A 57671-nucleotide genomic window follows, 5' to 3' on the forward strand; every position below is an offset into this window, starting at 1 on the left:
GGATGCGTGGAATGAATCGGCTGCGATTGCCTTACGTCGAAGACCTCGTCGGCATGGTCGTCCCGCTCGACCGAGCTCGAATCACGACGGTCGGGCGCGCCGGGGATCTCGCGTTTCCCGACAACCCGTATCTTCATCGCCGCGTGCTGGAGATCGGCTGGAGTGGGGGCAGATGGTGGATGAAGAACGTCGGGTCATGGACGACGGTGCGCTTCGGTTCACGAGCCGAACCGATCGGCGTCCTGCTCGGCCGGGGCCGGTCGATTGTCCTTCCGGGCGGCGACACTCACGTCGTGTTCGCGGCATCGCGGACCGAGTATGAGGTAGTCGTCCGGCTTCCCGTCGAGGACGATCATCACGTCGCACCGCCGCCGCAGGTCAGTACCGAAGTCACGATCGGGCCGCGGGCCCTCACGTTGGAACAGATTCAGATGTTGGTGGCCTTTGCCGAACCGATCCTGCGGAGCACATGTGTGAGCGTGAGCGAGATCGCGTCGATGCGAGATGTCGAGCAACGGCTCGGCTGGTCGTCGGCGAAGCTGCGGCGCAAGCTCGACTACCTGTGCTTCAAGCTCGACGACGCGGGAGTGGCTGGGCTGGTCTCGGATTCGGTGGTACCCGCGTCGCGTCGCAGACTCAGGCTCGTCGAGTGGGCGCTCGGAACGGGCGTGATCGACCGTGGCGGACTGCGGGTGCTCGACGTGCGATCGCCTCTGAGCGTCGAGACAGTATCTGAAATCGACGAATAGATGTGTCCGCAACGGTATGGGAGGTAGCACCCAGATTGTGCGCAATAGGGGACTACCGATCGTAGATTCGGCTGGACAGCGCAGATCGCGCAGTCTCCGGGGATCTCGACACGACCCCGAACGAGGAAGGACTGGCATTCGATGACGACAACTCGACGGACGCTCGCCGGGTGCGCCCTGGTCGCTGCGGCCGCATTCGCACTCGGAGCGCCCGCAATCGCACACGCGGGTGGAACGAAGGACCCGGCATACAACAATCCGCCGGCCACGATGGCGCCGAATCAGGATGGCTCCGAGCAGGATCGACCCGGCAGCACCCTCCCCGGTCTCGACGACGATGCGCCGACCGTGCCGGACGGTGCCCTCGGTGACGGCGGCCAGAACTCGGAGTCTGGCGCCGCGAGCTGCATCAAGAACATCAAACTCGACATCCCGTCGTCGCCGGGCGGACCGGCCGGGTTCCTCCCCAACGGCAACGAGGACATGGGCGTTGAGTACACGGTCCGCATCCATAACGCAGGCTCATCGACGTGCACGATCAAGACCGACAGCATCAGCCTGAAGGTGACGGGTGCGGGCTCGAAGACGTGCACACCGATCGTGCAGAACCTGACGCTGGCACCGAAGCGCGAGGAGGTCATCAGCAGCAAGAACGGATCGTGGGGACACTGCGTGACCGATGCTGTGAAGCGACCGGGAAGCTACCAGATTCAGGCATTCGTCAAGCAGGACGGCGTGGTCGTGAAGTCCAACAAGCAGGCCTTCGTCGCCGCGGTCCCGGGACGCCGCTGACCACTCTCACCTGGGAGAAGCGGCGATGCCCTTTGGGGGCATCGTCGCTTCCTGGTCTCGTCGCCCGTCAGTGGTGTCGGTCGTCTGGAACGGGTTTGCGTGCGCGGTACCGACGATGCAGCGCAAACAGCACCACGCCGAGTGCGACAGCTCCCGCGCCGAGGCCGGCGCACTGCAGGGCGAGTGTCGACGAATACGCATAGTTCTGAGCGGGAATCGAGTCCGTGCCGCGCGCCACTACATCTCCGGCCGCAGCAAAGCCGATAAGACCGGCGACCACGAGCACAGCTGACAGGACGCCGAAAAGTGCAGGCGTACGCCGCACCACACTCCACACAGGTCGCACCACGACGACGGTCAGGGCGTTCCCCAGGTGTGCCGCAGCCGCCCGACGTTCGAGCGCCGCGTCGGACAGTGGATGCTCCTCGCGCCAGCTGGCGCGCGCGGCGGCGAGCGCATGGCGTACCCGCGAAAATCGATCCGGCGTGTCGGCCGTGGTGACAGGGACGACTTGGTTGGCCGCCGGGGTCGTGGCGTCGGGCCGCCGTTGCGCAACGACGGTCGGATCGGCGGGCGGTGTCCGGGGTCTCGTCGCAGCGACGCCGGTCGCGGTCGACAGGGCGTGTGCAAACTCCCCGCAGGTGCGAAAGCGGGATCCGGGGTCTTTGCTCAGAGCACGCTGGAGGACGTCGTCGAGATGTGCGAGTCGCCCGCCCAGTCGTTCGGGTGGGGTGGTGATGTGTGCCTGCATCAGTGCGCCGACGTTGGCTGCAGTGAACGGCGGCGCGCCAGTGAGAAGCTCTACCGCGGTGCACGCGAGTGCATACTGGTCGGTCGCCGGGCCGGTGGTCCCGCCGGTGAGCGATTCGGGCGCCGAATAGGCGATGGACCCGATGAAGGCCCCGGTGCTGGTGAGCCGGGTCTGATCGGCGGACCGGGCAATCCCGAAGTCGAGGACCGTGACGCGGTCGATCGAGCCGTCGGGTCGCCGTCCGACGGAGATGTTCGCCGGTTTGATATCCCGGTGGATCACCTGCCTCGAGTGCGCGTAGTCGAGCGCCGACGCGACCGACGACACGATCTGCGCCACATCCATTGGCCGCAACGGAAGGCGGGCGGTGATGTCACCCGGCGCATAACGCATGGTGAACCACGGCAGCCCGCTATCGACGCCGTAGTGGTAGACGGTCGCGATTCCTGGATGGTCGAGCGCTGCACTCGTCTTCACTTCGCGCAGGAACCGGTGGGTGAAGGCCTCGCTGTCCGGCGACGACACGACCTTGAGCGCCTCCCGGCGTCCGAGCCGAGGGTTGTCGACCAGATACACCCGGCCCATGCCGCCCCGTCCGATCAGGTTGATGATCCGATAGCCGGCGAACTCGTCGCCCGCGGTGAGTTGTGAGTTCACGGAGTGTGACGTCCTTGTCAGTGAGGCGCAATGGCTCAGGCGCCGTCGTCGGGTGGGTTTGTATCAGTCAATCGGAGAGCATCGAGCCAGTTCAGTGCATTGGGCGGTAGCACCCATGGGGGCAATGGACACGCCGTTGTGTCGATAGCTTCGCGGTATGACGGAATCTCTTGTGGTGGTCGCGGCCGCGATCATGTGGCTGCTCTGCGTCGCCGGAGTGTGGCTGTGGCTCTCGTCGATCCGCGCCTTTGCCCGCGGTATCGGCTGGTACACGCTGTTTCTGGTGCCACTCCTACTCACCCCGCTCGGTTCCGCGGGCATCGGGCTTCTCACCTTGGCCTATGTGCAGTCTCCGTTGGAGTGGCCCGGGACCCTGATGATCTACTTCCTCGTCGTCGCCGGGGCGGCGTTGCTCGGGCTGATCCCGGTGGTGCTGGTCCGTGCGCTCCTCGCGCTTGTCGGCTACGCCGATCGTGGGAACGGTGAACGGCTGGTTGACTGGCGTCGTGGCCGCCTCCGGACTGCGGAGCAGATCGCCACCGACCTGCGCGACAGTGTGGTCCGTGGACCTGGCGTCCTGTACGACATCGCGGCCGTTCAACTACCGGGCCGGCGGGTGGTGTCCGGCGGCCGCTATGTGGTGCAGCCGAGGGTCCGCGGTTTCGGTCGAAAGGTCATCAACTCGACCCTCGTCGACCTGTGCGCCGCTGAACCTCGGCTCACCCAACTCGTCGCGGAGTTGGGACGCGACAGGGTGCTTGACATGCTCACGGCCGGGCGGAGCCGCGCGTCGGTCTACAACCGCTATGTGCGGACCCTCGTCGACGAGGCCGACTTCTGCTACCTGTACGACGCGCTTCGACCGTTGTTCCGCGATGCGGTAGCCGACCGCTACGGGATCATGGCGGCCGATCTCGCGTCTCACCTGATTCCCCGGACCAGCCATAAACACCGAGTCGATGTCGACCGTGTGCCGGGCGTGGATGCGCCGTGGATGGGAGCGGTTCGAGACATCCACCGGTACGTGACCGACCACGGGACCTTCCTGCGGGTCGATATGGCGAGGTCTGTTGGCGGCCGTGCCACAACCCGAGAGGTTCTGCGGGTGGTGCGGGCACCGAACGCGGGACCGGTCACCGCAATCGTCGAGATCGCGGCAGACCTTCCGTTGGACCGTCCGGCGGTGATCGCCGCCGTCGAGCAGGCGGCCGCCGGTGAGGGGCGAACGAATCGGCTCGTCGCCGGATCGGTGAAACTGAACACGAACGCGCTCAAGGATCTGATCCGGGGGCGTGACCACGTCCGTCCGCAGGTGACCGCGCTGCGGGCGCCTGCGGTCATCGCCGACCCGGGAGGATTCGGACGAACCGCGACAGTCGCGACAACGGGCGTCGTGAACGTTGTGGTCACGCCCTTCGTGTATGCGCTCCGGGCGATCGGACTCCTGCGGTGGCCGATCGTCGCAGTCGACCCCGAAGGTCGCGAGAGGGTGATCGACTACCGTCGAGGTCGGAAGTCTGTCATCGCCGCCCAGCAGGTCGTGCGACGTTCGGCGTAGTCACGATCGGGCAGCAGTGAAGGAACCGGTGTCGGATTCCGCTGCCTTCTCTCCGTCGACGAGGACAGCCGCTTGGAGGGTGTACTCACCGCTGGACTTCAGTCCGTCGCTCACGCACGTGCCCCACGTTCCGGACTTGCTGGCGATGTCAATCGATTCGCCGGGCGCGATGTCTGGCGCCTGGACCTCGGGAGTGCACGTGTTGCTGGTAGGTCCGGAGACATTCAACACGATGTCGTTGGTCGCCACGCGGCACGGCGATTGACCGTTGTTGGTGATCGTGAGGGTGAAGTCGAGCGCACCCTCGGTCTCCGTCCCATTGGAGTACGCGTCGGTCGGGACATCGAGGCGAAGGGCGAGGTCTGTCGCGCAGTTCGCCGGGGCCGCCGAGGTCTGCGTCGGAGGCTGACCGGTCGCCGGGTCGCAGGACGGGTTCGATCGGCGGAACTCGTCGGAGTATCCGGAGTTGGTGATCGCCTTCGTGTTCGGGTCGACGGAGTAGGTCACGGCTTCACGTCCGGACCAACCCGCGCCGGTAGTCTCGCCCGGGCGAGGGAAGCTGTAGGTGACAGTCGCTGAGGTGCCGTCGATGCGCACCTGGTCGGCGAGTTTCATCGGACATACCGTTGCGAGGCCGACGAACTCTCCTCGGGAGAAGAACATGACCGGTTCGGGCGACGACACAATCGGCTTGTCGATTCGTGCTGTCTGCGCGGACAGTTCCGCGCAGGGATCGGTCAATGTGAGGTCGTGGCGATACCACGTGTAGCCGGACGGAAGGGCTGCGAATGCTTCGTCGACCGCAGCGGAGTGGTCGGCACTCGGATCGCATTCGGCCGTGGTGCCGGAAGCGGCGGTGGTGTCCTTCGTGATCGGAGTTTCGGTGTCCGAGTCGGTAGCGCAGCCCGCGACCAGCAGGCAGGCGCCGATCGCAGATGCGGCGGCAGTCGCGTTTCGCAGTCTCATGGAGTCCTTCTCTCGTGGTTGACAGGTGTTCAGCGTCCAATTTGTCGTACCAGAGACGGATTCTTGGGTGTGAGCACCCAACGGTGTCCTGGCTGGGAGTGTCTGCGCGGCCTCGTATGATCGACATCCGGACGTAGATCGGAGCGCGGAGGGCGGATCTAGGTGGGCTTGCAGGCGGGGGAGACATTCGCAGGCTATCGCGTGGTGGAGCGTATCGGCGCGGGAACGATGGGCGAGGTAGTCCTAGTCGAGAACGACAAACTCGGACGTCGCGAAGCGCTGAAGGTGATTTCATCGGGCCGCACCGACCCGATGCTGATCATGCGGTTCACCAATGAGGCGAGGCTCGTCGCATCGCTCGATCACCCCTCGATCGTCGCGGTGTACGACTTCGGCGTAGTCGACGGCGTCCCGTGGTTCACGATGCCGTTCCTTGACACGATCGACCTTCCGGCGCGGGCTCCGCTCGCAGTGGACAGGGTGTTGCGAGTACTCGCCGACGCGGCAGATGCACTCGACTACGCGCACCACCGCGGAGTGATCCATCGCGACGTGAAACCCGAGAACATTGCGGTCGTCGAAGACACGGACGGGAGGATTCTGAGGGTCGCTGTCCTCGACTTCGGGGTGGGACGGCTCCTCGGCGCCACCCGCGCGACGGTCGACGGTCAGTTCGTCGGCTCGCTCGTCTACACGGCACCGGAAGTCTTCGCCGACGGTCAGTCGGGTCCGCAGTCGGACCAATACAGCCTCGCCTGCACTGCGTTCGAACTGATGACGGGCTCACTCGCATTCGAGGGCGGTTCAATCGGCGAGGTGATGCAGCGGCACACCGTAGGCGAGATTCCCGTTCCGTCCGACATCGATCCTCGGCTGGCTCGTTTCGATGAGGCGATCGCGCGGGCGCTGGCGAAAGATCCGACGAGCAGATTTCCGACATGCGCCGAGTTCGTCGAGGCGCTTGCATCCGCCGACCTTCCAGATTCCGCCATCACGACACGACGGACTGTGGATCGTGCAGGCGTGCGTGCCCGTCCGAAGTCGAATCGCCGGCGTTGGGCGATCGGCGCCGTTGCGGTGATTGTTGCAGCAGCCGCGGGTGTGGGCGGATACTTCGCCGGAACCGCATCGGACCCGCCGGGTGACAGCGATGGACCCGTTATGCAGACTGGCCAGTCGTCGACGACGCACGATGTCGGAGACACCGGAGGGCGGCCGGTCACTCACCGTGCCAGCGAGTATGCGCTGGATGGCTATCGCTTCGCCTTCCGGACTGAAGACGGTGGATTCGCCTGCTACTTCGCCGACGAGCCGATGTGCTTCCCGAAGGATCCGACCGATGTGGCGTGGACGCTCGTGGACCGGTGTTCGGCCGCGGACCGGGGAACGCCCACTCACCTCGTCATCAAACGTGGCCGCACCGACGCGTGCGCCGCGGTGGCCGTCGTTGGCCGGCAGACTCCCCGCTATCAGGACCGGCACTGGCAGCCGACTCCGCGGATCTTGGAGTCGACCCACAGTGTGTTCGTCGATACCGATGACGGCCGCTGGGTGTGTCAGGCCGATGCGCCCGGCGGCGGCCCCCAGGACGATCCGGAATCCGACGCGATCATGTCGTTCGCGCCGGTCTGGTGCAGTCGGGAGTCGTCGACTACAGGGAGAACCGGAGCCCCGTCATTCGGGTTCGACAGGGAGGACAACGGGTTGATCATCCCGCGTGGGTAGTTCCGCAGCGTCGTCGTCGACCGGTTCGAGGGCCACGTGCCGCCAGAAATCGACGAGCCGCGACTTCAGTTCGAACTCAGTGGTGGGCGCCGCACCTGCTCGGAACTCGGGCCGTGTCGACCACTCCGACCAGGTCAAGGAGCCGAATCCGGCCGCCGCGTACCGAATGGCAGCCGAGCCGGCGATGGACCGGAACATCCTCGTCGTCATCTTGGTGTCCGCGGACACGCGCACGGCCACCGAGGTGAAGCGGACGCCGTTGTCCGGTGTCCTGTCGGTGAGCAGATAGGCGACGATCAGGTCGTCGCCGTCGGGGATCGCCGACACCCGCTCTATCGGAGGAAGCTCGTCGCTCTGGATACCGCTGTCTTTGGACATGATGATCGCCGCGTCGCCGACCTCGTCGGGCGTGTGAGTCGGTCGGCCGACGCCGGATAGCTCGAAGATTCGAAACATCGTGGTCGGAGCGACAGAGGCGAGTTCCTCAAGAAACTGCTCGCTCATGCTCCATCGCAGCCGTAGGCGTTCCGCATCGTGGCCGCTCGCCAGAGTGGCGATCGCGTCCACGACGGCCTCCGTGCCGTACCGGTCGATGGAGTCGGCGATCGCCGGGTCACGCTCGGCGAGATCCTCGACGGCCCACACCACGGCGGCGACGTCGACGACCGGCAGGAAGCGGCCGCTCACCTCGGTACCGCGGTACGCGTACACGGATTCGTCGATGAGTGCCGTGGCGCACGTGTTGATCCGGTGAGCCGCGTCGACGAGTTCGGGCGAGAACGGTCGACCCGGTTCAAGGTCGGTGGTGGGGCGAGCGGTCAAGGCGAGCTGTAGACGGGGTAGACGAGTAGCGACCGCGATGCCGAACATCACCGCGCCGATCGCGCCGGTCGCCCATACGGCGAGCCCGGGTTTCGTCGTGAAGTCGACACCGACGTCGGTCGGGTCCAGGGCCCACAGCGTCGCCGCGAGGAATCCGACGACGGCGGTGAGGATGAGCAGCAAGCCGCTGACGCCCCACGGAACCGAACCGGTCGGACGCAGACCCGCCAGTGCACCCTGCAGCTTCTTGTCGTGGACACAACTGATCGCACCGATCAACATGAGCATCACCAACAGCACGGGAGTCGCCGACCAGCCGTCGAACATTGTTGACGCGGTGCCGTCGGGCAGTGTGCCGGTGCCGACGACACTTCCCGTCAACCCGTCGGATTCCGCGACGGAAGAACCGTCGATCGAGTGCACCGCGGTCGGGAGTGCGGCTATCACGGCAACGCTCGCAGTGAGCAGCAGCAAGTACAGTGCAACCTCGACGCGGCGTGCCGGAGGGCGGCGGAACGGGTCACGAGAGCCGAGCGCGGTGACCGCGCGCCGATGCTCCACCGCACCGACGACCAGCAGTGTCAGTCCGACGGCCGCGGTGATGAACGCCGCGGGGGCCATCGACGTCGTCATGTCGGCCGAGAACCGGGCATCGGGGCCCGCCACCAGCATGGTGCGGGCGGCGAACGACGCCGCGATGACCGTCAGCAGCGTGGCTCCGCTGATCGCGACCTGAAGCGACGCCGATTCGGCGGGCCGTCGATCGCCGCGTTTGGTGAGGTAACGTCCCGCGAAGAACGCGATTGCCACGGCAACCGCGAGAATCGGTGGATACCACGACGATGTCTGCTCGCCGTTCTCGGTGATGACAGATGTGCCGGTCAGTTTCCATTCAATCGTTCGTGAATCTCCGCGCGCCGTGAACCACGGGAATACGAACCCGGAGGTCGCGACGACGGCAGCGGCCGCTAGCCGGCTCAACCCCAGCCTGCGAATTGGTGACGGATAGTTGTCCATTGACGGTGTCCTTTGTGATCGGAGTATTTTGTCAGTCGGCCAGCGGCGAATGCAGTTGCGGATGATCCCATCCGAACCAACCCTGGGCGAGGTCCAATGCGCCGGTGACCCACAGTGTCGCCATGACGATCGCGCAGGTGGCGACGGCGAGCGCGGCCTGGGCCAACCGGTTTCCGTCGATGTACCTGCGGTAGAACGCGTTGAGCAGCCCCATGATCTTCATCCGCAGTCGTTCGGCCCATTCAAACTCTTGCGACAGGATCAGTAGGCCGAAGAAGACGATCGCCCATCCGGGGCCCGGATACGGGATTGCGACTACGCCGAGTGCGGTCACCAGGAATCCGACCGTGATGGTCACATAGCGGAGAACATGTCCGTACTTATGCTCATGTCGGACGCGTGAATAGGCGGCTCCGACGGATTTGAATTGCGAGACGACAGAGTTCACAGTGCGATGCCTTAATGTCGGGATCTGATATCTGATGTCAGGAATGTAGACGGAGAATCGGCTGATTCATCAGTTCTTGGGTGCAAGGACTCGGTCGGGAGGACGGTCGGTGCCCGGTGGATGCGACGTCATCGGAACAGTTCGACCCTGTCGTCCTCGCCGATGGTGAACCCGTGGTCGGACGGCACATGCTCGCAGCCGAGGGTGTCGTCGTCGGGGCCGATCCAACAGGACCAGCCCGAGGTGTCGTCGGAGTCCGCAAAGCTCTCACCGCTGCGAAGCAGTGGGATCTCAGAAGGCCATCCACCGTCGTAGGTGGGAACGTCGTGCCCGTTTACGACGGTGCCCTCGGCTGGACACAGGGTGTACTCCTCGTGATCCCACAGCAGCAGGTCGCCGACGGCGTCCACGCTGCAGGATGGGAGCAGGCTCCAGTCGAAACTGTCCGGAACGGGCGGGAGGCAGACGAGATCCTCGCCGATCAGACACACCAAGTCAGACTCGGTGCGGAAGGCGAAGCCATACGTGGTCGACATGAAGTCCGATGCCGAACGTTCCATCGACGGGGTGGTGTCGTCGGTCGACTCCGTCGTCGTCGGTACATCCGACTCACTGGTCGTGGACCCGATGAACGGGGTGTGCCGACCCTCGAGCAGGACGATGTCGGTCACCGTGCGGTCAGAGGGAAGGCCGGTGACCGTGGTCGAGGGTTCCGCGACCGGGGTCAGGATGTGCCCGGATCCGCAGAGCACGACAGGCTGGCCGTCGTCGACGAGCACTTCCATGCCTTCGGCGAGGACTGCGTGGGTGGTCCGGAAGTCGCGGCCGTGTGCGACTGCTTCGATCGGCACCGTCGTCACGGCGGTCGAGAGCGTGTCGAGGTAGTCTCCGAGCTGCCCGAATCCGACACCCGACGACACGGTCTCGGAGACGGTGATTGCCCACCCTTCGCCGGCGACGCGATCTGCGTACAGCGATCTCGCCATCGCGTCGCGATCGCAGGAATCGGCGGCTGCGACGATCGCGCCAGGTGTCGAGGAAGTCTCCGTCGTCGGGAGCTGGAGTCCTGCGCTCGTATAGGCACTGGGGAGGTCGGACGCCTCCTGGTACCAGACCGCGGTGCCCTCGCTCGCAGAATCGGACGGCGGTGAAGGAGTGAGGTATCCGCCGGCGACGGCCAACGCCACCCCGGCCACCCCGACAACCGCGACGGCGGCCGTCGTCCATGCCAAGACTCTCGCGACTCGTGGCCGCCTGGATCCTCGAGTCGGATTCGGTGCGGCGGAGTGGATCACCTGAGTCGATCGCGAGAACTCGTCAGCGAGCGGGGCGGTCGTGGGCGCCATTCGCCGGGTCGGCGCGGCCGGAGCCAGGGCGGAATCGAGAGCCTCCGCGAATGCTGAGCACGTTGGGAAACGTCGAGTCGGGTCGGCGTCGAGCGCGCGACGAAACGTGCTGTCCAGGACTTCAAGCTCGGGGCGGATGTCGGAGGGTACTGGCGCCCTGCCGTTCACGTGCGCATCGACTACCGCATCAAGGGATCGCTGTCCGTAGGCCTTTTCTCCGGTGAACAGTTCGAATGCGGTGCAGGCCAGCGCGTACTGGTCGGAGGCAGGTGCCGCCGCATCGCCCATGAACAGTTCGGGGGCCGAGTATGCAGGCGAACCGATGAATGTTCCATCACGTGTTGTCGGAGCGTCGTCGACGTGGCTTGCGATCCCACAATCGATGAGAACGACGCGGTCCACGGAATCGTTCGGACCGATGATGGCGGTGATGTTCGCTGGTCGTACGTCGCGGTACACGACGCCTCGGCGATGCGCGTGATCGAGGGCTGCGCCTACGTCGTGGACGGCTCGCGCGGCCGCTCGGACCGACAGCGGGCGGCCCCCGAGAGGAGTGCCGGGCACGCGAGCCATCGTCATCCACGTCGTGTCGTCTGTGACTCCGATGTCGTAGACCTCCACGATGCCGGCGTGGTCGAGGCTCGCCAAGGCTTTTGTGCTCAGCGCGAAACGGTCGCGTCGTCCGGGGTCCGCCGGATCGGATCGGACGGTCTTCAGGATCTCTTCGCGTCCCAGTGCACTGTTCTCGACGAGGTGGAGATTGACGAATTCGCCGGTCTCGACTGCCGCGACGACGCGGAGTCCTGAGAAGGCATCGCCCGGATTCAAGGTCGACATGAAGCCTCTCGATCATATGGGGCAGCATCTGCCCGAGCAGTTGGGACTGAACACAGTCAAACGGCACAGATGGCGAGAATGAACAGTTCTGGGTGGTAGCGCCCAGAGAACGGCGATACCAGCGGTGACCGGCGTTAGCTTCTCCTGGACAGACGAGGAGAAGACCATGAATGACATGCGGCACGGACATCGTTCTGCAGACGAACCGCGCGAGATACCCATCGTGAGACCACCGGTGCGTCGACAGTTTCCGCCGGTGCAGGCGAGATCTCCGGAAACGCCCGTCCAGTCGCCGACGCCCGCCGCGCGAGGAGGAGTCGCGGTGTCCGCCGCACGCGGCATCGGCTACGTGCGTGACCGGATCGGCGATGACGCCATCGCCTCGGCTCAGGGGTTCGGGCGCCGGATCGTCGGACAATCGGTCGACGGCGCGAGGATGGTGGGCCGACAAGTGCAGGCGCGTGTCGCGGACATCGACGTGGCGTCGATGCCGAGAACCGACCGCGCATCCGGTGTTCGTCCTGTCGCAGTGACGGTGTCGACATGGTTGCTCGGCGCGGCAGCCGCGCTCGTCGTCCTGCAGATCATTCTCGTCGGGCTGCTCCTCAATCGTGCTGTCAGCGGCTTCTCATTCGCGAGTGCGCTGGTGTCGGCGGAGACCGGTGAGGCGGACATGATGGCGCAGAGTCGGCTGGTGGTCGTCGGCGTGCTGGCCGTGGTCGCGATGGTCGTCGTGGCCGGGTATGTTGCTGTGGCGATCGGCGCCCGGCGCGGCCGGACCTGGCCTCGCAAGTTGGGCGCCGTGTTCGCGGTGCTCTCGCTACCGGCGTTGCTCCTCGGGCCGGCCGCCGACATCGCTGTGCTCTGTGGAGTTGCGGCCGTCATCGTGCTGTGGTTGCCGGTGTCGCGCCGATTCTGCACCGAATCCGGGCCGCGCGCCTGACGCGCAGGGGAAGAAGGCAGCAGCGGCGGTCACCTCGGTGAGGTGACCGCCGCTGTCCGTGTGCGGGTGGATCAGGCGGGGACGATGAGTCCCGAGCCCTGGGTCTTCGCGCGAGCGAGGCGCTCGGAGGCGTCGTCCCAGTTCACGACGTTCCACCAGGCCTTGACGTAGTCGGGCTTCACGTTCTGGTAGTCGAGGTAGAAGGCGTGCTCCCACATGTCGAGCATGACGACCGGGATCAGGGCGGCAGAGGTGTTGCCGCTCTGGTCGGTCAGCTGCTCGATGACGAGGCGCTGGCCGATCGTGTCGAAGCCGAGGATGGCCCAACCCGAGCCCTGCAGGGTGGTGGCCGCAGCGGTGAAGTGAGCCTTGAACTGCTCGAAGCCGCCGAAGTCGACGCCGATCTGCTCGGCGAGGTCGCCGGTGGGCTCGCCGCCGCCGTTGGGCGAGAGGTTCTTCCAGAAGATCGAGTGGTTGGTGTGACCACCGAGGTGGAAGCCCAGGTTGGCCGACAGGCCGTAGACCTTGCCTGCGATGGTGCCGTCTTCGCGGGCCTCTGCCAGCTTGGCGAGCGCGGTGTTGGCACCTGCGACGTAGGTGGCGTGGTGCTTGCTGTGGTGCAGCTCCATGATCTTGCCGGAGATGTGGGGCTCGAGGGCGCCGTAGTCGTAATCGAGTTCGGGCAGGGTGTAGTCAGCCACGATGTTCCTCTCAAAGATTCGCGAAAGATCCGTACTGGGTCCAGTCAACAACATTTCCGCAGACCGGTGGTTATTGCAACAGATCAGGTCACCGTGGGATTCCTGCCACCGCCTGTGCCGCCGATAGCCGTAGCCTGGTCGCATGAGCCTGTTCGATCGCCTGATGGCCGCCTCCAACGTCAAGACCGCGATGGTTCCCCGCGACCGTGCACTGCCCGGCCGCTCCACGCCGTTGCCGCTTCGGGACGAGAACATCGTCCTGCATCGGCCGATGCGGGGAGCGGCGTCGTCCGACGGCGGATACGGCCCGGCCGGAATCGGTGATTGGGGACCGGATCTGCGAGCGATCGTGCTCGCGGGCGGGTGTTTCTGGGGAGTCGAGGAGATCTTCTGGCAGCAACCGGGCGTCTACAGCACGGCGGTCGGCTACGCGGGCGGCTACACCCCGAACCCGACGTACGAGGAGGTGTGCACCGCGCAGACCGGGCACGCCGAAGCTGTTCTTGTCGTCTTCGATCCGGCCCAGACCAGTGCGAAGGCTCTCATCGAGCTGTTCTTCACCTCGCACGACCCGACGCAGGAGATGCGTCAGGGCAACGACATCGGCACCCAGTACCGGTCGGCGGTCTTCACGTTCGACGACGCCGATCTCGACCTGGCGGTCGGCGCCGTGGAGAAGTTCGGTCCAACCCTCACCGATGCGGGGTACGGCCCGATCACAACGGAGATCTCCGCCATGGCGGATGCGGGCGACGGCGTCTTCTACTACGCGGAAGACGTTCACCAGCAATACCTGCACAAGAACCCGAACGGGTACCGCTGCCACGTCTCGACCGGGCTGACCTTCCCCGCCTGATGCCACAGGCGATCACCCTCGAGCAGTGGAACCGCACCCTGCTCGAGCGTCAACATCTGCTCGAACGAGTCGACGAGGACGTCGTCGAAGTGGTCGACCGGATCGTCGGCCTGCAGTCGCAGGATCCGCAGGCCGCGTTCTACGGTCTCGCGTGCCGCGTCGAGGGATTCGACCCCGCCGACGTCGACGAGCTTCTCACCGAGCGTGAACTCGTGCGCATCACCCTGCAACGCGGCACGGTGTTCCTCGCCGACGGACTCGACGCGCGGTGGATTCGTGAACTGATGCAGCCGATGTTGTCGTCGGCAGTCGAGACGAACCACGGCCGCAGATTGGTCGACGTGACCTCGGACGAGGTGACCGATCACGCTCGTGACCGGCTCGCCGACGGTCCGCTCAGTGCCGCTGCGCTTCGAGCCTCGCTTGCCGAGCGGTGGCCGGACGAACCCGCGTCCGACATGGCGGCCGTCGCGCGACTGCGGCTGCCGGTGGTGCAGACGCCGCCCCGCGGTCTGTGGAAGCGGTCAGGCGGTCCGACGTACGCGCTGCTCGACGACTGGATCGGAGAAGGCGAGCCCGCGGTCACCGGAGACGAGGCGCGCCGTGACCTGATCCGTCTCTATCTGCGAGGGTTCGGGCCGGCGTCCGTCGCGGCCGTGCAGACGTGGTCGGGCCTCACCGGGCTCGGACCGATCATGGCGGCTATGGAGGCGGACTGGGAACTCGTGATCTACACCGGGCCGGGAGGTGAGACGCTGTACGACCTCGACGGTCTGCCGATCATCGAGGGAGACGTCCCCGCGCCCATTCGGTGCGTCGCCCCCTACGACAACTTGATCGTCGCCAACGCCGACCGGATCCGGGTGGCCGATCCCGACCTCTATCAGGCGCTGTGGACGCCGAACGGACAGTTCCCGGGGTTCGTGCTCGTCGACGGGCGGCTCGCCGCCACGTGGAAGCCGACCAAAGGCGGTGTCGCCCTGAAGGAGCTTCGTGACCTCACCAGTGACGAGCGGGCGGGCGTCGAACGCGAAGTCGATGTGGTCCGGGCGATGATCGAGTCCTGACCGGTTCCCGCATCGCAGTCGCTACGCCCCGGTCCTCGGATTCCGCGCGGAGATGAAGTACCGGCGGCCCGTGGGGTCGGCCATGACCACCTGGTCGTGACGACGTTCCACGACCGTCGCTCCCCAGTCCTCGTGCCGCTCCACTTCGACCGGGAGGTTGCTCGCGGCGACGTCCAGGTAGGTGGCCCCGGACGCGTTGTCCGATCGGACGAGCAGGACCTGCAACGACAGATCCGGATCGCGGGTCAAGGTGTGGCGGTCGACGTCGCCCGGAGCGTCCTGGCCTGTCAGTGCGGTCCAGAAGGCGAGCTCCGCGTCGAACTTGGCAGCCGGGACGTCGTAGCAGATCTGATCGATGATGCTGATGGTCCCGCCGGGCCACCGGATCGGGCGGGACCGTCGCTTCTCGCCTGCCCATTCGACGAGGCAGAACCGTCCGCCTGCGGGGGACGCCATCACTCGGTGAGTTCCGTAGTCGGCGATCTCCCTGGCACCGAGTGCGACGGCCTCCAGGGCGGCCGACGCAGGATCGTCGACGTGCATGTCGAGGTGCGTCCCGCCGGGACCTGCGGCGATCCGCTGGACCCGGAGGTGAGCATCGCCGTTGAACGGGTCGAGGGAGGCGAACTCCTTCGACGGTCCGCGGGGCGGCGAGACCGTGCTTCCCGAGATCGCGCGCCAGAAGGTGACTTCCGATCCGAACTCGGCGGCGGGGAAGTCGAGGAACGCGGTCAGCCAGCGAACATGCACGCCACGATTCTAGTGCGCGACACCGCGTACGAGTGAGTGCCGGATCAGCAGGTGTCAAGTCTTCCTGGAGAGTTTCGATCGGCGTGTTGTCCCCAGGTTGTCCCCAACTGTGGATGTGGACAAGTGGATGAAATCTACTTGGCGGTAATGCGTCGGAGGGATGCCGTGGGCCCGAATCTGTCGTAAATTCGAGACGGCCGTCACAGAATCGGCCCCGTTTTCCTAGGTCTATCCACAATTCCACAGGGTTGTCCACAGGGTCGTGATGCCTGTTGGTGAATCCCGAACACCCTGTGAACGAAGCTTTCCACGGCGCCTGTGGAAATCTCTATGCAGGTATGCATAGTTGCGTCTGCTTGTTCGGAGTGTTGTTGCGGATGTGTAGCTGGCGCACCTGCGATCGACAGGTGTGGAAAACTGGGGAACGTGAGCATGGGCGACATCGAGTCGGTGGGCGTCACCGAACTTCCGGACGACTTCACCGACGACCCGGAACGGATCCTGCTCGATGTCCGCGAGGACTACGAGTGGGACGAGGCGCACGTCCGCGGCGCACTCCACATTCCGCTCGGCGAGGTCCCCGGTCGCATCGACGAGATCGATCTCGACCGTGAACTGTTCGTCGTGTGCCGGACCAGTGGGCGGTCGTATCGGATCATGGAGTATCTCCTCAACCGCGGCATCGACGGCACCGTCGTGACCGGCGGGATGGTCGCCTGGATTGCCGCCGACAAGCCCGTCGACGGTGGACCGGACGCTCCGTGACCGCACCGGTGAACCTCGACATCTGCCCGTCCTGCCGCATCCAGGCCCCGCACCGGGAGGGTAGGACGGTCTGTCCCCGCTGCGGAGGACCGCTCACGCAGTCCGTGCCTGCCCGCCAGTCGCCGCAGCCGCCTCGTCGACCCGCGCTGCGGTGGACAGCGCATCGTCCGCGCGAGGCGATGCCGTCGCCGCGTGGCCCGAAGCGTCCGGACAAGGGACCGACGCCGTCGTATGCGTACAACCCCGGCTGGGGCCTCATCGATGTCCCGGACAAGGCGGCCGAAGCCGATGACCGGGTGCCCGTCGCGACTGCTGCCCTCACTCGCGCCATGGAGCTGACGTGTCTGATTCTCGGAGCCTCCGCCGTCGTCCACGGCGCGCGCTACGTGATCGCCGTGGTGAACCGGACGCGCCCGATCTCGGCGTGGATCGACTGGCTCAGCAGTATCGCGGTCCTCGTCTTCGGGGTGATGTCACTGATCGCCGTCGTCGTCGCCATCGTGACCTTCGGCCGATGGGTCCGTGAGGTCCGCATCCGCAGTTTTGCGAGTGCAGGCTTCCTCGACCCTCGACCTGCGTGGGTGGTGTTCGCCTTGACGGTGACACCGTTGGTCAACGTCGTCGGAGCGCCGTGGATGCTGCACGAGGCCGCCCGAGTGAGCGACGTCGACGACGGTGGACGGCTCGCGCGGATCCGCCTGAGGCTGGCCGTGGCTTGGGCGATCGTCAATGGCGTGGCGGTGCTTGCAGTCATTTACCGCCTTGGCGCGTGGAGCACGGAATCCCTGCAGGTGGACGCCGACGCTCTCGCCTTGGTGACGGCGTCGTTCGCTGTCTCGGCGGTCTTCGCGCGGTGGGCGGTCACTCGCGTCGAACGACTGGCGGGGACACACTCCGACGTAGACGAGCGTCCGCTCCGGCGGCTGGTGGCGGCATGAGCGCGCGCGACGTCTCCCGCTCAGGCAAGCCCGCCGTCGTCGCGCACCGCGGGGCGTCGGGCGAAATGGCCGAACACACCCTCGCCGCATACGAACTCGCCCTGCAGCAGGGGTCGGACGGTCTCGAGTGCGATGTGCGGCTCACCGCCGACCACGAACTCGTATGCATTCACGACCGCACGATCGAACGGACGTCGGACGGCACGGGCGTCGTCAGCGAGATGACCCTCGCGCAGCTCCGCGAACACGACTTCGGGTCGTGGCACAGCGGCACGGCAGCCGAGGTCTTGACGCTGCGCGAGCTGTTGACCCTCACGCTCGATTGGCATCGACCCGTCCGTCTCTTCATCGAGACCAAGCATCCGGTCCGCTACGGCAGCCTCGTCGAGACAGCACTGCTGGAGATGCTCCACGAGTTCGGCGTGGCGTCCCCGCCTTCGGCCGATCACAGCCGAGCCGTTGTCATCTCGTTCTCGTCGGCAGGCGTCTGGCGGATCCGCCGCAGCGCGCCGATCCTTCCGACCATCCTGCTCGGCGACACCGCCCGCATCATCGGCGGCACCGCGGCGACTGCCGTCGGAGCGACCGGCGTGGGCCCCTCGATCGAGACGCTGCGACTGCACCCCGAGCTCGTCGACCGTGCCGCCGCATCCGGCCGCGTCACCTACTGCTGGACGGTGGACGAGAAACCCGACGTCCAACTCTGCGCCGACCTCGGTGTCCGCTGGGTCGCGACGAACCATCCGGCACGAGTCAGGGACTGGCTCGTCACCGTCGACTGACACGTCCTTGGACTCTGCGACACTGGTACCCATGGCAAAGAAGAGCAAGCGCGGCAGTGGTCCGCGCCCGGGTAGCAATCGTGCGGAGCGGGTGGCCGCACGCAAGGCCAGGCAGGCTGCGTCCTTGGAGGCCCCCGCCCGCCCGTTCGACGGACTCGCCGCCGAGTGCGACCTGGTCGCGATGCGGTCGTTCATCGCGTCGGCCACCGCACAGGTGACGTTCACCGACGGTTTCGGCGCCGCCCACGAGGCGGACTTCGCCACCGTGCTGCCTGGCGCGGTGTTCGCCGATGTGCGCGAACGGCCGACGGGCGCGCAGGGCCTGGTCGCTCTCCAGACCGACCCGGAGCCCGCCGATCTGCGTGCGTCGCTGTCGGCGGCCCTCGCCTGGGCCGGCAATGCCGAGCCCGGCGCCGAGTACACCGGGGACGCGGTCGAGGCCGCGCTCACCGACATCGTCGACCCGACGGCGTCGCTCGAAGTGATCGTCTACGAGAGCTTCGACTGGTGGTTCGCCGAGGGGGCCGAGCCCGACTCGCACGTCAAGGCGATGCTGCAGCGCGCCAACGACACGATCCTCCCGACTGCGCGGCTACACCCCGCAAGCGGCGTCGGAGCTCCGTGGTGGGTCGACGCGGGCGAGCGCGCCCATCTGCGGTGGGTGCGCCCCGAAGACGAGGAGTCGTTGATGAACGCGCTCGCTCGTGTTCACGCCGCCGGAGCGTTGACGATGGGTGAGAACTCTCGTTTCGCCGGGTCGTTCCGTACCCACGGCCTGGTGGTCCCGGTGTTCGACCTCGACGTCGAAGCACACCATGAGGAGTGGCACGACGGGCTCGAGGCCCTGGACGCGGCTCTGACCGAGGCGCTCGCCGACACGTCGGATCTCACTGCGGCCCAGCGTTCCTCTCGCGCAGGCATCATCGGTCGCCAGGTGACCCTGCGCTGACCACGGCTCCTTGAGGAGCCGTGAGTCCCCTGCTCCTTGTGGTGCAGGGGAAGTCTCGCAAGCTCGCTCAAGGAGCAGGGGAAGTCTCGCAAGCTCGCTTAAGGAGCAGTGGGAGTCTCGCAAGCTCACTCGAGGAGCAGTGGGAGAGTCAGAGGTTGCCGCCTGCGGCGATGGGGGCCGACACGTCGTTCTGGCCAGTCTTGCTGTTGAGCTCACGCTCGACGAAGTTCTCCAGATCGAACAGGTTGCCGTTGGCCCGCTCGGCGATGGTCTGCAGGGTGGTCATCGAGGCGACTTCCTCGACCTGCTCCTTGAGGAACCACTGCATGAACTGTTCGCCCAGGTAGTCGCCGCTCTCGCGGGCCGAGCTCGCGAGATCGACGATCTGCTGGGTCACCTGCTTCTCCTGGGCGAGCGCCAGTGCGATCGGCTCACGGTACTCGCTGAACTCGGTGGCCGGAGCCGAGGCGGCGGGCACCTTGACGTCGATGTCACGATCGAGGAAGTACTGCACGATCATCATCGCGTGATTGCGCTCTTCCACCGACTGCTCGTAGAAGTGCTGCGCCATCTGCGGCATGTCGTGCGCGGCGTACCAGACGGCGAGCGCGATGTACTGCTGTGAAGCGGAGAACTCGTTGCTGATCTGTTCGTGGAGCAGCTCTTGGAACGGGGTACGCGCAGCGGTGTCGGTCATGCGCACCAGATTAGCGGAGTGGCGACCCGTCTGAACTGCTCAGGAGATCCTTCGGGACCTCCACGCCCTTGCTGACGTATTCGAAGAACGACGTCGTGGTCGATCCGGGGATGAGCGAGTCGCCGTCGTCGGTCACCTGGTCCCCGTCGGTGGGGAGGGTAGTGGTGAGCGGGTCTCGCAGTTTGTAGGCGAGCCACGCGAGATCCCACAGATGGTCGCCGTCGGCGACGGTCACCGCGGCGACGGCGCCGTTCGCGAACGGGATCAGCCGGAACGGATTGAGCAGCACACCCGGGCTGGTCGCCTTCGACATCAACGCGGCGAAGAACTTCCGCTGATTGACCACGCGCTCCAAGTCGGCGTTGGGGAACGCCCGAGTGCGAACCAGGCCGAGCGCCTGCGCACCGTTCAACTCCTGGCAACCCGCCTTGAGCCGCAGTCCGGCCTTCGGGTCGCGGAGCGGTTTGGTCAAGCACATCTCGACACCTCCGACGGCGTCGACCAGGCTGTCGAACCCGCCGAAACCGATCTCGATGTAGTGGTCGATGTGGACCTTGCTGAACTCCTCGATGGTCTGGACCAGCAGTTTCGGGCCACCGGTGTTGAAGGCCGAGTTGATCTTGTGGCTGCCCTGCCCGGGGATCGGCACGTACAGGTCGCGTGGGACGCTGACGAGCATCGGGCGGCCCGACGTCGGGAAATGCGCGAGCATGATCGTGTCCGTGCGCGCGCCGTCACTGTCGCCGGTGGCGAGTTTGTCCTTGTCGGCCTGGCTGAGGCCGGACCTGGAGTCGGTGCCGACGATGAGCCAGTTGGTGCCCGGCGTGTCGCCGATGCGGCCGGGGTAGTCGGCGAGCGCGTCCACCCGATTCAACTTGGTGTCGTAGTAGAAGAGCAACGCGATCGGCGTGATCAGCAGGACGAGCAGCACGACCAGGGCGATGCGCAGCCACCGGCGAGGCTTTCGGCTCCGTCGGGGCTTGCTCGGCGGGGCGGCGGATGCGGCCCGTCGCGGGGGTTGCGCAGGCGGACGAGATGCGGGGCGGCGAGGAGGAGGCCCCGGCGGGCGTCGTCGATCGTCACGGGGGATCGGCTCGGGCTCCTGGCGCGGTGCGTACCCGGGGCGACCCTGCAGTCGGTCGTCACCCTGTGCTGGTGCGTGCCTGCGGGGCTGGGACGGCTCTTGCGACCAGGCGAGCGGCGGTCGATACGGCTCCTGGCGAGGCGGACCCGGCCGCTGGCCTCGAGGCGGCGGCCTGCGCATCATCGGCGGCTCAGGCTGGTCGTTCATCCTGGCAACCGTACCGGTGGCACCTGGCCGAAACCTGAGTCCGTCGGCTATTCGACTGCCGCCACCACGTCGGACAGCGCCACGACGACGGCGCCGCCGATCGCGGCGACGAAGGCGATCACCATGACCGGGCCCCACCCCGCGCGGGCGGAATCGCCCAGCAGAACCGCGCCGACGACGCCCGGGATCACGGTCTCGCCGACGGCGACGGCTGCTGCGGCACCCGCGACGGCTCCGGTCTGCAATGCGGCGGTGAACAGATAGAAGCCGCCTGCCCCGCACAGGACCACCGCGTACGCGGCCGGGTCGGTCAGGATCTCGCCGAGCCGGAACGGATCGACCCCGTCGACCACTCGGACGGCGACGGTCATCAAGCCGAACAACACCCCCGAGACCATCGCTGCAGGCAGCGCGGTGCGTCGACCTCCCGCGGCCACCGCGACCAACCCGCCGGAGAGCAAGACGACGCCGGCGACCAGCAGACCCCAGTGCAGTGCGAGTCCGGGATCGTCACGTCCCTCGGCGCCCGCGGTGAGCCCGAGGATCACCAGGGCCACGACGGCGACGGCGATCCCGAACCGGTCTCGCCGCGACAGGGTCACGCCGAGCACCACGGCAGCGAGAACCGCGGTGACCAGCAGGTTCGAGCTGATGATCGGCTGCGACAGGAACAGTGGAAGCGTCCGAGACGCGACCGCCGTGCACACGAAGCCGACGGCGTCCAGAGCCATGCCTGCCAGGAAGACGGGATGGATCATCGCGGCCAGGGGTGATGCGTCGATGCTCGCCCTGGTGGCCGCGTGGGCCTGCATCACCGATGCCGTTCCGAACGCGAGAGCGGCGACGACCGCGGCGATCACGCCGACAGTCATCGCGGCTTCTGCGCTACTTGGGTGCGATGACGTCGACGCCGACGAAGCGTGCGAGCTCCTCCGGCAGTTTCACCGAGCCGTCGGCCTGCTGATGGTTCTCGAGGATCGCGACGAGCCAACGGGTGGTGGCGAGCGTTCCGTTGAGCGTGGCGGCGGTCTGCGCCTTGCCGTTCTCGTCGCGGTAGCGGACCTGCAGGCGGCGAGCCTGGAAGGTGGTGCAGTTCGACGTCGACGTCAGCTCGCGGTAGGTGTTCTGCGTCGGGACCCACGCCTCGCAGTCGAACTTGCGGGCCGCAGAACTGCCGAGGTCGCCGCCTGCGACGTCGATGACGCGGTAGGGGACGTCGATCGCGGCGAGCATGTCCTTCTCCCACGCGAGAAGCCGCTGGTGCTCGGCTTCGGCGTCCTCCGGCCTGCAGTAGACGAAGCCTTCCACCTTGTCGAACTGGTGGACGCGGATGATGCCGCGGGTGTCCTTGCCGTACGAACCGGCTTCGCGTCGGAAGCACGTCGACCAGCCGGCATAGCGCTTCGGGCCGTCGGAGAGGTCGAGGATCTCGTCGGAGTGGTAGCCGGCGAGCGGCACCTCCGACGTGCCGACGAGGTACATGTCGTCCGCTTCGAGGCGGTACACCTCGTCGGCGTGCGAGCCGAGGAACCCGGTTCCCTGCATCACCTCGGGCCGCACGAGCACCGGCGGGATCATCAGGGTGAATCCGTTGGCGGTGGCCTTGGCGGCCGCCATGTTGAGCAGGCCGAGCTGCAGCTGCGCGCCGAGGCCGGTGAGGAAGTAGAAGCGTGACCCCGACACCTTCGCACCGCGCGCCATGTCGATGAGGCCGAGGCGTTCGCCGATCTCCAGGTGATCCTTCGGATCGACGATCTCGCGGGGCTCACCCACGTGCTCGATGACGACATAGTCGTCCTCGCCGCCGGGCGGGGTGGCCTCGGAGACGATGTTCGAGATGGCCCGCTGGCACCGAGTCGCGGTCTCGTCGGCCTCGCTCTGACGGGCGACGGCGGCCTTGACCTGCTCGGCGAGTTCCTTGCCGCGCGCCAAGAGGGCTGTCTTCTCGTCGCCGGACGCCTTGCCCACCTGTTTGCCGAGCGCCTTCTGCTCCGAGCGCAGGGCGTCGGCCTCGGCGATGGCGGCACGACGGTCCACGTCGGCCTGCAACAGCTGGTCGACGAGCGCCGGGTCTTCGCCGCGAGTGCGCTGTGACGCGCGGACGAGGTCGGGATTATCACGCAGGATCTTCAGATCGATCACACCTCGACCCTACTAGGAAGACACAGGCTCAACCGACCAGGCATGATGGTTGTGATGACTTCCGACAGCGACACCGGCGGGGACGGCAGCGAACGGCTGCCGTCGTTGGACGACGCCGACGAGTTCACGACACTTCCAGCGGAAGGCGACGCCTCCGATCTGCCGAACGATGCCACGTCCGGCACGGACGCGGAGACGTCGCGCGGTCCTCGGCATCGCCTGCGGTTTGTGCTCGGTGCAGTTCTGGTCGGCGCCGTTGTCGCGGGAGGTGTGCTGTTCGCGACGGATGCGTTCGCTGAAGGCGGTGGGGTCGGGTCGACCGAGATCGGTGAGAGCAGCACGATTGACGACGACTTGAGCCGTTCGGAGCCCGGCGACTGCCTGCAGTGGACGGTCAATCCGCCGAGTCAGGCGAGCATCGTCGATTGTGCCGACCCGCATCGTTTCGAAGTCGCCGGGACACTCGACACGTCCGCGTTTCCCTCATCGGAGTTCGCCGCTGACGCACCGTGGCCGGGGGAGGAGCGTTTCGCGTCGATACGTGACGAGAACTGCCCCGCCGTCGTCGACCGCTACCTCGGTGGCGGTCTCGACCCCGCAGGCCGATTCTCCGTCGGACTGATGCGTCCGGGCCGCGCGCAGTGGGAGCGCGGAGCTCGGGTGTTGCGCTGCGGGATCGAGCAGGCGGGCGCCAAGGGTGTGCAGGAAGAGTTCACCGGGCGCGTCGCCGACGTCGACCAGTCGTTCGCGTGGCCGGTCGGCACGTGCATCGGCATCAACAAGGAGACGCGGGAGCCGACCGGCAAGGTGGTGAACTGCGCGGAGCCGCACGCCTTCCAGACGACAGGCGTCATCGACCTGTCCCAGCGATTCGGCGGCCGGAACTCGGGCAAGCCGTGGCCGAACACGGAGACGCAGAACGACTATCTGAAGCGGATCTGCCCGTCCCAGACGAACAAGTTCTTCGGCGGAGCCGACAAGTTCGCCGACACGACGTTGAACGTCCAATGGTCGGTCACCGCGGAAGTCGGCTGGCTGACGGGAAGTCGACGCGTGGCCTGCTACGTCGCTCTGCCCGACCGCGGCGGATTCGCGACGCTCGTCGGTGACGCACGTCAGGGCGAACTCCTGATCAACGGCCGTGTTCCGGTGCCGCCGAAGAAGGGGCCGCCCGGCCGCTCACTCGGAACTCCGGTGCCGCTTCCGCCCGGCTACAACGTCGACGACCGGGAGATCCCGGCTCCCGGGGGCTGAGCCGTGCCGGTGGTGATGTCGAACCGCGAGTTCGAGAATCTCGTCGGGGACGCCCTCGACCTATTGCCGACCGAGTTCACTGACGCGATGTCGAACATCGCGATCCTGGTGCGGCCGCACAATCCGGAGGAGCCGACGCTCCTCGGGCTGTATCACGGTGTCGCCCTCACCGAACGAACCTTCGACTACCAGGGCTTTCTTCCCGACACCATCGAGATCTACCGCGATCCGATCCTGGCGATGTGCCATTCGGCGGATGAGGTTCGGCACGAAGTGGCGGTGACCGTGCTCCACGAAGTCGGTCATCATTTCGGCATCGACGACGAATGGCTTCACGTCAACGGGTGGGGATAGGCCTGAGATCCGTCGTTTCATCGAGCTCGGGCGTCACTATGCCGTCGGAGACTGATGATCAGACCGATGTCAGGAGCATGCGGAGGTGGCACCGTTGCCTGATGACGCCGTCGAACTCCCCAACCTTCGCTTCGATTTCGAGTTGGCCAAACGCGACAACGTTCGGCGGGTCGAATCTTCCCGGGACCTTGCCGCGGCGAGGGGCTTCACCCGATAGGGGAAGCGCCGGGCTGCATCGAGGTCGAATGGGGCTGGTGCTCGATCACCTACCGCCACCCGGGAGTTCCGGATCCGTACTCGTTGGCGCAGACAGGGAGTCTCAGCTGTCGCAGCGCGTGGCACCTGAGTCGAGCCATAGACCGTGGGTCCCCGGTCCGGATTGACCAGTCAGCCCATCGGATCGACGACGGCGCCCGGAGTGGGGAGGTCGGCGGAGCCCCACCGCTGGACGACCCACAGGCCGTCCCGGTATTCGAGATCGACCGACCCGGTGTTGGGCAGGTAGTTCTCCATCGCGAACTGTGGATCGATCTGGGAGAGGTGCGCGGCGATCAGGCGAATCGCCGCGCCATGCGACACCAGGTAGACGTCGCGGTCCTCTCCGACGATGAATCGTTCGGTCAGGTCGTCGACGGTCGGAAGGTAGCGGTCGCGGAGCATCTCCAGCGACTCGCCTCCGGGCAGACGTGCGTCGATGTCGCCGTTGTGCCACCGGGTGACGACATCGTGGAACACCTCGTGCGCCTCACGGTCCGAGCGGCCTTCGAAGTCGCCGACTTGGATCTCGTGGACGCCGTCGACTGCGACGGTGTCGCCGTCCCACGCCGACGCGATCATGTCGGCCGTCTGCCGCGCACGGTTCGCCACGGAGTGGGCGAGCACTGCTCCTCTGCCGTCCGGGTTGTCGAGCCCGAAGCGGACACCCTGGCGGGCGCCGAAATCGGTGAGGGACGCGCCGGGGAGAGCCGTGTCGAGGATCTTCATCACGTTCGACGTGGTCTCGCCGTGCCGGACGAGGTGTAGTCGCGCCATGTCAGTCGGTCCCTTCCAGCAGTCGTGCGAACCAGTCGTGTGATTCGCTGTGGTCCGGCGGCACGTCGGGGATGCCCCGGTCGATGGGCCACGAACCGAGATAGACCACCCGCTCGGATCCGCGGTGCAGTGCCCTCAGAGCCTCTCCGACGGCGGCGTCGTCGATGTGACCGCAGGCGTCGAGGTAGAAGCGGTACTGGCCGGGAGCGCCGGCGCCCCGCGGGCGGGATTCGATGCGGGTCAGGTCGACGCCGCGTGTGGCGAACTCGTTCATCGCGGTCACCAGGGAGCCCGGAACGTTCGGCAGATCGAGGATCACGCTCGTGCGGTCGGTGCCCGTCGCCGGTGTCGGTCGCCCGGGCGGCCCGATCAGCAGGAATCGGGTGACGGCGTCGTCGGAGTCGGCCACGTGTTCGGCGATGGGCGTCAGATCGTGCAGTCTCGCGGCGGCGGCCGTGGTGACGGCGGCGTCGGCTCGACCGGCTGCGACGTCTGCGGCGGCGCCTGCGTTCGACGTTGCGATGACGAACTCGGCGTTGCCGAATCGTTCGCCGACACTGCGTCTCACCTGCGCGGACGCCACCGGGTAGGCGGCGATTGTGCGAACGGCGTCGTCGGAGATCGGTGTGCGTGCGGCGATGGTGAACGCGATGTCGAGTGACACTTCGGCATACGCCTGGACACGGCGCTGACCGTCGTGGGGGACGAGGGCGTCCATCGTGGCGGGGACGGCGCCTTCAAGCGAGCTCTCGATCGGCACGCAGCCGAAGTCGGCTGTGCCCGAGCGTACCGCGGCGATCACAGCGAGCGGACTGGCCAGCGGTGATTTCTCGACGGTCTCGTCGTGCGGCGCCCTGGCGAGAATCTCGTCGAGGGCCATCTCGGTGAAGGTGCCTGCGGGACCGAAGTAAGCGAAGACTGGCACGTGGTCCACAGTAACCGAGCATCACAGAGTTCGGCTCGGCCTGATCGCCACCGTTGACGGACGCCGCACGGCGCACTAAGTTAGGGTCACATTACTTAGGGTTGCCTATCAACGATTCGAGGAGTGCAGATGCCGAACGGTTCCACGCAGACCATCGCCGCGCCGTGCGACGCCGAGCAGATCCAGACGGCGTGCCGGCGTGCCACCGGAGGCACCCTCTCGGTCGACGGCTCCGACGCCGCCTGCGACTCCGTCACCATGATTCACCTGTTCGAGGGTGATGCGTTCCTCCTGCTGTCCGACGACGCGCCCGCGATCGGCGTGGCACACGGCGACGGCGAGACGTCGGCCGTGTTGGAGGTGATCGACACGGCGCCGCTACAGCTCCGCGAACGGGTCCGGTCGCTGATCTGGCTCACCGGAAAGCTCTTCGAGGTGCCCGCCGACATGCAGCGCGAACTCGCTGTCGAGATCGCCGGAGATCATCCGGACGAACGACTCCTCGACATCGGGCACGGCTACACGATGATTCGCATGGCGATCGAATCGGCCGTCATCGCCTCCACCTCGGGTGCGGGCGCGGTGCCCGTGGAGACTCTCGCCTGCGCCGAGCCGGACGTCTTCTGGGCCTTCGAGGGCGATTGGCTGGCACACCTGGAGTCCGACCACGCTGATCTCGTCCACCAGCTCGCGCGGCGCTTTCCGCCTGCGCTCCGCACCGGTCGTGTGCGGCCCCTGCGGTTGGATCGTTTCGGCATCACCTTCCGTATCGAGACCGCCGACTCCGACGACGACGTCCGCCTGCCGTTCAGTCGACCCGTCGCGCGCGTCGCCGACCTGTCGGCGGCCCTTCACGCGCTGGCCATGCACCCTTCTCTCGATCATCTGATGTGACGCGGGAACTGTGGCGACTCTTCTCGGTCTGAGAGCGGGAGAAGTCGCCGACGTTAGAGTCGTGCTGTGCGAGTGGAGGATCCGAGGCAGCGGCGGGCGATCATCGTTGAACTTGTCATCGTCGGAATCCTGACTTTCGGCTTCTCTGCTCTTTCGGCGATCCTGTCGCTGATCGAGGCCCGACTCGGCGCGGGCATCTCGGAGACGACAGTCGCGCTGAATCCTGCCGAGTCGTCGTCGGTGGTCATCGATGTGATTCGGCAGTCGATGCGCGCGGTCCGCCTGTTCGCGATCGGGGCCCTCGGCGCATATCTGCTGTGGCGGACGGGAATCCGACTCAAAGACGTCGGGCTGGGACGGCCGGCGAAGCGCGATCTGGTGCCGGGCGTCGGGCTGGCCGCTGTCATCGGAATCCCGGGGCTCGCCCTTGTCGCCGCGTCAACGGCCGTCGGCTGGAATGCGCACCTGATCCCCGCTCCGGAGGGGAGTCCGTGGTGGCGGATTCTGCTGCTCTGCGTCATCGCGGCGGGCAATGCTGTGGCCGAAGAGGTGATCGTCGTCGCCTACTTCATGACAAGGCTGCGCCAGTTGGGGGTCGGCGAGGGGGCGACACTCGTGTCGTCGGCCGTGCTGCGTGGCGGCTACCACCTCTATCAGGGCATCGGCGGCGGCGTCGGCAACGTCGTGATGGGCCTGGTGTTCGGACGCTGGTATCAGAAGACGAATCGTCTGTGGCCGCTGATCATTGCGCACACGCTCATCGATGTGCTCGCGTTCGTCGGGTACGCGCTGCTCGCCGACCACCTCGGCTGGCTCGGATTGTGACGGGAGCGAAGACGGGGGGAGCGCGGCGTGGATCAAGCTGGGGACAGGCCCCGCGATCCTCGCCGCGCTCCAACGATCCGAGCAGCTCCCTCCCAAGAGCCCCGATTCCACCCGGATCGAGCTTTGTCTGCCGCTGCTCCTCTCGGAACCTGGCGGCTTGTTGTGAGACTTCGCAGTCTCACAACCGACTGAACGAACCTATCACGCGATTATCGGTCCCGCATAGAGCTGGTGTGACATTGGGCGTTGTAAACGTGCCTACCGGGCACACATACCGCTGAATCAGTCAGGATCGACCGCAATGCGAATTAGGAGATCGGCCAGCAAATCGACGACCATCTCGCGATCTGGCTGCGGATCGGCCGTCGCCCAACGGTGGACCACCGCCGTCATCGACCCGATGAACGCCGTGGCGCTGTAGTCGATCGGCTTCGACGTCGTGCCCGGCAGCGACGCGATCATCGTGCCCATGTACCGCGCCCACTGGTCGCGACTGAGGATGCGATGCGATTCCATGGCCTCGGAGATGCCGCCGATCTCGATGAACGCGCACCGCACGATCCGCGAATCTCCGGCAACCGCGTCGAGATAGGCTCGCATCGCATTCTGGGCGACCCCGTACACGTCCGTGTGATCGCTGTCGGCGATCGCATTGGACACCCGCTCCAATGCGGTCGTCTGAATGCCCTGATAGATCTCGGTGAGCAATTCCTCGCTGCCGGAGTACTCCTCATAGAACTGGCGGCGCGACAGGCCGGCCTCGGCGCACAGCGCGGAGATCGTCACCCTCGCGAAGCCGAGCGTTCCGAAAAGTTCCAGACCTGCCGCCTTGAACCGCGCCTGCCGATCGGCACGACGATCCGCCAACGACTGCCCGCGATACGAGCGGGCAGACGGTCGGGTCGGGTCGTCGGACGTCACGGGAGTAGTTCCTATCAGGCCCGGGCGCGCTCGGACCGCAATTCGTGGCCTTTTGACGTGAGGCAGCGCCCACTCGAGAGGTCCCACTGCCATCCGTGCAGGTTGCAGGTCAGCTTCTCTCCTTCGACGACGCCGAACTTGCTCAGATCCGCCTTCAGATGCGGGCATCGTCGTTGGATGTTCCAGCCGTCGAGCTCGATGGACGCGGAATCGTCGTGAGCCTCGTTGAACCACCCGTCGGCGTACGCGATCCGCTCGTCGGTGAGGCACTTGAAGAACGTGTACAGGTACTCGTTGTAGCCGCCGATGCGCCACGTGGTGAAGCGGGTCGACAGGAAGATCGTGTTGACCCAGTCAGGTTCGTTGTCACGCAACACGGTGCGGACCAACTCGGGAGCGATGCGGAAGCCGTACCGGTACTTGCCGTCGCCGTCCTCCTTCATCCGCACGATGCGCTTCGGGAAGTCGAGCACAAACGTCTCGTCGCCCACCATCAGGCCGACCGGGTAGCCGATGCCGTCCGAGATCAGGTCGGACGCCGCCATGATCGGCTCGAACAGCGCCTTGAGCTGTGGCAGGAGCGGCTCACCGTCGGCGTCGGCCCACGTCGCCTTCTCGGCGGCGATGATCGGCGCGAACTTGGCCTTCATGGAGTCGAGATACGCCTTCTTGCCCTCGCCGAACACCTGCTCCGGCGGGTAGGGATGCGAGATCTCGAGCAGCTCGTCGGCGCGGAAGTCGGCCTTCGAGCCCGACACCATCATCAAGCCGCGGTGCTTGACGCCGTCGTCGGTCCCGTGGACCCGCATCTGCTCCAGGAAGTCGGCCTGGTCGGGGAAGATGCTGGCCTTGTCGGCGTCGCTGCCGGTGTTGAAGTCGTTGAGGACGTACAGGTCGTCGTCCAGGAACATCGGCGGACCAGCTGACGGAACCACCCAGGTCGCTCCCACCTGCTCGATGTACGACCGAGCACGATCCATGCCGCGCTGACGCTTCTGCATCGCGAAGTTCGCCTTCGACTTCCGCGGAATGTCGTAGACCATCGGGTACCAGATGGCGCCCGAGTACTGCAGCAGGTGGACGTCCACCCGCCCGAACTCCTCGCGGATCACGTCGAGATCGATCGGCCGGGCATCGTTCATGTTGAAGCAGACGGTCTCGCCGTCGTCGACGATGAGCCCGGAGTCGCCGATCGGACCGTCGGCCGGTGCGCGCAGGGCGATGATCATCACATCGAGATCGCCCTTGGGGCCGGAGACTCGATGTTTCTTCGAATCGTCGGTCTCGACGAACTTGGTGAATCCGAGGCGTTCGAGCTCGCGCTTGAGATCCGGCACGGGGTAGTCGGGGAGGAGGACGGTCGCGTCCTTGTTGACGTTCTCGAGCAGGTTCTTCTCGTCGAAGTGATCACGGTGAAGATGCGAGACGTACAGGTAGTCGCAGTCCCCGATGTCTTTCCAGTCGAGTTCGGTGTTGTCCGGGAACGGGATCCACGACGCGAAGTAGGCCGGGTTCACCCAGGGATCGCACACGATGGAGCCGGCCGCGGTCTGGATGTGGAATCCGGCGTGGCCGATGCTGGTGATCTGCACGGAGCTGGTGCCTTTCGGTCGAGACTGTCACCTGCCGGGTTGGGCGGTGATGAGCGCTGCGAGGAGTACGACGTCGGCGACTCCTCCTACGTTGAGGATATCGCCGAGTGGGCCGGTTCTGTGCGTCGCCGGTATGACCTAAGTCCCGTCAGGCGCTGATCCCGGCGGTCAGGATGGCGGCCAGCTCGCGGTATGCGTCCGCGTCGGCGAGGCCGGTCGCGTCGCGCACGGCGCCCTGCTGGATGCGGACCATCGTCGTCGCGGCCAGATCGGCGGCGAACGCCGCGTGCACATCACGGAAGCATCCCGCGGCGACGCCTGCGTCGATCAACTCCTTGACGCGGTCCGCGGCGATGCGGGTGTTCTGCTCGTACGCCTCGCGCGCGGGCGGGAACGCCGCCACATCGGCGAGCCACTGCGGAGAGGCGCCCGACAGTGCGCGCCCGACTGCGGCGAGGTACACGGTGATCTGCTCGCGCGGGCCGTCGGAGGCTTCGACGGCGGCTTCCACATCGCGCGTCGCGCGGCGGAAGAAGCCGATCGTCGTCGCCCGGACCAGGTCGTCTTTGCTGGGTGCGAGGTTGTAGAGCGTGGATTTGGAGCATTTGAGGCGAGCGGCGATCGTGTCGAGGGTGAGGTGCGTGAAGCCCTCGGTGAGAAACAGGGAGAGCAGGTCGTCGAACAGCTGAGCGTGGCGCGCGGTGGCGAACGTCGACGAGGTCATGGCACCACAGTAGTACTGGCGAAGCTCTTGTAGTACTGCCACGACGGCAGTACTCTGATCGCATCTTCAGTACTGTCCGAACTCGCGAGGAGCCCCGCCGTGCCTGCTGACCGCCTGCTGCCGACCGAAGAGGCGCGTGACCTCATCGACTTGACTCGTGACATCGCCGACAAGGTCCTGGCGCCGATCGTCGACGAGCACGAAAAAGCCGAGAAGTACCCCGACGGAGTGTTCGAGACCCTGGGCGAGGCCGGGCTGCTGAGCCTGCCGTACCCGGAGGAGTGGGGCGGCGGAGGTCAGCCGTACGAGGTGTACCTGCAGGTTCTCGAGGAGATCGCGTCCCGCTGGGCGGCCGTCGGCGTCGCGGTGAGTGTGCACAGTCTCGCGTGCCATCCGCTGTTCGCCTTCGGAACTCAGGAGCAGAAGGAGCAGTGGCTGCCAGACATGCTCGGCGGCTCGACCATCGGCGCGTACAGCCTGTCGGAGCCGCAAGCCGGATCCGATGCAGCGGCTTTGGCGTGCAAGGCGTCCAAGGTCGACGGCGGGTATTCGGTCACCGGCGAGAAGGCGTGGATCACCCACGGCGGCGTCGCCGACTTCTACAACCTCTTTGCGCGAACCGGCGAGGGATCGAAGGGCATCTCCTGCTTCCTCGTCCCCGACGGCGTGGACGGCCTCACCTTCGGTCGACCCGAGGAGAAGATGGGACTCACCGCGGTGCCCACCACCTCCGCTCGCTACGACGGCGTCCACCTGCCGGATGAGCGGCGCATCGGCACCGAGGGGCAGGGCCTGCAGATCGCGTTCAGTGCATTGGACTCCGGGCGTCTGGGCATCGCCGCGGTCGCGACCGGCATCGCACAGGCGGCGCTCGACGAAGCCGTCGCCTACGCCAAAGAACGGGAGACGTTCGGCCGCAAGATCATCGATCACCAGGGCCTGGGCTTCCTGCTCGCCGACATGGCCGCCGCGGTCGACTCGGCACGCGCCACCTACCTCGACGCCGCACGTCGCCGCGACGCCGGCCTCCCGTACTCGCGGAACGCGTCGGTCGCCAAGCTCATCGCCACCGACGCCGCGATGAAGGTCACCACCGACGCCGTCCAGGTGCTCGGCGGCAACGGGTACACCCGCGACTTCCGGCCCGAGCGGCTCATGCGCGAGGCCAAGATCACCCAGATCTTCGAGGGGACCAACCAGATCCAGCGACTCGTCATCAGCCGTTCGCTGGCGTGACCCGTTCGTCCGCGGGCAGAGCATGGCTCACCGACTAGGCTTGTCGCATGGAACCCGTGTACGCGTCTGTGATCTCCACCGCCCGCATGTTGTGGCTCGCGCAGGGCCTCAAGTTCGACATCTCGGGTGTCGAGAACGTCCCCGCCGACGGACCCGGTGTGGTGGCCTTCAACCACACCGGATACCTCGACTTCACCTTCGCGGGCATTCCCGCGTTCCTGCAGGGCCGCCGGTATGTGCGGTTCATGGCGAAGAAGGAAGTGTTCGACAACTCGGTCGGCGGCCCGATCATGCGGTCGCTCAAGCACATCCCGGTCGACCGGGCCAACGGTGCGCAGAGCTATCAGGACGCGGTCGACTACCTCAAGCGGGGTGAACTCGTCGGCGTCTACCCGGAGGCCACGATCAGCCGCAGCTTCGAGTTGAAGTCGTTCAAGAGCGGCGCCGCCCGGATGGCCCTCGAATCCGGTGCTCCGCTGGTGCCGACCATCGTGTGGGGCGCGCAGCGCATCTGGACCAAGGGCCACCCGCGGAGCATGGGCCGCAACGGTTACAAGATCATGGTCGGCGTCGCCGAGCCGATCGCGCCGGAAGGCACCCCGGAGCAGCTCACTGCACAACTGCACGAGTCGATGCGCGCCAAGCTGACCGAACTGCAGGACAACTACGGCCCGTACCCGCCCGGCGAGTTCTGGGTGCCCGCTGCTCGTGGCGGCGGTGCTCCGACGCTCGAGGAGGCGAACGCGATGGACGCCGCGGACGCGCAGGAGAAGGCCCGCAAGCGCGGGGAGTGAGATGGAGCCCGTCTACCGCACGCTCGAGCTGATCGCCGCGTCGATTCACGGCGTGCAGGGCACGCGGCGCACGTACACCGGACTGGAGAACATTCCCGCCGAGGGTGGGGCGGTGATCGCCGTCAACCACACGGGCTTCACCGATTTCATGCCGCTCGGCCTGGCACTGCGGCAGCGCCGGCGGCGGGCGCGGTTCATGGTGAAGTCCGAGCTCATGGACATCGGCATCATGCGGTTCCTGGTCAAACACTGCCGGGCGGTCCCGGTCGACCGGTCGGCCGGCGCAGACGCCTACCGGGTCGCCGTCGACGACCTGCGGTCGGGCGAGCTCGTCGGTGTGTACCCGGAGGCCACGATCAGCCGCAGTTTTGAACTCAAAGAGTTCAAGACCGGTGCGGCCCGGATGGCGCTGGAGGCAGGCGTTCCGGTGATCCCGGTGATCGTGTGGGGCGCCCACCGACAATGGACCAAGGGTGCCACTCGCCGTATGGGACGTCACCGCATTCCGATCCGCGTCGACGTGGGCGAGCCGATCCGTTTCGACGCCGACAGCGATGTGCACGACGCGACCGCCGCGATGCACGAGGTGATGGCCGAGCAACTGCACCGCGTGCAGGACGACTACCAGGACGCTCCCGCGGGCGCGGACTGGGTGCCCGCCCGTCTCGGCGGGTCGGCCCCGACTCCGGAGCAGGCGCTCGGGTTGGAAGACGCCGACGCCGCCGAGAAGGCGGCTCGCCGTGCCGCGAAGCGTGCGAAGAACCTCGAGAAGAAGCAGGGGAAGAAGTGACCTTCGGTCCACCGACCATGATCGCGTCCGATGTCGACGGGACCCTCATCGTCGGAGACGACGCGATCTCGCCGCGCACCGTCGACTCCCTGGTGCGGGCACGCGCCGCAGGTGTCGAGCTGATCCCGTCGACGGGCAGGCCGCCACGGTGGGTGCCGCCGATCACCGAGCAGCTCGCGGGCACTCCCGCCGCCGTGAGGTTCGCGGTGTGCGCCAACGGCGCCATCGTCTACGACGTGCTCGCCGACCGTATCCTGCACGCGGCCGAGCTGGACACCGACGTGCTCGAGACTCTCCGCGACATCTGCATGCAGGCCGTCCCCGGGGCGGGTCTGGCCGCCGAGCGGGCCGGGACGTCGGCGCACGACGCCGCCACGTCGTCGTTCGTCGCGACCGCAGGCTACCAACATGCGTGGCTCAATCCGGATCACGTCGAGGTCAGTGACTCCAGACTCGTCGAGGCGCCTGCGGTGAAGCTTCTGGCTCGCAAGCCCGGCATGTCGTCACGTGAGATGGCCGCGGCCGTCGCACCGCTGGTCGGGGATCTCGCCGAGGTGACCTTCTCCATTGACACCGGACTGATCGAGCTGTCGGTGCCCGGCGTCCACAAGGCGGCCGGTCTGACCTGGCTCCTCGCCAACACCGACGTCGACGGTGGGGCGTCGATCGCGTTCGGCGACATGGCCAACGACGTCGAGATGCTTCGCTGGGCGTCGCACGGCGTCGCGATGGGCAACGGCGATCCGCTCGCTCTGGCCGCCGCCGACGAGGTGACCGGTTCGGCTGCCGACGACGGGATCGCGCACGTTCTCGACCGCTGGTTCTGACGCAGCGTCCCTTTCCGTTCGCAGCGTTCCTTTTCCGTTCGCACCGTCCCTTTCCGTTCGTCGAGCGCAGTCGAGACGTGCCGGCCCGGTTCCCTCGACTGCGCTCGGGAAGCGTGTGGTCACGTGGGCGGTGATGGGTGGGTGCCGCAGCAATCGCCAAGCAACATTCGAACACTCGTCCGACAACCGTGACGCGCTTGTGACCGCGTGAGGTTGTCGTCCGGCACGGATCTTCACTACTGTCACAGGAGTCCCACTAGTCACACGGGCCCCAGGAGCGCTCCCGGGGTTCCCGCCCGAAGGGGTTCTGCAGTGCCCAACGTCCGTCCCAGTCGTACCAAGAAGCGAACGCTCACTTTTGCAGCGCTGGGGTTGGCGCCTGCGCTCCTCGCCGGCGGTCTTGTCATCGGCGGATCCGACATCCTCAACAGCGATGTCGGCCTGGCCGCAGACAGCAGCTATGTGCTCGACGGCCACGGTCACGGGCACGGACGCGGACTGGGTCAGTGGGGTGCGTACGGCTATGCCAAACAAGGCTGGTCGGCGGATCGGATCCTGCGCCACTACTACAGCAACACCACCGCGGGGAAGGTGGGCACTGCCAGTGAGGTGACGGTCTCGCTCAGCGAGAAGTCGTCTGTCAGTGTCCATGCGGCAGCGGGATCGCGAGTAGGCGGCCAGACGGTGGCTCCCGGGCAGGCTGTAAGCCTGTCCGGGGGCAACGCCACCATCACCCAGGGGTGCGGAGGCGCCGTCGTGAAGACGGTCCCCGCCACACAGGTCGACCCGATCAACACCGCGCCGAACCGGCCGGCAAACGAATTCCTCACCTTCTGCTCGAGCGGTGACAAGTACCGCGGGTCCATCGGCACCGCGGGCGGCAAGGTGATCAACAAACTCCACGTCGACGACTACGTGAAGGGTGTGATCCCGAAGGAGTCGGTCCCGTCGTGGGCCGACACCGGCGGTTTCGAAGCGCTCAAGGCGCAGGCCGTAGCGGCTCGTTCCTACGTCCTGTCCGGTCTGCAGTCGGGCCGAGCCATGGACAACACGCAGTCGTCGCAGATGTACCACGGTGCATCCGGCGAGGATCCGCGCACCTCGCGCGCCGCCGATGCGACTGCGGGACAGATCCGGCTCCTCGCAGGCAAGCCCGCACTCACCGAGTTCTCCGCGTCCACCGGCGGCTACACCGCGGGAGGACTGTTTCCCGCAGTCGAAGACAAGGGTGACGCCCTGTCGCCCACCCACAACTGGAAGGCAGAGGTCAGCGCGGGCAGCATCGCGTCGGCGTTCGGCGTCGGTTCGCTCAAGAGCTTCGAAGTGATCGAGGCCAACGGTCTCGGCGCGGGAAGCGGTCGAGTGGTCAAGGTGCGTGTGGTCGGCACCGCCCGCACCGTCGAAGCCAGCGGCAACGACGCTCGCGTGAAGCTGCAGCTCAAGTCCGACTGGTTCTCGATCCAAGGGCAGAAGTCGATGCCCAAGATCGTGAAGCCGGTGGTGGCTCCGCCTGCCGCGGGCGGTGGCCTCCTCGACCTCGGGCCGATCGGTGACGTCCTCAATCAGGTGATCCCCGGTCTGTCGGCGCTCGGTTCACCCGACCTGGAGTCGATCACCGCGCAGTTGCGGCCGATCATCGAGCAGATCATCGCTCAGGGCACGGCTGCGCTCGGCCTCAAGGCAGACTCGCTTAAGGGCCTGGTGAGCGAGGAGCAGAGTGACAACTCGCAGGGTTCCACCGGCACCGTCAGTGCACCGCAGCTCATCACCGACGGTCGCGGCATGCACGGCCTGGTGCAGGTGCTGCAGAACGGCGTCCTGTACTTCAGTCCGCTGACCGGTGCTCACGCGCTCTTCGGCGACGCTCTGACCGAGTTCCTGAACGCGGGCGGCCTCGCGAAGTTGGGCTTCCCGACCGTCGACGGCCTGCGCTAGCCCTCCAGTCCCGTCGTGCGCCCCTCGACTGCGCTCGGGAACCCGGGTGGGTGCGTCGCGTCGGAACTTCGATGCCGGTTCGCCTGGCGTCGGAACTTCGACGCCGGTTCGCCTGGCGTCGGGACCTTTCCGGTTCGTCGAGCGCAGTCGAGACGCGCTGTGTGGTGACGGTCGAGCGGCGGGTGGCGCTCGGGGAGCCGGTCGTTGGGCGGGTGGTCGCGTTGCGTTGGTCGCAGACCAAGCTCACAGCGTGACATGCGCTATCGTGTGCCGACGCTGGGCGAATACTCAGCTTCTGTCGGATAGGCTGAACAGCCGTGACGGACAACAATTACGATCTGATCGTCGTCGGCTCCGGGTTCTACGGCCTGACCGTGGCAGAGCGAGCAGCGACCCAGCTCGGCAAGCGGGTGCTCGTCCTCGACCGACGTGACCACATTGGCGGCAACGCGTACTCCGAGGCCGAGCCCGAGACCGGCATCGAGATCCACAAGTACGGGGCGCACCTCTTCCACACCTCCAATCAGAAGGTGTGGGACTACGTCACGCAGTTCACCGAGTTCACCGGCTACCAGCACCGTGTGTTCGGCCTGTTCCAGGGCCAGGCGTACCCGCTGCCGATGGGCCTCGGGCTGGTCAACCAGTTCTTCGGGAAGTCGCACACACCCGACGAGGCGCGTGCGCTCATCGCCGAGCAGTCCGCCGAATTCGACTCGAAGGACGCCGCGAACTTCGAGGAGAAGGCGATCAGCCTGATCGGGCGCCCGCTCTACGAGGCGTTCATCAAGGCCTACACCGCCAAGCAGTGGCAGACCGACCCGAAGAACCTCCCGGCGGGCAACATCACTCGCCTCCCGGTTCGCTACAACTTCGACAACCGGTACTTCAGCGACACCTACGAGGGACTGCCCGTCGAGGGGTACACCGCGTGGCTGGAGAACATGGCGGCCGACGAGCGGATCGAGGTCCGGCTCTCCACCGACTGGTTCGACGTCCGCGACGAACTCCGCGCGGCCAATCCAGACGCTCCCGTCGTCTACACAGGTCCGCTGGACCGTTACTTCGACTACCAGGCGGGCGAACTCGGCTGGCGCACCCTCGACTTCGAGACCGAAGTGCTGCCGACGGGCGACTTCCAGGGCACGCCGGTGATGAACTACAACGACGCCGACGTCCCGTTCACGCGCATCCACGAGTTCCGCCACTTCCATCCCGAGCGCACGAACTATCCGACCGACAAGACGGTCATCATGCGCGAGTTCAGCCGTTTCGCCGACCAGGGTGACGAGCCGTACTACCCGATCAACACCCCGGACGATCGCGAGCGTCTCGCGGCCTACCGCGACCTCGCGAAGGCCGAGACCGCGAGCGCGAAGGTGCTCTTCGGCGGACGGCTGGGCACCTACCAGTACCTCGACATGCACATGGCGATCGCCAGTGCCCTGACCATGTTCGACAACACGCTGGCACCGCATCTGCGCGACGGTGCGCCGCTGGCGTCGGAAGCGGAGTAAATGAGCACCACCACCACAGCCGTCAGCCTCCTGCAGCGCGTCATCTTCCCGCGCCAGGGAGAGCCCCTGGACGTGCGGTCCCTCTATCTTGAGGAGGCGTCCACCAACAGCGGACGCGCCCACGCGTCGAGCCGTACGAGCGTCAGTCTCGGGTCCGACTCGGAAGCCAGCTTCGCGACGTACTTCAACGCGTTCCCGGCGTCGTACTGGCGACGCTGGAGCACGCTGACGTCCGTGGTCCTGCGTGTCGAGATCCGCGGCGACGCCCGCGTCGATCTCTACCGTTCCAAGATCGACGGTTCGCGCATCGGCATCGGCGGCGACCTCGTCGAGATCGACCCGGAGACCGGTACCGGCGTCATCGAGCTGGAGACCGATCTCGGTCCGTTCGAGGACGGCGGGTGGATCTGGTTCGACGTCACCACCGACTCGGCCACCGAGATCCTGTCCGCCGGTTGGTACGCCACCGTCGAACCCGAACACGGCTCCGACAACGTGACCGTCGGAATCCCGACGTTCAACCGGCCGACCGACGCCGTCGCGGCGTTGGCCGCGCTGACGTCCGATCCGCTGGTCAACGAGGTGATCGACGCAGTCCTGATGCCCGACCAGGGCACCCGCAAGGTGAAGGACGAACCCGGCTACACCGAGGCCGCTGCCGCGCTCGGCGACCGTCTGCACATCTTCGACCAGGGCAATCTCGGTGGATCCGGCGGCTACTCGCGCATCCTGTACGAGGCGCTTCGTCTCACCGACAGCCCGTACATCCTGTACATGGACGACGACATCATGATCGAGCCGGACTCGATCCTGCGTGCGCTCGCGCTGTCGCGTTTCGCCAAAGCGCCGATGCTCGTCGGCGGTCAGATGCTCAACCTCCAGGAACGCAGTCATCTGCACTGCATGGGCGAAGTGATCGACCACCACAAATTCATGTGGACGGCCGCACCGTTCGTGGAGTACGACCACGACTTCTCGAAGTACCCGCTCACCGACCGAGACAACTCGAAGAACCTGCACCGGCGCATCGACGTCGAAGGCAACGGCTGGTGGATGTGCATGTATCCCCGCGAGGTCGCCGAGACCATCGGACTGCCCCTACCGCTGTTCATCAAGTGGGACGACTGGGAGTTCGCGCTTCGTGCCGCTCGCGCCGGCTACCCGACCGCGACGGTCCCCGGCATCGCGATCTGGCACATGGCGTGGAGCGACAAGGACGACGCCATCGACTGGCAGGCGTACTTCCATCTCCGCAACCGGCTCGTGGTCGCCTCGATGTACAAGGACGGTTCGATCGACGGCATCCTGACGTCGATGGCCAAGGCCACCGCCAAGCATCTGATGTGCCTGGAGTACTCGACGGTCGCGATCCAGAACGAGGCGATCCGCGACTTTCTCGCAGGTCCCGACCATATTCGCTCCATCCTGCCGACGGCGCTCGGCAAGGTGGCGGGGATCCGCAAGCAGTACCCGGACGCCGTCGTCCTGCCGTCCGCGCAGGATCTGCCGCGCACCAGCGGTGAAGCCACCGCACTCGGTGTCAACGGTCCCCAGGGCGCGGTCGCCAAGGTGCGGACCCTCGCCAAGGTGCTGCTGAACAACGCCCGGCCTGCCGATCCGCGTCATCACGAGACTCCGCAGGCCAACTACCCGCCGATCGAGGCGCGCTGGTTCTCCCTCGGCCGGGTGGACGGTGTCACCGTGACCACCGCCGACGGCCGCGGCGTGGTCTACCGGAAGCGTGATCGCGACACGATGGTCGAGCTCGGTCGCGAATCGGCCGCGCTGGTCCGTGAACTGCGGGAACGCTTCGACGAGATGCGCGTGGAGTACCGCGCCGCACACGACGACCTGGTGAGCAAGGAGAGTTGGGCACGTGTCTTCGGAATCGACTGATGTGATCGGCCCGGCGTCGGGCGAGGCCGCGGCGCTCGTCGCGATCCAGGGCGCCATCGGCGGTCGGCCGGGTGTCCTGCCCGCCGCTCGTGGACTCTCCCACTTCGGCGAGCACTCCCTCGGCTGGTTCGCGCTCGCCGGTGCGGGTGCGCTCGCCGCACACCGCCGCGGTGATCTGGTGGCGCGTCGCCGCTACATCGAGGCCGGGGTCGGGGCGTTCACCGCGCACGCCGCGTCGGTCGTCATCAAGCGCGTGGTCCGCCGCAAGCGTCCGAATCACCCCGACATCAATGTCGGAGTCGGCACGCCGAGCAAGCTGAGCTTCCCGTCCAGCCATGCGACGTCCACCACGGCTGCGGCCATCCTGCTCGGACGAGCCGCAGGCCTGCCGCCCGCGGTGCTGCCGGCACTCGTGGTCCCGCCGATGCTCGTTTCACGTTTGGTGCTCGGCGTCCACTACCCTTCCGATGTGACTGCCGGAGCACTCGTCGGAGCGCTGACCGCAGGCGCGGTCATTGCCGCAGACACGAGAATCGAGGAGCAGTAGATGAGCGAGGAGCCGATCGAGACCGGTGTGGCCGGTCCGCCGAAGAACCTGGCCTCCGGGCTGATCAAGGCGTTGCGTCCCCGCCAGTGGGTCAAGAACGTCCTGGTGTTGGCCGCGCCGATGGCAGCGGGCACCGACACTCTCACCGACGGTGGCCGCATGGCGTCCGTCGGCATCGCCTTCATCGCGTTCTGCATGGTCGCGTCGTCGATCTACCTGATCAACGACGCACTGGACGTCGAAGCCGACCGCCAGCACCCGACCAAGCGTTTCCGTCCGATCGCCGCGGGTGTGGTCCCGCGCAACCTGGCGTTCGTGCTGGCGGCGGTCCTCGCGGCCGGGTCGATCGGCATCTCGTTCGTCGCCAACTGGCAGACGGCCGTCACCATCGCCGTCTACCTGGTGATCCAGCTCGGGTACTGCTTCGGACTCAAGCACCAGGCCGTCATCGACATCTGCATCGTGTCGTCCGGCTTCCTGCTGCGCGCGATCGCCGGTGGCGTCGCCGCCGAGATCGCCCTGTCCAAGTGGTTCCTGCTGGTCATGGCCTTCGGCTCGCTGTTCATGGCGGCAGGCAAGCGGTACGCCGAACTGCAGCTCGCTGAGCGCACGGGCGCCAAGATCCGCAAGTCGCTCGAGTACTACACCACGACGTACCTGCGTTTCGTCTGGACGCTGTCGGCCACCGCCGTCGTCCTCTGCTACGGACTGTGGGCGTTCGACGGCACGCAGGGTGACAACGTCTTCTACGCGATCTCGATGGTGCCGTTCACCATCGCGATCCTTCGATACGCCGTCGACGTCGACGGCGGTCAGGCGGGCGAGCCGGAGGAGGTCGCTCTCGGCGACCGCGTGTTGCAGGCGCTGGCCGTCGCGTGGGTCGTGCTCGTAGGTGTGGCCGTTTATGCCCCGTTCTGACACGGCCTCCGAGCAGGCCGCACCTTCTTCACGCGCACGTCTGATCGCGCCGATCGCGAGTTTCTCGATCGGCGCGATCGTCGTGACCACACTCTTCGCGATCGGAGCCTGGCAGCGCCGGTGGATCGCCGATGACGGTTTGATCGTTCTGCGAACCATCCGGAACCTGCTGGCGGGCAACGGTCCCGTGTTCAATGCGGGGGAGCGGGTGGAAGCCAACACGTCCACCCTGTGGACGTACGTCATGTGGTTCTTCTCCTGGATCACCGGCGCAGAGCACACCGAATACGTCGCCCTGTGGGTGGCGCTGATCCTGTCGGTCACGGCGATTCCGCTGGCGATGTACGGAACTGCGCGACTCTACGGGCGTCGAGTGACCGGACCGGGCGTCGGACTCCTCCTCCCGCTCGGCGCCGTCGTCTACATCACGATCCCGCCTGCGCGTGACTTCGCGACCTCGGGCCTGGAGAACGGTCTGACGATCTTCTGGGTCGCCGCTCTGTGGTGCCAGCTCCTCGCCTGGGCTCGTCGACGGGATGCCGAACCGACGCGCCGCACCCGCGCTGCGTTCCTGGCGCTCGCGTTCACCGCAGGCCTTGCACCGCTGGTCCGCCCGGAAGGCGCGGTCGTCGGCGTGCTCGTCCTGCTCGTGCTGTTCTGCTCGCCGATCGGCTGGAAGATGCGCGTGGCGATGACGGCTGTCGCGGGCGCTCTGCCCGTCGGCTATCAGATCTTCCGGATGGGCTACTACGCCGTCCTCGTGCCGAACCCGGCGATCGCGAAGGACGCCAGTGGCGCCAAGTGGTCGCAGGGCTTCACCTACCTCGGCAATCTCTTCTCCCCGTACACGCTGATCCTCCCGGTGATTCTCGCCGTGGTCGTCGGCATCCTGCTGGCCGTTCTGGCTCGCGCCGACCGCGAGTCCATCAGCTCGCCGGGCGAAGCCGAGGCCCTGTCGTCTCTCGACGCCGAGTCATCTCTCGACACCGAGACGCCGGACATCCTGGACGCCCACGAGCCTGCCACCACGCGCGAGCGGGTGGCTTCGTTCTGGGCCTCGTTCTCGGCAGGTATGCAGTCGCAGCGAACGGTAGTCATCACGATGCTGCTCGCCGGTGCGATTCTCAGCGTGTACTGGCTGCGCCAGGGCGGCGACTTCATGCACGGCCGCGTCCTGCTGACGCCGATGTTCATCCTGCTGCTCCCGGTGATGGTGGTGCCTGCGGTGCTGCCGGCCACGGTCCGGACTCGCAGTGGACAACTGCGTCTCGCCGCGGCGATCGGCATCGTCGTGTCGTGGGGCGTCACCGTGTGGTGGGGTGTCTCGGCCCATGAGAAGGTCCTGTCGAACGCTCCGATGGACATCGGGCGCGACGGCATCGTCGACGAACGTCGCTTCTACGTCACCAACATGGGGAATGAGAACCCGGTGACGGCGGAGGACTACCTCGACTACCCGCGCATGCGGGCGATGGTCGACCGGATCAACGAACTGCACGCCACCGGCGGCATCATCCTGCCCTCGGCCAACTACGACCAGTGGTACGTCGCGAAACTCCCGGACAAGATGCCCGAGGGCAAGCCGCGTGAGGTGACGGTGTACTTCCTGAACCTCGGAATGACGAGCATGAACGCGCCGCTCGACGTCCGGGTGATCGACCAGATGGGGTTGGCTTACCCGTTGGCCGCGCACACTGCTCGCCTGCCGGACGGCCGAATCGGGCACGACAAGAACTTGCCGAGTTCGTGGGTCGTCGCGGAGAGCGGCGGAGTGAGTTCGGGGACGGGTCTGCCCGCGTTCATCCCGAAGCGGGAAGTGATGCTGGCGAAGCTGGCGCTCACCTGTCCGGACACCGTCGACAGGTTCGCGTCGTACAAGGACACCTGGAGTTTTGCGCGTTTCCGGCACAATCTGCGGCAGGCGGCGGGCTTCAACAGCTATCGGATCTCTCGTGTGCCGGAGTACGAGATCGCTCGATGCGGTCTGACGCTGCCCGACGCCGGGAATGAGAAGTAGCAAAGTGTTACATGAGCGCCAGATAAGTGACACATGGAACAGCAGCTTGCTGACGCTGATCTCGGAACGGTAACGTCAGCTCTCGATCAGTCGATAGAACTCAGTAGGAACCACCGCTTCGGTGAGGGTTACGAACGAGTAGGCCCGCCTGACCTGCGAATGTGAGACAGCTCACATGATGTGTGGGGAGGTGTGTCGCTCTCGATAGACTCCCGTCTATCCGATGCGGATGTGGCGTGTGTGAATCGTGAGTCGACTCGGGTCGACAGCGGCGCGCAGATGGAGATTCCATCGAAGCGCCGGAACAACGTTAGGGAGATTTCAAGTCAATGCGTGAAGCGAAGAGCACGCGGCGCTACGGTCGCAAGGTGACCGCAGTCGTCCTCGCGGTCGTCACCGCAATGGGCCTGATGGGTACCTCGATCGGTTCGGGTAAGGCCGACGCGGCCCCGGGCTTCCAGGAGTTCTGGATCGACGCCTGCGGCATGCCCACCAACGGCGCCTTCGGCAACAAGTCGATGGCTCCCGGCAAGGTGAAGGTCCGCGCCTGGAAGAAGGCCGGCAATCAGCGCACTGTGATCCTGCTGGACGGCATGCGTGCGCAGTACGACCGCAGCGGCTGGGAGATCAACACCAACGTTCAGAACTTCGTGAACCGCGGCGTCAACGTCGTTGAGCCGGTCGGCGGTGCGAACAGCTTCTACACGAACTGGGACGCTCCCTCGAACTTCAACGGTCAGAAGAAGCGCTACATGTGGGGCTGTGTCATCGACAACCGCCTCGTCCCGGCACTGCGTTCGCGCGGCTTCAAGGGCAAGGGCGGCAAGTACGCCATCATGGGCCTGTCGATGGGTGGCGGCGCCGCTCTGACGCACGCCGCGCAGCGTCGTGACCTCTACTACGCAGCCGCATCGCTCTCGGGCTACAACTGGCTGACCGCGCCCGGTATGCGCACCGCACTCCGTATGGCGATGCTCGACGTCGCACCGGCGCCGTGGAACGTCGACGCCATGTGGGGCCCGCCGTGGAGCCCGCGTTGGGCCCAGAACGACCCGACCATGCTCATCAACCGCATGCGTGGCCTGAAGGTCTTCGTCGGCTCGGGCAACGGCCTCTTCGGTCGCTACAACTACCCGCAGAACGTCATCGACGACTTCATCAAGGGCACCCCGCTGGAGCTCCTCGCGTTCACCCAGGCCAAGGCCTTCGAGGTCAGCGCGCTGGTCCAGGGCGTCCCGACCATGACCTACTACGCCAACGGCACCCACGCGTGGGGCTACTGGAAGGACATGGCGTGGAACGCGCTGAACCGCGGATTCTTCCGCTAGTCGCCTAGACACGCTCGTCGAGAATGCCCCCGCACATCAAGTGCGGGGGCATTCTTGTATCCGCTCCCTCCGGCCGCATCCGCTCCCTCCGCGGAGGGAGCGGATGTCGTGGGAGGGAGCGAATGTGTCAGTACCGGATACCGAGCCGGTCGTAGCGGCGCTTCAACTTGGCGACCATCGTCGCCTCGCGGAGGTCTCGCCACACCCAGCGCCCCACGTCCAGGCCGAGGTCTCGAAGTTCGTCCTCGCGGATCTTCTCGCGGATGACGACGTCCTCCGGTGATTCGCCTGCGCGCATCGATCGGCGGTACTTGACGAGGCCGTCGAACTCTCCGACGAAGACGTCGTCGACGCCGAAGTCGCATCGCGCTGTCCGGCCGGACGCGAGGATGTACTCCACCTGAAGATCGGGGACGGGGAGCTCGGCTTCGATCATCTGCGCACGACTCCAGGACTCTCCGGGCGACTCGGCCCGGCCATCGGCGAACAAGAGCGCCCGGCGGGCGAGGCCGACGCCTCGACGTGAGGTTGCCAGCCTCCGGCGGAGATCCTCGCGATCGACTCCGACCGCGAGCGCTGCGTCGAAGGCGGTCAGCGCTTGCGGGAATGTGGCGGTCGCGAGGGCGACGTCGACGGCGGTCCGGGCCGGCCCAGTCACGAGTACCCCGTCGACGTCGACGAGGTCGTCGTCCGGGAGCAGCCCGGCGTGGACCATCCGTTGCGGGCGTCGCGAGCCTCCGCTCCCCCTGCCGTTCGTCACGTGAACGTTCTTCTGATCGGGGTAGAGGAGCTTGAGTCCGAGGACCGCGGCGGCGGAGTCGTGGCTGAGAACGGGTCGCCCGGACCCGAGGGCCGACGCGATGCTCCGGTATCGGTATAGCTCGTCGCGCGGCGCGTCGACGTCGGCGATCGCTTCACGCGGGAGGTAGCGCCCGCGAGCCAAGAGAATCAACGCACCCGATCGCACTGCATCGTCGACGCGTCGCGGCGAGATTCCTCGCGCCAGTGCGGCGTCTCGTTGAACTATCCCGTGTTGATCCGTCGGCCACATGCGACGAAGTAGACACCGGAGTCGCAGAAAGCGCACCCGCGTTGTCCACAGCCCTGTCATCCGCTCCCTCCCACGACATCCGCTCCCTCCGCGGAGGGAGCGGATGTAGCCGGAGGGAGCGGATGGGCGGTCGACGTCACACGCGCGGACGTTCAGCGCCGCCGACCAGCGAAATCGAGACACATTAGTCACACAATTCACACGCGTCACAGCGTGGCGCGCACAAAACCCTCGACCGGACGTGTAGAAATTTCTCAGGAACCCGCGTCATGAGTATTGCGCGGGGAGTAGACCCGGTCCCTCGAGGAGCACGCAGTGAAGATCTGGAAGACGACGACGCCGCGCAAGGCGGTGGCCGCGGTCGCGGTCGCGGCGAGCGCATCGCTCGCGTTGACGGCGGCGCCCGTCCATGCCACGCCGAACCCGGTTCCCACCACGCAGGTGACACCGAAGAAGAAGCAGCCTGCGCCGAAGTCGAGTGCCAAGCCCGCGGAGAAGGCTCCGCCCGCCAAGCCTGCGCCGCCTGCGACGGTCACGAAGGTGGCCTGGTACTCGTCGCACCGCGTGGCAGTGTGGGTGCACTCGCCGGCGATGAACACCGACATCCAGGTGCAGCTGCTCCTGGCCCGCGACTGGTTCGCCAAGCCCGACATGAAGTTCCCGCAGTTGACCATGCTCGACGGTCTGCGCGCGCAGGACGATCAGAACGGCTGGATCATCAACACCAACGTCGAGCAGTTCATGGCCGACAAGAACGTGAATGTTGTCCTCCCCGTCGGCGGCGAGTCGAGCTTCTACACCGACTGGAAAGAACCCGACCGCGGCAAGAACTACAAGTGGGAGAGCTTCCTCATCCACGAACTGCCCACGATCCTCGAGAAGGACTGGCGGTCCACGCAGGTCCGCGCGATCCAGGGCCTGTCGATGGGCGGCACCGCCGCGATGATGCTCGCCGCGCGCAACCCGGGCTTCTACAAGTTCGCCGGTTCGTTCTCGGGCATCTTGCAGATGACGTCCTACGGCATGCCCGAAGCGATCCAGTTCGCACTGCGCGACGGCGGAGGCTACGACGCCGCGAAGATGTTCGGCCCGCCGAGCGATCCCGCGTGGAAGGAGCACGACCCGTACCTGCTCGCGGACAAGCTGCGCGGCACAAGCCTGTACATCTCCTCCGGCAACGGCGTCGTCGGCCCGCACGACAAGCCGTCCGACATTCCGCTGCTCGCCACCAACTACTCCGGTGTCGGCTTGGAAGTACTCTCGCGGATGACGAGCCAGCAGTTCGCGTCGAAGCTCAACAAGCTCGGCATCAACGGTCAGGCTGTCTACCGTCCGTCCGGCACCCACACGTGGCCGTACTGGCAGTTCGAGATGGTTCAGGCCTGGCCGCAGGTTGCGGGCGCCCTCGGACTGTCCGGCGACAAGGTGGCGTGCGTCGTGGGCGACGCCTTCAAGAAGGCCCCTCAGGTCAAGGGCCTCGGCGGATGCCTCACCCCGGAGTACGCGGTTCCCGGCGGGCGCGCACAGGACTTCCGGAACGGCCGCATCTTCACCGGACCGAAGGGTCCGCGTGTGGTCGGCGGGGCGATCGGCGGGGCGTACGTCCCGGCGATGGAACGGCTCGGACTGCCGACGAGTGACGAGCTGACAGGTCGCGACGGCGTCAAGTTCAACACCTTCGAACGCGGCAAGATCACGTGGACTCCGCAGGCCGGAGCACGCGTCGAGTGACGTCGACCACGCCGTGGGCCGGGTTCTCTGAACAACGCCTGAGAACTCCCCGTGGCTTCGACACGGGAACGCGACGAGAGGCCGGAACAGATGAACTCGGCCGGTAAAGTCTCGAGCATGAGTGTGAAGTTCTTACGCGTCCTCGCCACCGTCGGCGTCCTCCTCGTCGGGGCCACCGCGTTGGCGGCGTGCAACGACTCCACGACCGCGAGCGCGCCCATCGGCACGGAGGCCGTCACGACGACGTCGATGGACGCCTCCGACTCGGCGGAGGCGGAATCTGAGGCGTCGAAGGAGGCGGAGTCGGGCGCGTCGAACGCGAGCGTCTCGGTGCCTGCGACGAGCCCCGATTCGTCGACCAAGGTGCCGAAGAACTTCCCCGGCGGCATTCCGACGCCCACCGGCGTGAAGCTCTCCGACAAGGAGAAGGCGTACCTCGCCGAACTCAAGCGGAAGAACGTCTCGTTCAAGGGCGACTCCGACAACAACATCGCCCTGACGATGGGCGCATACGTCTGCTCCCAGCGCGCGCAGAAGACCGACCCGACCATGATCAAGGCGTACATGCGCGCCGCGATCGGGCCGATGTCCAAGAGTGAAGCCGACGCCGGCGTCAGGGCCGACAAGGTGATCGCCGCGGCCGACGAACACCTCTGCTGACCGCGTGAGCGCCAACCGCAAGCCGCGGCGCAGGGTCGGCAGGCTCCTGTTGGTCGTCGCGGCCCTCGGGCTCGTCGCGATCGTCCTGATCGCCGCGCTGGTCTACCTGTGGCTCAAACCGACGCCTGCACCGCCCGGCGGCCCCACGACGCCACCGACGAGCACCACGAAGCGACCGACCACACAGCCCGCCGACTGCTCGAAGGTCTTCGCCCTCGTGATTCCCGGCACCTGGGAGTCGAAGTCGGACGACGACCCGTACAACCCGACGGCCAATAAGCGCTCGCTGATGCTCAAGGTCAGCTCCAAACTGCGTGACGAGTTCGGTGAGTCGACCGCAGACGTCTACACGCTGCCCTACAAGGCGAAGTTCCGTAACCCGGCGAACCTCGGCGATCGTCAGGCCACCTACGACGACTCCCGGGCGCAGGGCAAGCGTCGGGCAGTCGCCAAGATCAAGGCCGTCAACGAGCACTGCCCGCTGACGAAGTTCGTCCTCATGGGCTTCTCCCAGGGCGCCGTCATCGCAGGCGACGTCGCCTCCGACATCGGCAACGGTCGTGGACCGCTGTCCGCGCAGGACCAGGACCTCGTCCTCGGAGTCGGGCTGATCGCCGACGGTCGACGCCAGTCCGGAGAGCAGAACGACGTCGGGCCGAGCCCGGACGGGGTCGGGGCCGAAGTGTCGATCGGCGGACTCGGCGGACTCGTTCCCGGCACGACGATGACCGGCGCGCGCGCAGGCGGTTTCGGGACGCTCCGCGACCGGACGTATTCGATCTGTGCCAAGGGTGATCTGATCTGTGATGCCCCCACTGTGACCAACCCGGTCAAGGCGATCACGGACTTCGCGAACGCTGTGAACAATCCGGTCCACGCCATGTACGCGACGTCCAAGTACTGGAGTTACCAGGGGCAGACGGCCACCGAGTGGATGCTCGGTTGGTCGGGTGATCTGATCAGAGGAACGCGATAGCGGGCCGATCGCTCGGTGGAACGTGCCCGCAGGTTTGGGAATCGACGGTGTACCTGCGGTAATCTGCTCGGGTTGAGGCCACGGTGTACACGCCGGGGCGAGGACCCGAGCGAGGAGAGGCGTACGTGACCACACCGGACTCGTCTACGCACAACGCCGACGGACTGCGCAAGTTCCGTTTCGGCGCGGGCGGCGAAGGAAACAAAGACGAGGGCGGCGCGCGCAAGTTCGTGAAGCTCGCACAGACCGCTGAAGAGTACGGGTACGACACGTTCGCCATCCCGGACCACCTGGGAAATCAGGTCGGACCGCTCGCAGCTCTCGGCGCACTGTCGCAGGCGACGGACACGATCCGCCTTGCGACCTCCGTCCTCGCCAACGGATTCCGCCATCCAGCCATCCTCGCGAAAGAGGCGACGACCATCGACGTCCTGTCGAAGGGGCGCCTCGAGCTCGGCATCGGCTCAGGGTGGATGAAAGAGGAGTTCGACAAGGCGGGCCTCGAGTTCGGCACGCCCGCCGAGCGGATCCGCAAGCTCGACGAGTCGTTGACGATCCTCGACCGGCTCATGCGCGGCGAGACCGTCGACTTCGACGGCGAGTTCTACCAGATCAACGGCCTCCAAGGCACTCCGCGTCCCCGTCAGGGCCCACGCCCGCCGATCGCTGTCGGCGGCGGCGGACCGAAGATGCTCGCGCTCGCCGCGAAGCATGCCGACATCATCTCGGTCGCCACCGGATCGACCAAGGACGGCCGGATGCGGCTGTCCGACATGACGATCGAGAAGACTGCTGAGCGCGTCGATCGGATTCGGCAGGCGGCAGGCGACAGGTTCGACCAGATCGAGTTGAACTGGACCATTGCGACGATCGTCATCACCGATGATCGTGAGGCGACCGCGGAGATGGCGTTGCAGGCGATCGCGAGCGGCTACCCGCCCAACATCGCTGTCGACGCGGAACTGACCGTCGACGACATTCTGGCGTCCCCGTACCTCGCGTTCGGAACGTTCGAGGAGATCGCGGAACAGATCCGAGAAGTGCGTCGCCGCACGTCAATGAGTTATGTCGGGATCTTCCCGACTCAGATGGATGCTTTTGCACCCGTCATCCCTATTCTCCGAGGAGAGTAGAATCAACAAGGTTTTAGGTGCGCTGGGGGACGGTTCACGCGGTTCGCGCGTGACCGAGCACGGAACGATGGCACACGGACCGCGGTTCGACGCTGCGGACACAGGAGTTATTGGATGCTGAACACGGAACTCGAGGGCTTTTTCGACGAGAACGGCCAGATCCGTTTCCCGGACGATGCGACCCTCGTCGATTACGTCGAGCAGAACGTGCGGATGCACGCTGACACGCTGGCCTACCGCTTCATGGACTACAGCCGTGAACGCGACGGCGAGGCGATCGACCTCACCTGGGCGCAGTTCGGCAAGCGCCTGCGCGCGGTCGCGGCCCGCCTGCAGCAGGTGACGCAACCGGGTGACCGTGTCGCGATTCTGGCACCGCAGTCGCTCGAGTACGTGATCGGCTTCTTCGCCGCGCTGTACGCCAGCAATGTGGCGGTCCCGCTGTTCAGCCCTGACGAGCCGGGGCACACCGACCGCCTGCACGCGGTGCTCGGCGACTGCCGGCCGACGGCGATCCTGACGTCGACCAAGTCGGCCGAAGCGGTCCGCGACTTCTTCTCCGACCGTCCGGCGAAGGACCGTCCCCGCGTCATCGCGGTCGACGCAGTGCCCGACTCGGTCGGCTCCTCCTGGACCGCACCGGTCCTCGGCCTCAACCACGACGTGGATTCGGTCGCCTACCTGCAGTACACCTCGGGTTCCACCCGCGTCCCCGCCGGTGTCGAGATCACCTACCGCGCTGTCGCCGCGAACTGTGTGCAGATCGCGCAGTGCATCAACATCGACCGCAACTCGCGCGGTGTCACCTGGCTGCCGATGTTCCACGACATGGGCCTGGTCACGGTGATCCTGCCTGCGCTCGGCGGCAAGTACGTGACCATCATGAGCCCGCAGGCGTTCGTCCGACGCCCCGGGCGGTGGATTCGCGAACTCGCGGCTGTCGACGATCATGCCGCGACGTACGCCGCCGCGCCGAACTTCGCCTACGAGCACGCCGCCGCCCGCGGTCTGCCCGCAGAGGGCGAAGATCTCGACCTGTCGAACGTGATCGGCCTGATCAACGGCTCTGAGCCGGTCACCGTCAGCTCGATGCGCAAGTTCAACGAGGCGTTCGCTCCCTACGGACTGTCGCCGAAGGCGATCAAGCCCTGCTACGGCATGGCCGAGGCCACCCTGTTCGTGTCGGCCACTCAGCGTGACGACGCGGCGAAGATCAGCTACGTCGACCGGAACGAACTCAACGCCGGCCGATTCGTCTCGATCGACCAGAACGACCCCGAGGCAGTCGCCCAGGTGTCGTGCGGTCAGGTCGCGGTGAGCCAATGGGCCGCGATCGTCGACCCGGAGACCGGCACCGAGCAGGCGGACGGTCATGTCGGAGAGATCTGGCTGCACGGCATCAACATCGGCCAGGGCTACTGGAACAAGACCGACGAGACTGTCGAGACTTTCCACAACAAGGTCGACGTGCCTCTCGCGGAAGGCAGCCACACGGCAGGCGCCCCGGCCGACGCGCAGTGGATGCGCACCGGCGACTACGGCGTCTGGTACGGCGGCGAGCTCTACATCACGGGTCGCGTGAAGGACCTGGTGATCGTCGACGGCCGCAACCACTACCCGCAGGATCTCGAGTTCAGTGCGCAGGAGGCGAGCAACGCACTGCGTCCCGGCTTCGTCGCGGCATTCGCGGTGCCCGCGAACCAGCTGCCCGCCGAGGTGTTCGAGCAGGGCCACAGCGGCCTGACGTACGACGCCGATGATGCCTCGGAGCAGCTCGTCGTGGTCGCAGAGCGCGGCCCGGGCCGTCGCACCGACCCGCAAGAAGTGGCCGACACGGTCCGCGCCGCGATCGCCGGACGGCACGGTGTCATGGTCCGCGACCTGCTGTTGGTTCCCGCAGGATCCATCCCGCGCACGTCGAGCGGAAAGATCGCGCGCCGCGCGACCAAAGCCGCCTACATCGACGGAACGCTGCGCGGGGGATACCAGCAGACCGCGTTCCCGGACGCAGGCGAATAGCGAGAGAACTCCCGAATGCGAGCCCGGTACGACCTCGTTCAGAGGCGTACCGGGCTTGCGTGCTACCAACGATCGAACCGATCAGTAGGCTGGTGAACGATGTCTGACAACACAACACCCGAGTCCCATGACGACACCGCAGGCGAGACCGCGGGCGACATGACCGTCGAGGAACTGCAGGACTGGCTGCGCGCATGGGTCGCGCAGGCCACCGCGCAGCCCGTCGACAACATCGCCGTGGACCGGCCGATGGAGGAGTTCGGGCTGTCGTCCCGCGACGCAGTGGCGCTGGCTGCCGACGTCGAGGACCGGACGGGTGTCATCCTCACCGCCACCGTCGTCTACACGCACCCGACGATCGCGTCGCTGTCCAAGCGCGTCATCGAAGGTGATCCCGACGAAGGACTCGACGTCGACACCGACCGCTTCTGGGAGCGCGAGCGCGACAGCAACGACGACATCGCGATCGTCGGTCTCTCGACCCGGTACCCGGGTGCAGGCCACACGCCGGAGTCGACGTGGCAGGCGCTGATCGACGGGAACGACGGCATCTCCGACCTCCCCGAGGATCGGTGGACGGAGTTCAAGGCGGAGCCACGTCTCGCCGAGTTGATCGAGAAGGGCAACGTCCAGGGCGGCTACCTCGACGACATCAAGGGCTTCGACGCCGACTTCTTCCAGATGAGCCCGCGCGAGGTCGAGATGGTCGACCCGCAGCAGCGTCTTGCGCTCGAGTTGACGTGGGAGGCCCTCGAGCACGCCCACATCCCGCCGAGCGACCTGCGCGGCGGCCAGGTGGGCGTGTTCATGGGCACGTCGACGAACGACTACCAGTTGCTCGCGACGATGGGACTCGGCGAGGGCGCGAGCGAGACCGCGGCGTACGCGCTGACCGGTACCGCGACGTCGATCATCGCGAACCGCGTGTCCTACTTCTTCGACTTCCACGGCCCGTCGATCGCGCTCGACACGGCGTGTTCGTCGTCGCTGGTCGCAGTGCACGAAGCGGTTCGCAGTCTCCGCAACGGTGACTCGAACGTCGCCATCGCAGGCGGCGTCAACATGCTGATCACGCCTGCCGCGACCCTCGGCTTCGACCAGATCGGCGCGATGGCGCCCAATGGTCGAATCAAGGCCTTCTCGTCCGACGCCGACGGCATGATCCGTTCCGAGGGCGGCGGCGTGTTCGTCCTCAAGCGGATGGCCGACGCCCGTCGCGACGGCGACACGGTGCTCGCCGTCATCGCGGGCAGCGCGGTGAACTCCGACGGCCGGTCGAACGGCATCTTCGCGCCCAACCCGGAAGCCCAGGTGGAGGTGCTGCGCTCGGCGTACGCCGACGCCGCGATCGACCCGCGCACCGTCGACTACGTCGAGGCGCACGGCACCGGAACCGTGCTCGGCGACCCGATCGAAGCCGACGCCCTCGGTCGCGTCGTCGGACGTGGACGTGAGCCGCAGTCGCCGATGCTGCTGGGTTCGGCCAAGACCAACTTCGGCCACATGGAGTCGGCCGCAGGCGCCGGTGCGCTCGCCAAGGTGGTCCTGTCGCTGCAGAACGACGTGCTTCCCGCGTCGAAGAACTACGTCGGCCCGAACCCGTACATCCAGTTCGAGGCCACCAATCTCCGCGTGATCACCGAGTCGACCGCGTGGCCGCGGTACTCGGGGCACGCCGTCTCGGGCGTCTCGGGCTTCGGCTTCGGCGGAACCAATGCCCACGTCGTCGTGCGCGAGGTGCTGCCGTCCGATCTCGTCGAGGTCACTGCCCAGGCGCCCGTCGCGGAGGAGCCTGCGCCCGTCGACGACTACGACGATGACGACGACTTCCTGACCGAGGCCGAGCGCGCCGTGCTCGCCGCACAGGCGCCGAAGAAGGTCGAGACGGTACCGGTCGCCGAGGCGGATCCGGCCGAGGGTTTTGCGCCTGCCGCCGTCCCCGGGGCAGTCGTCCCGCTGGTGATCTCCGGGTTCCTCGCGTCTCGTCGCCGCAAGGCCGCCGCCGACCTCCTCGAATGGCTCGAGGCCGACGCGGGCGCGACGCCGCTCGTCGAGATCGGTCGCGCGCTCGCGCACCGCAATCACGGACGCACCCGGTCGGTCGTCATGGCCCGCACCCATGAGGACGCCGTCAAGGGTGTGCGCGCCGTCGCCGAGGGCAAGGTGCTGCCGTTCGTCTACACCTGCGACGCCCCGGACGCCGCGTCGGCCGTGTGGCTGCTGTCGGGCTTCGGTTCGCAGCATCGCAAGATGGCCAAGCAGCTGTACACCGAGAACCCGGTGTTCGCGAAGTACGCCGACCGCGTGGACGCGATCATCCAGAACGAACTCGGCTACTCGATGGTCGAGATCTTCCTGGACGACGAACAGACCTACGCGATCGAGACCGCGCAGATCGGCATCTACACGATTCAGGTGGCACTCGCCGACACCATGCGTCACTACGGCGCAGAGCCGGGCGTGCTGGTGCCGCACTCGATGGGTGAGGCGTCGGCCGCTTACATCAGCGGCGGCCTGACGCTCGAAGACGCGACCCGGGTGATCTGCCAGCGGTCGCGCCTCATGGGCGAGGGCGAGTCGATGCTGACCGGCGACGACGTCCGCTTCATGGCGCTCGTCGAGTACAGCGCCGAAGACATCAACGATGTGCTCGTCGACTTCCCCGATCTGGAGATCTGCGTGTACGCCGCGCCGACGCACACCGTCATCGGCGGCCCCGGGCCGCAGGTGGACGCGATCGTCGCCCGCGCGGAGGCCGAGGGGAAGCTCGGCCGAAAGCTGCAGACCAAGGGCGCGAGCCACACGTCGCAGATGGATCCGATCCTCGGCGAACTGTCGTACGAGCTGACCGGCATCACGCCGGCCCGCCCGACGGTCGGTTTCTACAGCTCGGTGGACCGCGAGGTGTTCTACCGCCCCGGTCACGAGCCGGTGCACACCATCGAGTACTTCCTCAAGGGACTGCGCCACAGCGTGTGGTTTGCGCAGGCGATCGCGAAGTCGGTGGAGAACGGGCATCGCACGTTCATCGAACTGTCGCCGAACCCTGCCGTCCTGATCTCCGTCGCCGCGACGACATTCGGTGCCGGTGTGCTCGACGCCGAGCTCATCGAGACCCTTCGCCGTAAGGAAGACGAAAGCTACGGCCTGGTCAACGCGCTGATGAAGCTGTACGTCCACGGTCATCCCGTCGACGTCGCAGCGCTGTTCGGCAGCGGGCAGGGCGCCAAGTTCGCGGACATCCCGCGGACCCGTTTCGAGCGGAAGCCGTACTGGCTGACCGCAGTCCTCACGAGCGGCTCCGGTGCTGGCACGATCCCCGGGTCACACGTCGGCCTGCCCGACGGTCGTCATGCGTGGGAGGTCAACGCGTCCGCGGTCACCGATCCGCGTGAACTCGTCCTCGCTGCCGCGAAGCATGTGCTCGGCTCAGACGCGAGTGTCGCCGCGGCCGAGTCGGTCGGTGCGTTCCCCGCATCGGGAACCGTGACCACGACGTTCACCGCCCATCCGGGCGGCGGCGCGATCACTGTCCACGCCGACGCCGCCGGCGGCCACGCTCTGCTGTTCTCCGCTGCCGTGACGGGGGCTGCTGTCGTGGCGCCGGCTGTCGTGGCCGCAGTTCCCGATGCCGTTGTCGCCTCCGACGACAAGGTTGTCGAGGAGCCGGAGATCGTCGACGACATCGGGGCGGGCGCCAAGTGGAGTCCGGACTCCGGCGAGACCGTCGGGGACCGGCTCGCAGTGATCGTCGGTGAGTCGATGGGCTACGACCCGGAGGATCTGCCGCGCGAGATCCCACTGATCGAGCTGGGACTGGACTCGTTGATGGCGGTCCGCATCAAGAACCGCGTCGAGTACGAGTTCGACATCCCGCAGCTCCAGCTTCAGGCCATGCGCCAGGCGAATCTCGGCGACGTCGAGAAGTTCGTCGCCTTCGCCGTGACGCACCGCGATCAGCTCGACGACCTGTCGTCCCGCACCACCGACGGCGGCGAACTCGACACCGCCGCGCTGAACGCCTACATCGATGCTGCGATGCAGGAGGAGCAGCAAGCTCCGACTCCATCGGAGCAGGTTGAGCCGGGTCCGAGCGCTAGCGAGGAACCGAGCGCCGTCCTGAGCGAGCGCAGCGAGTCGAAGGGTCGAAACCAGGTGACGGACGCGGCCAATGGGACCTCGGTGCCGGACGCGACTGAGGTGACGGACACGCCCGAGCCGACTACAGA

The 57671-nt window shown here is 66.6% G+C and carries 49 protein-coding genes (1 of these 49 running past the window's edge); 32 read left to right on the forward strand and 17 right to left on the reverse strand.

Annotated features, from left to right (window positions below; translation table 11 throughout):
* Together GM1_RS06820 and GM1_RS06825 are read left to right on the forward strand one after the other, a co-directional pair.
* A partial coding sequence (locus GM1_RS06820) for a hypothetical protein (RefSeq protein WP_008377554.1) occupies positions 1–749 on the forward strand: 749 nt, incomplete at its 5' end.
* Positions 750–890: 141 nt separating this feature from the next.
* A complete protein-coding gene (locus GM1_RS06825) occupies positions 891–1541 on the forward strand; it encodes a hypothetical protein (protein ID WP_008377555.1) in 651 nt (216 codons plus the stop codon).
* A gap of 67 nt (positions 1542–1608) precedes the next feature.
* On the opposite strand, the gene GM1_RS21535 is transcribed toward GM1_RS06825, so the two are convergent.
* A complete protein-coding gene (locus GM1_RS21535) occupies positions 1609–2949 on the reverse strand; it encodes a serine/threonine-protein kinase (protein ID WP_008377556.1) in 1341 nt (446 codons plus the stop codon).
* A 157-nt stretch (positions 2950–3106) separates the two neighbouring features.
* Here GM1_RS21535 and GM1_RS06835 point away from each other — a divergent pair, with 157 nt between their 5' ends.
* A complete protein-coding gene (locus GM1_RS06835) occupies positions 3107–4507 on the forward strand; it encodes a hypothetical protein (RefSeq protein ID WP_008377557.1) in 1401 nt (466 codons plus the stop codon).
* Here the strand turns inward: GM1_RS06835 and GM1_RS21540 are convergent, their stop codons facing one another.
* Complete coding sequence (locus GM1_RS21540) at positions 4508–5473, reverse strand: LppP/LprE family lipoprotein (RefSeq protein WP_008377558.1); 966 nt, start codon at positions 5471–5473, stop codon at positions 4508–4510. It lies immediately after the preceding gene.
* A gap of 162 nt (positions 5474–5635) precedes the next feature.
* Between GM1_RS21540 and GM1_RS21545 the strand changes: the two genes are divergently transcribed.
* Positions 5636–7198 carry a serine/threonine-protein kinase gene (locus GM1_RS21545; protein WP_008377559.1) on the forward strand — a complete coding sequence of 521 codons (1563 nt, stop codon included), beginning with the start codon at positions 5636–5638 and terminating at the stop codon, positions 7196–7198.
* Here the strand turns inward: GM1_RS21545 and GM1_RS06850 are convergent.
* The 3 genes from GM1_RS06850 to GM1_RS21550 form a co-directional block, all read right to left on the reverse strand.
* On the reverse strand, positions 7148–9001 hold the full coding sequence (locus tag GM1_RS06850) for a hypothetical protein (RefSeq protein ID WP_075052032.1): 1854 nt from the start codon (positions 8999–9001) through the stop codon (positions 7148–7150). The two genes, GM1_RS21545 and GM1_RS06850, sit on opposite strands and share 51 nt — an antisense overlap.
* A gap of 67 nt (positions 9002–9068) precedes the next feature.
* Positions 9069–9395: a PGPGW domain-containing protein gene (locus GM1_RS06855; protein ID WP_244874756.1), complete on the reverse strand. Its 327-nt coding sequence runs from the start codon at positions 9393–9395 to the stop codon at positions 9069–9071.
* A 218-nt stretch (positions 9396–9613) separates the two neighbouring features.
* Entirely contained in the window at positions 9614–11668 is a 2055-nt protein-coding gene (locus tag GM1_RS21550; RefSeq protein ID WP_008377562.1) for a serine/threonine protein kinase, read from the reverse strand.
* 322 nt (positions 11669–11990) lie between these two features.
* Here GM1_RS21550 and GM1_RS06865 point away from each other — a divergent pair, with 322 nt between their 5' ends.
* Complete coding sequence (locus GM1_RS06865; protein ID WP_008377563.1) at positions 11991–12611, forward strand: hypothetical protein; 621 nt, start codon at positions 11991–11993, stop codon at positions 12609–12611.
* A 71-nt stretch (positions 12612–12682) separates the two neighbouring features.
* Here the strand turns inward: GM1_RS06865 and GM1_RS06870 are convergent, their stop codons facing one another.
* On the reverse strand, positions 12683–13312 hold the full coding sequence (locus GM1_RS06870; protein ID WP_008377564.1) for a superoxide dismutase: 630 nt from the start codon (positions 13310–13312) through the stop codon (positions 12683–12685).
* Positions 13313–13454: 142 nt separating this feature from the next.
* On the opposite strand from GM1_RS06870, the gene msrA reads away from it, so the two are divergent.
* Both msrA and GM1_RS06880 read left to right on the forward strand, forming a co-directional pair.
* Positions 13455–14168, forward strand: a complete 714-nt coding sequence (gene msrA / locus GM1_RS06875; protein ID WP_008377565.1) for a peptide-methionine (S)-S-oxide reductase MsrA — start codon at positions 13455–13457, stop codon at positions 14166–14168.
* A complete protein-coding gene (locus tag GM1_RS06880; RefSeq protein WP_008377566.1) occupies positions 14168–15235 on the forward strand; it encodes a winged helix DNA-binding domain-containing protein in 1068 nt (355 codons plus the stop codon). Before msrA ends, GM1_RS06880 begins: the two co-directional genes overlap by 1 nt.
* Before the next feature lie 21 nt (positions 15236–15256).
* Here the strand turns inward: GM1_RS06880 and GM1_RS06885 are convergent, their stop codons facing one another.
* Complete coding sequence (locus GM1_RS06885) at positions 15257–15985, reverse strand: VOC family protein (RefSeq protein ID WP_008377567.1); 729 nt, start codon at positions 15983–15985, stop codon at positions 15257–15259.
* Positions 15986–16417: 432 nt separating this feature from the next.
* Here GM1_RS06885 and GM1_RS06890 point away from each other — a divergent pair, with 432 nt between their 5' ends.
* Genes GM1_RS06890 through GM1_RS06905 form a run of 4 tightly spaced genes read left to right on the forward strand, consistent with a single transcriptional unit; the run spans position 16418 to position 19419 of the window.
* Positions 16418–16750 carry a rhodanese-like domain-containing protein gene (locus tag GM1_RS06890; protein ID WP_008377568.1) on the forward strand — a complete coding sequence of 111 codons (333 nt, stop codon included), beginning with the start codon at positions 16418–16420 and terminating at the stop codon, positions 16748–16750.
* A complete protein-coding gene (locus GM1_RS06895; RefSeq protein ID WP_157435865.1) occupies positions 16747–17688 on the forward strand; it encodes a DUF4328 domain-containing protein in 942 nt (313 codons plus the stop codon). The genes GM1_RS06890 and GM1_RS06895 overlap by 4 nt, the downstream gene beginning before the upstream one ends.
* A complete protein-coding gene (locus GM1_RS06900; RefSeq protein ID WP_008377570.1) occupies positions 17685–18470 on the forward strand; it encodes a glycerophosphodiester phosphodiesterase family protein in 786 nt (261 codons plus the stop codon). Before GM1_RS06895 ends, GM1_RS06900 begins: the two co-directional genes overlap by 4 nt.
* A 31-nt stretch (positions 18471–18501) precedes the next feature.
* Positions 18502–19419 carry a DUF5926 family protein gene (locus GM1_RS06905; RefSeq protein ID WP_008377571.1) on the forward strand — a complete coding sequence of 306 codons (918 nt, stop codon included), beginning with the start codon at positions 18502–18504 and terminating at the stop codon, positions 19417–19419.
* A gap of 148 nt (positions 19420–19567) precedes the next feature.
* Here the strand turns inward: GM1_RS06905 and GM1_RS06910 are convergent, their stop codons facing one another.
* From GM1_RS06910 to serS, 4 genes are read right to left on the reverse strand one after another with little or no spacing between them, the layout of a single operon-like run.
* Complete coding sequence (locus tag GM1_RS06910; protein WP_040519657.1) at positions 19568–20116, reverse strand: ferritin; 549 nt, start codon at positions 20114–20116, stop codon at positions 19568–19570.
* 10 nt (positions 20117–20126) lie between these two features.
* Positions 20127–21407, reverse strand: coding sequence for an LCP family protein (locus GM1_RS06915; RefSeq protein WP_223291416.1), 1281 nt, complete (start codon positions 21405–21407; stop codon positions 20127–20129).
* 47 nt (positions 21408–21454) lie between these two features.
* The gene (locus tag GM1_RS06920) at positions 21455–22279 is read right to left on the reverse strand and encodes a hypothetical protein (protein WP_008377574.1); all 825 of its coding nucleotides are present in this window, start codon (positions 22277–22279) and stop codon (positions 21455–21457) included.
* A gap of 13 nt (positions 22280–22292) precedes the next feature.
* On the reverse strand, positions 22293–23549 hold the full coding sequence (serS, locus tag GM1_RS06925) for a serine--tRNA ligase (RefSeq protein ID WP_008377575.1): 1257 nt from the start codon (positions 23547–23549) through the stop codon (positions 22293–22295).
* 54 nt (positions 23550–23603) lie between these two features.
* Here serS and GM1_RS06930 point away from each other — a divergent pair, with 54 nt between their 5' ends.
* Positions 23604–24803, forward strand: coding sequence for a septum formation family protein (locus GM1_RS06930; RefSeq protein WP_008377576.1), 1200 nt, complete (start codon positions 23604–23606; stop codon positions 24801–24803).
* Positions 24804–24806: 3 nt separating this feature from the next.
* Complete coding sequence (locus GM1_RS06935) at positions 24807–25157, forward strand: metallopeptidase family protein (protein ID WP_008377577.1); 351 nt, start codon at positions 24807–24809, stop codon at positions 25155–25157.
* A 387-nt stretch (positions 25158–25544) separates the two neighbouring features.
* Here the strand turns inward: GM1_RS06935 and GM1_RS06940 are convergent, their stop codons facing one another.
* Entirely contained in the window at positions 25545–26189 is a 645-nt protein-coding gene (locus tag GM1_RS06940; protein ID WP_008377578.1) for a histidine phosphatase family protein, read from the reverse strand.
* 1 nt (position 26190) lies between these two features.
* Positions 26191–27114 carry a prephenate dehydratase gene (gene pheA, locus GM1_RS06945; protein ID WP_040519679.1) on the reverse strand — a complete coding sequence of 308 codons (924 nt, stop codon included), beginning with the start codon at positions 27112–27114 and terminating at the stop codon, positions 26191–26193.
* Positions 27115–27243: 129 nt separating this feature from the next.
* On the opposite strand from pheA, the gene GM1_RS06950 reads away from it, so the two are divergent.
* A complete protein-coding gene (locus GM1_RS06950) occupies positions 27244–28008 on the forward strand; it encodes a DUF2470 domain-containing protein (protein WP_008377580.1) in 765 nt (254 codons plus the stop codon).
* A 66-nt stretch (positions 28009–28074) separates the two neighbouring features.
* Positions 28075–28833: a CPBP family intramembrane glutamic endopeptidase gene (locus GM1_RS06955; protein ID WP_008377581.1), complete on the forward strand. Its 759-nt coding sequence runs from the start codon at positions 28075–28077 to the stop codon at positions 28831–28833.
* Positions 28834–29115: 282 nt separating this feature from the next.
* Here the strand turns inward: GM1_RS06955 and GM1_RS06960 are convergent, their stop codons facing one another.
* From GM1_RS06960 to GM1_RS06970, 3 genes are all read right to left on the reverse strand, one after another.
* On the reverse strand, positions 29116–29754 hold the full coding sequence (locus GM1_RS06960) for a TetR/AcrR family transcriptional regulator (protein ID WP_008377582.1): 639 nt from the start codon (positions 29752–29754) through the stop codon (positions 29116–29118).
* A 14-nt stretch (positions 29755–29768) separates the two neighbouring features.
* On the reverse strand, positions 29769–31346 hold the full coding sequence (locus tag GM1_RS06965) for an MBL fold metallo-hydrolase (protein WP_008377583.1): 1578 nt from the start codon (positions 31344–31346) through the stop codon (positions 29769–29771).
* Between the two features lie 148 nt (positions 31347–31494).
* Positions 31495–32070: a TetR/AcrR family transcriptional regulator gene (locus GM1_RS06970; RefSeq protein ID WP_008377584.1), complete on the reverse strand. Its 576-nt coding sequence runs from the start codon at positions 32068–32070 to the stop codon at positions 31495–31497.
* A gap of 99 nt (positions 32071–32169) precedes the next feature.
* On the opposite strand from GM1_RS06970, the gene GM1_RS06975 reads away from it, so the two are divergent.
* The 11 genes from GM1_RS06975 to GM1_RS07030 all read left to right on the forward strand — a co-directional run bounded on the left by GM1_RS06975 (position 32170) and on the right by GM1_RS07030 (position 45872).
* Positions 32170–33306 (forward strand): acyl-CoA dehydrogenase family protein, encoded by a 1137-nt coding sequence (locus GM1_RS06975; protein WP_008377585.1) that lies wholly within the window; start codon positions 32170–32172, stop codon positions 33304–33306.
* Between the two features lie 47 nt (positions 33307–33353).
* Complete coding sequence (locus GM1_RS06980; RefSeq protein ID WP_008377586.1) at positions 33354–34100, forward strand: lysophospholipid acyltransferase family protein; 747 nt, start codon at positions 33354–33356, stop codon at positions 34098–34100.
* A 1-nt stretch (position 34101) separates the two neighbouring features.
* Positions 34102–34890 (forward strand): lysophospholipid acyltransferase family protein, encoded by a 789-nt coding sequence (locus GM1_RS06985; protein ID WP_008377587.1) that lies wholly within the window; start codon positions 34102–34104, stop codon positions 34888–34890.
* Positions 34887–35717: an HAD family hydrolase gene (locus tag GM1_RS06990; protein ID WP_008377588.1), complete on the forward strand. Its 831-nt coding sequence runs from the start codon at positions 34887–34889 to the stop codon at positions 35715–35717. The genes GM1_RS06985 and GM1_RS06990 overlap by 4 nt, the downstream gene beginning before the upstream one ends.
* 312 nt (positions 35718–36029) lie before the next feature.
* Entirely contained in the window at positions 36030–37652 is a 1623-nt protein-coding gene (locus tag GM1_RS06995; protein ID WP_008377589.1) for a SpoIID/LytB domain-containing protein, read from the forward strand.
* 317 nt (positions 37653–37969) lie between these two features.
* The gene (gene glf / locus GM1_RS07005; RefSeq protein ID WP_008377590.1) at positions 37970–39166 is read left to right on the forward strand and encodes a UDP-galactopyranose mutase; all 1197 of its coding nucleotides are present in this window, start codon (positions 37970–37972) and stop codon (positions 39164–39166) included.
* The gene (locus GM1_RS07010) at positions 39167–41062 is read left to right on the forward strand and encodes a glycosyltransferase (RefSeq protein ID WP_008377591.1); all 1896 of its coding nucleotides are present in this window, start codon (positions 39167–39169) and stop codon (positions 41060–41062) included. It begins immediately after the preceding gene.
* Positions 41043–41609 carry a phosphatase PAP2 family protein gene (locus GM1_RS07015; protein WP_008377592.1) on the forward strand — a complete coding sequence of 189 codons (567 nt, stop codon included), beginning with the start codon at positions 41043–41045 and terminating at the stop codon, positions 41607–41609. Before GM1_RS07010 ends, GM1_RS07015 begins: the two co-directional genes overlap by 20 nt.
* Complete coding sequence (locus GM1_RS07020; protein ID WP_008377593.1) at positions 41610–42527, forward strand: decaprenyl-phosphate phosphoribosyltransferase; 918 nt, start codon at positions 41610–41612, stop codon at positions 42525–42527.
* On the forward strand, positions 42514–44544 hold the full coding sequence (locus tag GM1_RS07025) for an arabinofuranosyltransferase AftB family protein (protein ID WP_008377594.1): 2031 nt from the start codon (positions 42514–42516) through the stop codon (positions 44542–44544). The genes GM1_RS07020 and GM1_RS07025 overlap by 14 nt, the downstream gene beginning before the upstream one ends.
* A gap of 329 nt (positions 44545–44873) precedes the next feature.
* Complete coding sequence (locus tag GM1_RS07030; protein ID WP_008377595.1) at positions 44874–45872, forward strand: alpha/beta hydrolase; 999 nt, start codon at positions 44874–44876, stop codon at positions 45870–45872.
* A 127-nt stretch (positions 45873–45999) separates the two neighbouring features.
* On the opposite strand, the gene GM1_RS07035 is transcribed toward GM1_RS07030, so the two are convergent.
* Positions 46000–46923 (reverse strand): type IV toxin-antitoxin system AbiEi family antitoxin domain-containing protein, encoded by a 924-nt coding sequence (locus GM1_RS07035; protein ID WP_008377596.1) that lies wholly within the window; start codon positions 46921–46923, stop codon positions 46000–46002.
* A 315-nt stretch (positions 46924–47238) separates the two neighbouring features.
* Here GM1_RS07035 and GM1_RS07040 point away from each other — a divergent pair, with 315 nt between their 5' ends.
* The 6 genes from GM1_RS07040 to pks13 all read left to right on the forward strand — a co-directional run.
* On the forward strand, positions 47239–48654 hold the full coding sequence (locus tag GM1_RS07040) for an alpha/beta hydrolase-fold protein (RefSeq protein ID WP_008377597.1): 1416 nt from the start codon (positions 47239–47241) through the stop codon (positions 48652–48654).
* Positions 48655–48771: 117 nt separating this feature from the next.
* Positions 48772–49314, forward strand: coding sequence for a hypothetical protein (locus GM1_RS07045; RefSeq protein ID WP_008377598.1), 543 nt, complete (start codon positions 48772–48774; stop codon positions 49312–49314).
* A 4-nt stretch (positions 49315–49318) separates the two neighbouring features.
* On the forward strand, positions 49319–50290 hold the full coding sequence (locus GM1_RS07050; RefSeq protein ID WP_008377599.1) for a cutinase family protein: 972 nt from the start codon (positions 49319–49321) through the stop codon (positions 50288–50290).
* A gap of 125 nt (positions 50291–50415) precedes the next feature.
* Positions 50416–51423 (forward strand): LLM class F420-dependent oxidoreductase, encoded by a 1008-nt coding sequence (locus GM1_RS07055; RefSeq protein ID WP_008377600.1) that lies wholly within the window; start codon positions 50416–50418, stop codon positions 51421–51423.
* 114 nt (positions 51424–51537) lie between these two features.
* Positions 51538–53442 carry a long-chain-fatty-acid--AMP ligase FadD32 gene (fadD32, locus tag GM1_RS07060; protein WP_008377601.1) on the forward strand — a complete coding sequence of 635 codons (1905 nt, stop codon included), beginning with the start codon at positions 51538–51540 and terminating at the stop codon, positions 53440–53442.
* Positions 53443–53541: 99 nt separating this feature from the next.
* Positions 53542–57671: the 5' portion of a polyketide synthase Pks13 gene (pks13, locus tag GM1_RS07065; RefSeq protein WP_008377602.1), read on the forward strand. 1177 nt of this gene lie beyond the right edge of the window; 4130 of the gene's 5307 nt are visible here — the first part of the coding sequence; its start codon is at positions 53542–53544; its stop codon lies beyond the right edge, outside the window.

The sequence above is a fragment of the Gordonia malaquae NBRC 108250 genome, assembly GCF_000344135.1.
Classification (GTDB): Bacteria; Actinomycetota; Actinomycetes; order Mycobacteriales; family Mycobacteriaceae; genus Gordonia; species Gordonia malaquae.

Bases quoted from the DNA above. Each gene is read 5' to 3' on its own strand.
- GM1_RS06825 (WP_008377555.1), top strand. From the start codon at position 891: ATGACGACAACTCGACGGACGCTCGCCGGGTGCGCCCTGGTCGCTGCG.
- GM1_RS06835 (WP_008377557.1), top strand. From the start codon at position 3,107: ATGACGGAATCTCTTGTGGTGGTCGCGGCCGCGATCATGTGGCTGCTC.
- GM1_RS21540 (WP_008377558.1), bottom strand. From the start codon at position 5,473: ATGAGACTGCGAAACGCGACTGCCGCCGCATCTGCGATCGGCGCCTGC.
- GM1_RS21550 (WP_008377562.1), bottom strand. From the start codon at position 11,668: ATGTCGACCTTGAATCCGGGCGATGCCTTCTCAGGACTCCGCGTCGTC.
- msrA (WP_008377565.1), top strand. From the start codon at position 13,455: ATGAGCCTGTTCGATCGCCTGATGGCCGCCTCCAACGTCAAGACCGCG.
- GM1_RS06880 (WP_008377566.1), top strand. From the start codon at position 14,168: ATGCCACAGGCGATCACCCTCGAGCAGTGGAACCGCACCCTGCTCGAG.
- GM1_RS06890 (WP_008377568.1), top strand. From the start codon at position 16,418: ATGGGCGACATCGAGTCGGTGGGCGTCACCGAACTTCCGGACGACTTC.
- GM1_RS06900 (WP_008377570.1), top strand. From the start codon at position 17,685: ATGAGCGCGCGCGACGTCTCCCGCTCAGGCAAGCCCGCCGTCGTCGCG.
- GM1_RS06905 (WP_008377571.1), top strand. From the start codon at position 18,502: ATGGCAAAGAAGAGCAAGCGCGGCAGTGGTCCGCGCCCGGGTAGCAAT.
- GM1_RS06910 (WP_040519657.1), bottom strand. From the start codon at position 20,116: ATGACCGACACCGCTGCGCGTACCCCGTTCCAAGAGCTGCTCCACGAA.
- GM1_RS06915 (WP_223291416.1), bottom strand. From the start codon at position 21,407: ATGAACGACCAGCCTGAGCCGCCGATGATGCGCAGGCCGCCGCCTCGA.
- GM1_RS06920 (WP_008377574.1), bottom strand. From the start codon at position 22,279: ATGACTGTCGGCGTGATCGCCGCGGTCGTCGCCGCTCTCGCGTTCGGA.
- GM1_RS06930 (WP_008377576.1), top strand. From the start codon at position 23,604: ATGACTTCCGACAGCGACACCGGCGGGGACGGCAGCGAACGGCTGCCG.
- GM1_RS06940 (WP_008377578.1), bottom strand. From the start codon at position 26,189: ATGGCGCGACTACACCTCGTCCGGCACGGCGAGACCACGTCGAACGTG.
- GM1_RS06950 (WP_008377580.1), top strand. From the start codon at position 27,244: ATGCCGAACGGTTCCACGCAGACCATCGCCGCGCCGTGCGACGCCGAG.
- GM1_RS06970 (WP_008377584.1), bottom strand. From the start codon at position 32,070: ATGACCTCGTCGACGTTCGCCACCGCGCGCCACGCTCAGCTGTTCGAC.
- GM1_RS06980 (WP_008377586.1), top strand. From the start codon at position 33,354: ATGGAACCCGTGTACGCGTCTGTGATCTCCACCGCCCGCATGTTGTGG.
- GM1_RS06985 (WP_008377587.1), top strand. From the start codon at position 34,102: ATGGAGCCCGTCTACCGCACGCTCGAGCTGATCGCCGCGTCGATTCAC.
- GM1_RS07010 (WP_008377591.1), top strand. From the start codon at position 39,167: ATGAGCACCACCACCACAGCCGTCAGCCTCCTGCAGCGCGTCATCTTC.
- GM1_RS07020 (WP_008377593.1), top strand. From the start codon at position 41,610: ATGAGCGAGGAGCCGATCGAGACCGGTGTGGCCGGTCCGCCGAAGAAC.
- GM1_RS07025 (WP_008377594.1), top strand. From the start codon at position 42,514: ATGCCCCGTTCTGACACGGCCTCCGAGCAGGCCGCACCTTCTTCACGC.
- GM1_RS07030 (WP_008377595.1), top strand. From the start codon at position 44,874: ATGCGTGAAGCGAAGAGCACGCGGCGCTACGGTCGCAAGGTGACCGCA.
- GM1_RS07035 (WP_008377596.1), bottom strand. From the start codon at position 46,923: ATGTGGCCGACGGATCAACACGGGATAGTTCAACGAGACGCCGCACTG.
- GM1_RS07045 (WP_008377598.1), top strand. From the start codon at position 48,772: ATGAGTGTGAAGTTCTTACGCGTCCTCGCCACCGTCGGCGTCCTCCTC.
- fadD32 (WP_008377601.1), top strand. From the start codon at position 51,538: ATGCTGAACACGGAACTCGAGGGCTTTTTCGACGAGAACGGCCAGATC.